The sequence below is a fragment of the Achromobacter sp. 1011791174 genome, assembly GCF_059760925.1.
This window is the reverse complement of the sequence record NZ_JCBANH010000041.1, coordinates 1-52,039: the sequence shown is the minus strand read 5'-3', so window position 1 is coordinate 52,039 and position 52,039 is coordinate 1. Positions and strand designations below refer to the sequence as shown.

Here is a 52,039-nt window from a genome sequence, read left to right as displayed (position 1 = left end):
GCCCGCCCGCGGCAAAGGTCGGGCGCCGCGGCGAGGCCGCCAGGAGCAGGACGCTCAACGCGCCGGCAACGAAATACGCCAGGGGAGCCCGGTTTCCCGTATCCGGGAGCAGCCCGCCCCAGGCCGGCGGCCCGATCACCTCGGCGCCGAGCAGCAGCCCCGACAGGGCCGCCGCGCCCGCCAGCGCATGGCCGGCTCCCAGGCATATCGAGCGGCGGTCCAGACGCCCGCCCACGTGGCGCACGGCGGCCGCGATGTTCACGTAGATCAGCAGGTAGCTTGCGGTGAGGAACAGCATGTCAGCGCGACGCCGTGCCGGGCGCCGCCCTGGCGCCGCCAAAGAAGGTACGTCTCACGACCGGCTTGCGCCGGCCCGCGCCCGCGCCATTGGCCGGAGGCGCCGCGTCGTCGGCCGGGTCCGGCCGTGCGATCAGCGCATGCAGCACCCGCAGCGAACGCGCGTACCGCGGCCTGGCGGCCACGCCGCTGCGGTAAGGCGTCGCCACGCAGCTGGCGGCCGCTCCCAGCCACCAGGCGGCCAGCAGCCGGGCGCACTCGTGGCCGTCCAGGCCCAGGCGCAGTTCGCCCGCCGCCTCGGCCCGCCGCAGCAGCCCGCGCAGCAGGCGGAACTCGCGCAGTCCCAGGGCCAGCGTCTCGCGGCGTATGCCCGCGTAGTCATCCGCATAGTCATAGGCCCAGGCCAGGATGCCGAAGACGTTCCGGGCATGCGGGTCGCCCTGCAGCGCCTCCATCCAGCGCTGCGCGCACGCCAGCAGCGCGGGAACGACGGGTCCCGGCGCCAGCGCGAGACGCCGCAGGTCCTGCAGCAGCGGCAGGCGCCCCCGGGCCAGGACCGCTCTCAGCAGTTCGGCCTTGCCACGGAAGTGATAGCTCGCCGCGCCGCGCGACCAGCCGGCCTGCGCCGCGATCGACTCCACCGAGGCGTGGGCGCCGCCCCGCAGGCGGAAGCCGCTTTCGGCGGCATCGAGCACCGCATCGCGCGTCGCGCCGGCTTCGCCCTGCTTGCGTCTGGCCATGTGCGGCTCCCTTGTCTCAACGCCGAGTTGCGGCCTGCGCCACCACGTCGTCGTTCCCGCCGCGCCAGCCGCCGCCCAGGGCGCGGAACAGCGAGGCCAGCGCGGCCTGGCGTTCCGTGCGGACCTCGATCAGCGCGATCTGGTTGGCGAAGTCGCTGCGCTGCGCGTCCAGGTAGCGCAGATAGTTGTCCACGCCGCCGCGATAGCGCGCCTCGGACAGGGCCAGCGCCGCCTGGCTGCTGGCGGCCTGCGCGCGCTGCGCGTCTTCCTGCCGGCGCAGCGTGTCGGTGGCCGCCAGCGCGTCCATGACTTCGCGGAACGCGGTCTGGATGGACTGTTCGTACTCGGCCACCGCCATGTCCTTGCGCAGCTTGGCCAGGTCCAGATTCGCCAGATTGCGGCCGGCGTCGAAGATCGGCAGCGTGACCTGCGGCGCGAAGGACCAGGCGCGCTGGCCGCCCTTGAACAGATCCGACAGGTCCGAACTGGCGCTGCCGAACATGCCGGTCAGCGAAATGCGCGGGAAGAAGGCGGCGCGCGCGGCGCCGATGTCGGCGTTGCGTGCCTTCAGGCGATGCTCGGCGGCCAGGATGTCCGGCCGGTTGGCCAGCATCTCGGACGGCGTGCCCGCCGCCAGCTGCTGCACCAGCATGGGCGTGGCGCCCTCGTGCGGCGCCAGATACGGGCTCATGTCGCTGACGCCGGCCAGCAGCGTCAGCGCGTTGGTGGACTGGCGGAACTCGCGCTCCATGCGCGCCAGGTCGGCGCGGGCCTGCTCGGTCAGTCCCCTGGCCTGTTCCAGGTCCAGCGCGCTGCCGATGCCTTCGGCGCGGCGCCGCTCGATCAGCTGCAGCGACTGCTCGCGCGAGGCCAGCGTCCGTTCGGTGTGCAGGCCGCGCTCCCTGGCGCTTTCACGCGCGAGGTAGGCATCGATCACTTCCGCGATCAGGCTGATGCGGGCGCTGCGCGCGCCGCTCTCGGTGGCCAGATACTCTTCCAGCGCGGCTTCCGACAGGCTGCGCACGCGCCCGAACAGGTCCAGCTCGAAAGCGGTAACGCCCAGGCCGGCGCGCCACTCGCTCTGCACGCCCGCCCTGCCGCTCGGGTTCAGATCGACGGGATTGTGCTGGCGCGTGCCGCTGGCCTGCGCGCCGATGGTCGGCAGCCGGTCGGCGCGCTGCACGCGGTACATGGCGCGGGCCGCCTCGACGTTGAGCAGCGTCTTGCGCAGGTCCCGGTTGTTGGCCAGCGCCGTCTCGATCAGCCCGCGCAGCGACGGGTCGGTCACGAAGTCGCGCCATTCCAGCGAGGCGGCCGACGGGCCGGCATCGGACGCGGCGGCCGCCTGGCCGTCCACGCTCCATTGCTGCGCGATGGGCGCGGCCGGGCGTTCGTAGGTGGGCGCCATGGCGCAGCCCGACAGCGCGGCCAGGACCGCCGCCGCCGCGACCAGCGGCTTGAAACGCCGATAAAGATCTTGCAGGGAATTCATCGTTCACTTTCCTTGATTCGTCGTGGGGTGGCCCGCCGTGGCCGGCGCCTCGCGGCGCGCGGTCAGCGCATACCCGCCGGCGCACAGCGCCGCCAGGCCCAGCGCGCTAAGCGCGGCGGCCATCGCGAAGCCGCCGGCGTCGCTGGCGTTCAACATGGAGAAGACGCTCATGAACTTCATGCCTTGCCCTCCGTGGCCGCGACCGCGTCCGCCTTGGACTTGCGGCCCTTGGCCAGCGACAGCGTCCAGACGAAGAACACCGGCACGAACAGCACGCCCAGGAAGGTGGCGCTGAGCATGCCGCCCAGCACGCCGGTGCCGATGGCGCGCTGGCTGGTGGCGCCGGCGCCGGTGGCGATGACCAGCGGCACCACGCCCAGGATGAAGGCGACCGAGGTCATCACGATGGGGCGGAAGCGCAGGCGCGCGGCCTCGATCGCGGCTTCCTTCAGCGAACGGCCCTGCTCGTGCAGATCCTTGGCGAACTCGATGATCAGGATCGCGTTCTTGGCGGCCAGGCCGATGATGGTGACCAGGCCCACCTTGAAGTACACGTCGTTGGGCATGCCGGCCACGATCACCGCCGCCACCGCGCCCAGCGCGCCCACCGGCACGATCAGCAGCACGGACGCGGGAATCTTCCAGCTTTCGTACAGCGCGACCAGCACCAGGAACACCACCAGCAGCGCCAGCGCCAGCAGCATGGGCGCCTGCGAGCCCGTGGCCTTTTCCTGGAACGACAGGCCGGTCCATTCGTAGCCGATGCCCGGGGGCAGTTCGCCGATCAGGCGCTCGACTTCCTTCATCGCCACGCCCGTGCTGCCACCGGCCGCCGCATCGCCGATCAGCTTGATGCTGGGGTAGCCGTTGTAGCGGATCAGCTGGATCGGCGCGTGCTTCCAGCCGATTTCACTGAAGGACTCCATCGGCACCAGTTCGCCGGCACGGTTGCGCACGTTGAGCTTGGCCACCGATTCCGGCGTGGTGCGGCTTTCAGGCTGGGCCTGCACGATCACGCGCTGCATGCGGCCCTTGTTGGGGAACTCGTTGATCAGCGCCGAGCCGAAGGCGGTGGACAGCGCCGAGTTGATGGCGTCGAACGGCACGCCCAGGGCCTCGGCCTTGTTGCGGTCGATGCGCAGGTCCAGCGCCGGCGCGTCGGACAGGCCCTCGACCATCATGTACGAGAAGATCTGCGGGTTCTCGAACACCTTCTTGATCAGGGTTTCGGTGGCCGACAGCAGGGCCTCGCGGCCCAGGCCGGCGCGGTCCTGCAGGCGCAGCGCGAAGCCCGAGGAGTTGCCCATGCCTTCGACCGAGGGCGGCACCACCGAGAACAGCGTGCCATCGGGAACCAGCGCCAGGTTCTGGTTGGCCTGGTCGGCCTCGGCCATGGCCGATTCATTCTTGTCGCGCTTGGCCCAGTCCTTGAACATCACGAAGCCCAGGCCGGCGTTCTGGCCCTGGCCGGAGAAGCTGAAGCCCTGCACCGTCAGCACATCCGAAACGGCCGGGCGCGTGCCCAGGTACTGCTCCAGGTGCTGGGTCGTTTCCAGCGTGCGCGACAGCGTGGCGCCCGGCGGCAGCTGCACGTCGGTGTTCATGTAGCCCTGGTCCTCGGTCGGCAGGAAGGCCGACGGCAGGCTCGTGTAGACATAGCCCAGCCCGCCCACCAGCGCGGCGTACAGCAGCATCATGCGGCCGGTGCGTGCGAGCAGGCGCGCGTTGGTGGCCGAATAGCGGTCGGTCATGCGGGCGAACACGCGGTTGAACCAGCCGAAGAAGCCCTTCTTCTCGTGATGACCCTTTTCAATGGGCTTGAGCAGCAGGATGCTGAGCGCCGGCGTCAGGGTCAGCGCCAGGAAGCCCGAGAACAGGATGGACACGGCCAGCGACACCGAGAACTGGCGGTAGATCACGCCCACCGAGCCGGTCATGAAGGCCAGCGGCAGGAACACGGCGGCCAGCACCAGCGTGATGCCGACGATGGCGCCGCTGATCTGGCCCATGGCCTTGATGGTGGCGTCCTTCGGCGACAGGCCTTCCTCGGCCATGATGCGCTCGACGTTCTCGACCACCACGATGGCGTCGTCCACCAGGATGCCGATCGCCAGCACCATGCCGAACATGGTCATCATGTTGACGGAGAAGCCCAACGGCAGCATCACCGCCAGCGTGCCCAACAGGCAGATCGGCACCACGATGGTGGGAATCAGCGTATAGCGCAGGTTCTGCAGGAACAGCAGCATCACCAGGAACACCAGGACGACGGCCTCGGCCAGCGTCATCAGCACCTTGGAGATGGCCACCTTCACGAAGATGGAGGTGTCGAACGGCACGCTGTACGACACGTCGCTGGGAAAATTCTTCGACAGCTCGGCCAGGCGGGTCTTGATGCCCTGGGCGGTTTCCAGCGCGTTGGCGCCGGGCGCCAGCTGCACGCCCATGGCGGCGGCCGGCTGGCCGTTCAGGCGGCTGGACATGCGGTAGTCCTGGCGTCCCATCTCGACGCGGGCGACGTCGCCCAGGCGCACGGTGGAGCCGTCCGGATTGGCGCGCAGCACGATGGCCTCGAATTCCGGAATGCTGCTGAGCTGGCCCTCGACCATGATGCTCGCGGTGATTTCCTGCTCGGACGGGCTGGGCTGCTCGCCGGTGGAGCCGCCGGAAACCTGCATGTTCTGCGCGGCGATGGCCTTGTTGACCTCGTCGACCGACAGGCCGTAACCGACCAGCTTGGCCGGATCGATCCAGATGCGCAACGCGCGCTCGGCCGCGAACATCTGCACCCGGCCCACGCCCGGCACGCGCCGGATTTCATTGTTGATGTTGCGGGCCGCGTAGTCGGCCAGGCCGACCTGGTCCTTGCCCGCGTCCTTGTACGTCAGCGCGTAGATCAGCAGGAAGCTGGAGCTGGCCTGTTCCAGTTGCAGACCCTGCTGGACCACGGCCTGCGGCAGGCGCGATTCCACCCGCTTGATGCGGTTCTGCACATCCACCTGCGCCAGGTCGGGGTTGGTGCCCGGCTCGAAGGTGACGGTGGTTTCGGCGACGCCGGCGCTGTTGCTCTGCGACTCGTAGTAGAGCAGGCCCTTGGCGCCGTTCAGTTCTTCCTCGATGAGGCTGATGACGGTGTTGTTGATGACCTCGGCGGACGCGCCCGGATAGGTCGCCTTGATGATGACCTGGGGCGGCGCGACGCTGGGGTACTGCGCCACCGGCAGCGAGGAAATGGCGAGCAGGCCCGCCAGGGCGATGAAGATCGCGATCACCAACGCGAAGTTGGGCCGCTTGATGAAGAAATTCGGCATGATGGAATCCGTCTGGGCTCAGGGCTGCCGCGGCGCGGGATGCGGGGCGGCGCGCGGGGCGGTCGCGCTCATTGCGCGGCTTGCTGGGCGGGCGCCTGGGCGCCGGCCGCTTGCACGCGCAGCGGCGTGCCGGGCGGGATCTTGGCGGCGCCGTCGACGATGACCTGGTCGCCCGCGGCCAGTCCCTGCGTGATCTGCCATTCCGATCCCTGCATGGCGCCGGTCTGCACCGGACGCTCCTGCGCCTTGCCGTCGGCCGCGACCAGCACCTTGGCCTGTCCGTCGGCGCCGCGCATGACGGCGCGCTGCGGCACGAAGATGGCGTTGCTCTGCACGCCCTGCTCGGCGCTGACGCGCACGTACATGCCCGGCAGCAGCAGTCCGTCGGGATTGCTGAACTGGCCGCGCAGCATCACCTGGCCCGTGCCCGGATCCACCGAAACGTCGGAGAACAGCAGCTTGCCCTTGGCCGTGTAGCCGGTGCCGTCGACGCGCACGCTGACCGCCGGCTCGGCCTGCGCCCCGGCCGCCGCCTCGCGCAGCTTGAGCAGCGCGTTGACGGGCTGGCGGAAGTCGGCATAGACCGGATCGAGCTGCTGGATCAGCGCCATGGGCGTGGATTCGCCCTGGCCCACCAGACTGCCCTCGGTCACCAGGCCCCGGCCGATGCGGCCCGAGATCGGCGCGCGCACGCTGGCATAGCCCAGATCGAGCTGGGCGGTCTTGACGTCGGCCTGCGCCGACACCTGGTTGGCCTTGGCGGTCTGCAGGGCGGCGACGGCATCGTCGTATTCCTGACGGCTGACGGCCGCGATCTTCACCAGCGGCTGGTAGCGGTCGGCCAGCGCCTGGGCCTGGCGGACCTGGGCCTGGGCCCGCGCCAGCGCGCCCTGCGCCCGGGCCAGCGCGGCTTCGAACGGGGCCGGCTCGATCGTGAACAGCAGGTCGCCTTCCTTGACGGTCGCGCCTTCCTCGAAGTGGCGCTTCTGGACGATGCCCGCCACCCGGGCGCGCACCTCGGCCACGCGCACCGGCGAGATCCGGCCCGGCAGGTCGGCCAGGATGGCCTGGGATCGCGGCGCGACGACGAGCGGGGCCACGTCGATGGTCTGGTCTTGCGCCGCCTGGGGGTCCTGGCCGCCGCATCCGGCGAGCAAGGCGGTCAGGCTTAGGGCCGCTGCACTGGCTCTGAACTGGGTCATGTTGTCCTCTGGCATTCCGATGCCGCCCCGAGAGTGAGGCGATTCAGGACCGTATGATATTGATCAGAACAAAATAAGTCAACTTAGATTCAAATTAATTTTTGTGAACTCATTTAATTCGTATTAGACTGGCAACCATCGATTTTTACAGTTAGCTGAATCCAGTCAGATCATTAGGATCTGACCCTGTTTTTTATCCGGAGAAATCCATGTCCGACCCCCTAGACGACAAGCTGGCGCGCGCGCTGGCGCTGTCGATCGCGCAGCAACCCAGGGCCAGCCTGCAACAGCTGGCGCGCGCCGCCGGGATCAGCAAGGCCACGCTGTACCGCATCTCCCCCACCCGCGAAGGCGTCATCGAGCTGTTGATGACCCGGGCCATCCAGCACCTGCAGGACGCGCCGGCCCGCGCCGACCTGCACACGCCGCCCTATCCGGACGCGCTGCAACGGCTGACCGACGTGGTCGTGCAAGGCCGCGAGTACTACGTGTTCTGGAATCACGCCGAATGGGTGCGCATGATCGACGCCAGGACCGAAACGGCCGACCTGCCCCTGCCCTCGTTCTACGGACAGACGCTGGAAACCTTCTTCCTGAACGGCCAGAAGGCCGGCGCCTTCCGGATCGATGTGCCGGCCCTGTGGCTGGTGCGGGCCTACGATTACCTGCTGTACGCGGCGATGGACGCGGTGCAGCGCGGCGAGATCGCGCCGCTGGGCATGGGCGCCATGGTGCAGAAACTGTTCCTGGAAGGGGCCACGGACGTCCGCGGCTGACGCGCATGGTGGAGCGTTCATGACGGTCCGGTTGCAGACCGGGCCGCGCTCCACATTCCTTCCACAATTCCTCGACAGTCGAGCAACCTTGGGCGCGCACACTCGCTCCGCGACTTTTACGGAGATCCGCGTCCATGTCCATCGATACCGCCAGCCTGCTGGCAGATGAAGCCCGCTATTGTTCGTTCGGCGATACGGTGCATTACGTCAATCCGCCCAAGATTTTCACGGGCTGCGAAGGCAGCTACATGTACGACGACGCCGGCACCGCGTATCTGGACCTGCAGATGTGGTACTCGGCCGTGAACTTCGGCTACAAGAACAAGCGCCTCGAACAGAAGATGATCGAGCAGCTGCAGTCCTTGCCGCAGGTCGCCAGCCAGTACCTGCACCCGACCAAGATCGAGCTGGCCAAGTTCATCGCGCAAGATGCGGAAAAGAAGTGGGGCCACACGGGCCGCGTGCACTTCAACGTGGGCGGCGCCCAGGCCATCGAGGATTCGCTCAAGGTCGTGCGCAACGCCAGCGGCGGCAAGAGCCTGATGTTCGCCTTCGAGGGCGGCTACCACGGCCGCACGCTGGGCGCCTCCAGCATCACCTCCAGCTACCGCTATCGCCGCCGCTACGGCCACTTCGGCGACCGCGCGCAGTTCATCCCCTTCCCCTACCCGTTCCGCCGCCCCAAGGGCATGACGGCCGAGGAATACTCGGATTCCATCGTCAAGGAATTCGCGCGCAAGTTCGAGAACGAGTACCACGCCATCTGGGACCCCAAGACCAACCAGTGCGAGTACGCGGCCTTCTACGTCGAGCCCATCCAGGGCACGGGCGGCTACGTCGTGCCGCCGCCGAATTTCTTCAAGGGCCTGAAGAAGGTGCTGGACGATCACGGCGTGCTGCTGGTGGTCGATGAGATCCAGATGGGCTTCTGGCGCACCGGCACGCTGTGGTCGGTCGAGAACTTCGGCGTCAAGCCGGACGTGCTGGTCTTCGCCAAGGCGCTGACCAACGGCCTGAACGCGCTGTCGGGCCTGTGGGCGCGCGAAGAACTGATCAACCCGACCCTGTTCCCGCCGGGCTCCACGCACTCCACCTTCGCCTCCAACCCGCTGGGCACCGCCCTGGGCCTGGAAGTCATGAAGATGACGCACGAGATGGACTTCGGCCGCCAGGTGCGCGAGTCGGGCGCCTACTTCCTGGAAGGCCTGCGCGACCTGCAGAAGCGTCACCGCGAAATCGGCGACGTCGACGGCCTGGGCCTGGCGCTGCGCGCCGAGATCTGCACCGAGGACGGCTTCACGCCCAACAAGGCGCTGCTGGACAAGATGGTCGACATCGGCCTGGCCGGCGACCTGGACTTCCAGGGCGGCAAGCGCGGCCTGGTGCTGGACGTGGGCGGCTACTACAAGAACGTGATCACGTTCGCGCCGTCGCTCATGATCAGCCGTTCGGAAATCGACGAGGCCATGGCCCTGCTCGACCAGCTGATCTCGCGGGCCAAGCGGGCCTGATGCCGGGGCAGTCACTGCGCAACGCACTCGAGCCGGCTGCCCTGCTCGAGTGCTTCCTGGCGCATCCCCCGGAAGGCTTCAAGATCATCGAAGGCCTGCCGCTGCCGGCCTTCGCCGCGCCGTTCGATCTGCTGACGACGGCCGACGACGACTTCAAGACGCGTATCCGCGGCCTGCCGGGCCACGGCTGGTGGTCGCGCTGGCTCACGCTGCGCGCCGCCTTCATCGGCACCACGGTCAGCGAGTACGCCTTGCTGCCGGCCGCCGCCGATCCCGATGCGCTGGCGCGGACGCTGCGCCAGGGGCCGGGCAGGCAATACGCCCTGACCATCTTCAAGGATCTGCCGCTGCGCTCGCCGCTGCTGTCCGAGGCCGACAACGCGCTGGCCGACCAGGTCGTCCAGGCCTGCACGGAGCAGGGCTTCGTGGTGCTGGACGGCCAGGCGCTGGCCTACGTGCCCATCGACTTCGCCGACGGCGACGCGTATCTGGACCGCCTGCCCAAGGACGCGCGCCGCTACCTGAAGCGCAAGCTGCGCAGCCGCGAGCAGATCGCGGTGCGGCGCGTGCCCACGGGCGAGGCCTACGCCGACGATGCCCGCGTGGACGCGTACTATGCGCTGTACGAGCAGGTCTACGCCCAGAGCGAAATCCATTTCGACCGCCTGACGCGGCCCTACTTCGCGGCGCTGCTGCGCGACGGCGGCAGCGGCGGCATCGTGTTCGAATACCGGCATGCCGAGACTGGCCAGATGCTGGGCTGGAACCTCTGCTTCGACGACGGCGAACGGCTGACCGACAAGTACATCGGTCTCTCGTATCCGGCCTCACGCGAGATGAACCTGTATTTCGTGAGCTGGATGGTCAACCTGGAATACGCGCTGGAACGCGGGCTGCGGCACTACATCGCCGGCTGGACCGATCCCGGGGTCAAGGCGCTGCTGGGCGCCCGCTTCACCGCCACGCGCCACGTGGTCTATGTGCGCAATCCGCTGCTGCGGGCCGTGGCCCGGCGTTTTTCCAGCCGCTTCACCACGGACAGCCAATGGATCACCAAGTAGAACAATCCGCCCTGCGCCACCCGCCCGTCGTGCTGGACACCGACAGTTCCGTCGGCGCCCTGCCCGGCGAGATCCGGCTGGCGCTGAACGACGACTGGCGCGAGGCGATCCGCTTCGGCTGCCGCCAGGACGTGCTGCGATCCTGCATGCGCAACCTGACCAGCCGCATGCCGGCCCCCGCCGACCACGGCACCGTCTTCATGGGCAGCGGCGACTTCCATCACCTGAGCTGGCCGCTGATCGAGCGCTGCGCGGCGGGGCGCGCCCCCGCCAGCCTGCGCGTGGTGGTGCTGGACAACCATCCCGACAACATGCGCTTTCCCTGGGGCGTGCATTGCGGCTCCTGGGTGCGCCGCGTCGCGCGGCTGCCGCAGGTGGCGCACGTGCACGTCATCGGCATCACTTCCGGCGACCTGGGCGCCGCGCATGCCTGGGAACACAACCTGGGCTCCGTCTGGAGCGGCAAGGTCACGTACTGGAGCACCGGCGTCGATACGCGCTGGTCGCGCTGGCTGGGCCTGGGGCCGCGCTTTCGCAGCTTCCCCGACCGCGCGACGCTGGTGGAGGCGGCCCGCCAGGAGCTGGCGGCCAGGCCGATGGATACCTATTTCAGCATCGACAAGGATGCGTTCTCGGCCGACGAGGTGCGCACCAACTGGGACCAGGGCGTGCTGCTGCGCGCCGACCTGAAGACGCTGGCGCAGGCCTTGCATGGCCAGATCGTCGGCAGCGATGTCACCGGCGATGTCTCGGTCTGGCACTACCGGACCGCGTGGAAGCGCTGGCTCAGCGCCGCCGACGGCCAGGACACCGCGCACCAGGACAGGGAACTGCCGCAATGGCAGGCGCGCCAGAACGCGTTCAACTGGCAGATCGTCGAATTGCTGGACGCGGCGCGCGCGCGCTGAAACGGTCTTGTGTCCGCGCCCGCCATGGGGCGGCGCGGCGCCCGCGGGCCGGACCGCCCGGCCGGGCAAGCGGCGGCGGGCCATGCCCGCCGCGCGCGACCGTCAGGCGCCGTGTTGCGCCGGCTGCCCCGCATGCTCGATCTTCGGCACCGTCGAGGACTCGCTGACCGCCAGGCAGCAGATGCCGCCCAGGATGAGCACCGTGCCGAGGATCTGCGGCCAGCCGATGGGCTCGCCGAACCATACCGCCGAAATCACCAGCACCGCGACGATCTCCAGATACGAGGCGGCGAAGGCCGGCCCGATGGGCGCGTGCTTGAGCAGCACCATCCACGTGAAGAATGCACCCAGGTAGCCGATGAAGGCGCCGTAGATCCAGGGCTGGCCGAACACGCGCAGCAGCCACGCCGGCGAGAATTCCAGCGGCAGCGCATGCTCGCCCGCCACCTTGAAGCTGATCTGCGCCAAGGTGTCGAACGCCATCAGCGCCAGGAAACCGATCAGATAGAAACGCCGCATTGCCTTACCCCTTCAATCCCACGATGCCCACGCCCAGCGACACCAGCAGGATGCCCAGCACCCGCAAGGGCGTGAGCCGCTCGCGGAAGAACACCCGGCCCAGCAGCATGACGACCACGATGCTGATCGATCCCAGCAGCACGCCGTCCGACAGCGGCACCAGGGAGATGAACGCCAGCCACAGGACGAATTCCAGCACGTAGCAGCCTATGCCCAGCCACAGCCAGGGCCGGCGCGCCATCCGGCGCCAGCGGCCCGCGCCCTCGCCCAGCTTCGGATCGACCGCGGCGGCCTTGAAGATCAGCTGGCCCACGCTGTCGAACAGCAGGTTCAGGATCCACAGCGTCACCACCAGCGGTGTCATTGCCTCATTCCACATCGGCGCCGCCCCCTGGCTTCGCGCCCTCGACCAGCTCGGTCACGAAGGCCGCCGCGCGAGCGATGACCACCCGACGCTCGCGGTCGATGGTGATCATGTGATAACTGTCGTCCAGCAGTTGCAGCGTGACGGGCGCGTTGACGGCCCGCCGCTGGATCTCGTAGGCGTTCGACACCGAGGCGATGTCGTCGTTGCGCGCGTGCATGACCAGGCAGGGCGCGCGCAGCGCCGGCATGTTGCGCAGCACCGAGCGCGCCAGCTTGTGCATTTCCACCACCGACCACCAGGGGTTGCCCGGCAGGCCCGAGGCGGCGCTGTCGCCGGCGTGCATCTGCGAAACCACGCGGGCGCGCAGCGCCTCGTCCTTGATGCCGTAGGGCGGCTGTTCCATGAACACGCTGCGCCGGCCGATGCCCAGCGCGCGCATGACGGGCAGCAGGCAGGCCAGCTTGGTATAGCGCGGCATGCTCCAGCCGTCGTGGCGGAACGCCGGCGACAGCGCCAGCACGCCGGCGATGTGCTCGGGACGCTCCTGCGCCAGGGCCAGCGCCAGCACGGCGCCCATCGACAGGCCGCCGACCACCACGCGGTCGACGCGGCGCGACAGCAGGTCCGCGCCGCGCCGCACGCTGGCCAGCCAGTCCAGCCAGCTGGTGCCGACCAGATCGTCCAGCGTGCCACAGTGACCGGCCAGCTTGACGGCGTACACGGTGTAGCCCTGCAGGTGCAGGCCACGCGCCAGCACCCGCATCTCGTTGGGCGTGCCGGTCAGGCCGTGGATCAGCAGGATGCCGGTGCGCGCGCGCTCGCCCTGCCCTTCGAGCAGGTACTCATCGGCCAGCATTTCCAGCGGCTCGGCGCGTTCGCGCGCTTCGCCCCGGAGGTATCCCGCGCCGGGCGGCGCCAGGACGGTGGCGGCCTTGTTCATGCCGTGGACTCCTCGTTCTGGCCGGACAGGATCAGGGGCAGGCGCGACAGCGCCTCGTCGAAGTCGACGAAGGCGGAATGCACGATGCCGTTGGCGCGGCAGTGATCCAGCAGCTTGGCCTTGGCCAGCACGTGCTCGGCCTTGCCCGAAACGCAGAAGTCCGAGCTGCCGTCGCCCACGTACAGCACGCGCTTGCCCGCGGCTTGCTGCCCGGCGAGCTGGCCGCACTTGCAGTTGGCGCTGGCGCAGTCCGGCCGCGACCAGGGCGTTTCCAGCTTCCAGCGGCGCGGCCCGGCCGGCAGCAGCCGGTTGGCCACGATGGGCAGATCGCCCATGCCCTCGCGCGCCAGGATGACCTGGATGGCGTAGTCCAGCCCGTCGCTGACCACCTGCACGCCGATGCCGAGCTGGCGGGCCTGGTCGACGAAGCGGACAAAGCCCGGATCGACATGGACCTGCTCCAGCGCCTCGCGCAGCTCGGCCACGCTCATGTCCAGCAGCGCCACCTGGCCGCTCATGCACTCGCGCGAACCGATCTCGCCGCGCTCCCAGGCGTCTTCCAGGTCTTCCCAGCCCGGCATGCCGTGACGCTGCAGCAGCGTGTCGGTCACGTCCTGCAGGCTGATGGTGCCGTCGAAATCGCACTGGATCGTCCATTCCGGAACGGTCGCCTTGCCACCGTTCCAGCGCACTTGCAGCTCGAAGTTGTCATTCATGGAAAGTCACTCTCACGTTTTGGCCGACGATCGCCTCTGCCGGGCCGTCGAATTCCAGGATGCACTCGACCACGCGCACAGGACCGCGCTGGGCGTCGTCCTGCAGGCGGCCGTTGCCGTAGATGGGGCTGATGCGCACCAGCTTGGCCGAAGGCAGAGCGGGCGCGGCCGCCGCCGAGTCCATGTCGGACGCCACCGTGGCGCGCATGCCCACGCGCACCGAGGCGACGTAGGCGGAATTGAGTTCGGCGCGCACGATCAGCGGGCGCGCGGGCAACAGCGTCAGGGCCGGGGCGCCCGCTTCCAGGCGTCCGCCCTGCCGGGCCGTCACGCCCACGATCACGCCGTCCTCCGGCGCGCGCAGCTCGAGCTGCTGCAATGCGACCTTGGCCTGTTCCAGGCGCTGCTGCGCGACCGCCGCCTCGGCCGTGGCCACCGCCACGTCGGACTGGGCGTCGCGCAGACGCTGCTGCGCGTCATCGGCCAGCTGGGGCTGCGCGGCCCCGGCGCGCACCGCCTGCGCATAACGCGCGGCGGCCTGCTTCAGCTCGGGCAGGCGGCCCTCGGCGGCCTGCTGCCGCGCGCGGGCCAGCTTCAGCTCGGAAGTGGCGACCGCGACGGCGGCCGAGGACACCTGGCTGGCCTGCGCCAGCAGCAGCTGGCCACGCTGCACGCGGTCGCCCTCGCGCACCGTCAGGCTGGCCACCGTGCCGGCCAGCGCCGGCGCCAGCGCCACCAGCCCGCCGTCGACTTCGATCTTGCCCCGGGCGACCGCCGCCGCGCGCTGGCCGTCCCGCGCCGGCTGCCGTTCCACCGTCTCCTTGGGATCGCTGCGCTCGGAACACGCGCTCAGCGTCAGGACCGCCACGATGAGGAGCGCGCGCCAACGCGCGCCCGACGAATGCTTCATGCTTTTGCTCCTAGTGAATCTGTGGCGATGCGCCGGTCGCTGCGTATGGCCCCGTCCTCCATGCCGACGACGCGGTCGGCATGCCGGACCAGGCGTGGATCATGGCTCACGCACAGGACCGTGGCCCCGTGGTTGCGGGCGAAGCGATGCAGGATGTCCACGACCCGTTGGCCGTTCTCCGCGTCCAGCGCGCTGGTGGGTTCGTCGGCGAACAGCAGCTCGGGCTCCTTGGCGATGGCGCGGGCGATCGCGACCCGCTGTTTCTCGCCGCCGGACAGCTGCGCCGGGCGCATGTGCGCCCGATGCGACAGGCCGACCTCGTCCAGCGCACGGCTCGCCAGCCGGGCGCTTTCCTGGTCGCGCATGCCCAGGTAGCCCAGCGGCAGCTGGACCTGTTCCAGCGCCGTGAGCGCCGGAAACAGGTTGAAGCCCTGGAACACGAAGCCCGTATGGTGCAGCCGGAAGCGCTCGAGGTCGCGGCGGCTCATGGCGCCCAGGTCCTGCCCCAGCGCATGGGCCTTGCCGTCATCCGGATGCTGCAGGCCGGACAGCAGCGACAGCAGCGTGCTCTTGCCACAGCCGGACGGACCGGAAATCAGCGTCAGCTCGCCCGGATACACGGCCAGCGACAGGCCTTGCAGCACCTGCACCTTCACCACGCCGGACAGGAAGGCCTTGCCCAGCCTGAAGGCTTCCAGGCTCGGCTCGACCGTGGCCTGGACTTCCGGGGACATCGAAAAATCACGTTTCATGACCGTCTCCATCAGCGCAGCAGCAGGGCCGGATCGGTGCGGATCAGGCCGCGCACCGCCATCACGCTGGACATCAGCGCCATCAGCGCCACCAGCGCCGCGCAGCCCAGGGCCGCCGTCAACGTCATGGCCACCGGCACGTGATAGAACACGGCCACCGCCAGCAACAGCGCGCTGGCCACGGCCGCCAGCACCATGCCCAGGCCGCCCACCAGGCAGGCCTGCTCGATCACGACGCGGGCCAGCGCGCCTCGGCTCGCGCCGAGCGCGTTCAGCGTGGCGTACTCGCGCGCCGACGCCGCCACCACGGCCGCGAAGGACTGGTTGGTGATCACCGCGCCGACCAGGCAGACGATCAGGGCCATGAACAGCACGGCCATGCCCGCGCCGGTATCCAGCAGCCAGTACTGCTGTGAGCGCTGCGCGAATTCCTGGGCCGTCCAGACCTGCAGCGGACCGAAGCTGGCGTCGCTTTGCGCCAGCCGCGCCTGCACCGCCGGCGCCCGCGAAGGATCGGCCAGCCGCGCCACGTAATAGGTGCTGCCCCGGCCGGCCTGCGGTCCGCCAATGACGCGCGCCGAATCCAGCGAGGCCAGCACGTTCACGCCGCCCAGGCCGCGCAGCCCCGCTATCGCGGCGACCACGCGCACCGGGTGCCCGTTGATCCAGGCCTTGCCGCCTTCCGCCACGCCCAGCGATTCCAGGTCCGCCGAATCGACGATCACCGCCCCCGGCTCGCGCAGGCGCTTGCGCAGGTCCGGCGGCAGCAGCTTCGAGAACAGCATGGCGTCGGGGCCGACGGCAATGCCGGACAGATAGATCGACACGCTGCCGGCGTCGACGCGCTCGGGCGTCCAGTCGCCATCGACCCACTGGTAGGGCTCGACCGCCACGACCTCGGGATCCATGCGCAGCCGCATTTCGGCGTCGGCGCTGACCGTGCGGCCGAAATTGACGCTTTGCGTGCCGGGATAGCCGGCCCAGAGATCGGCCGAGGACGCGTTCACGTATAGCGCGGAAGCGCCGAAAATGCCCAGCACCAGCGCCGCCTGCACCACCAGCATCAGGCCGGAGAAGCCGACCGCCAGCACCACGGGCACGAAGCGCCGCCATTCATAGACCAGGGTCTTGCGCGCCAGGGCGATCATGGACGCACCTGCCGCGGTTGTTGCGCCTGCTCTTGCGCCTGCTCTTGCGCCTGCTGTTGCGCCTGCTGTTGCGCCTGCTGTTCCGGCTGAGGCTGCGGCGCCAGCGGGGCGCCGCCCAGCGCCTTGTAGAGCGCGACGAAGGCCAGGGTCCGCGCGCCGCGCGCCAGCGCCACGTCGGACTGCGCCTCGAGCAGCGCGCGCCGGCCCTCCAGCCCGTCGTAGGGGCTGGACAGGCCAAGCGACGCCAGCTTGCGCTGCGAGCCGTTGCGCCGGTCCAGCACCCTCCGCGCCTCGTCCAGCGCGGCGATGCGCTCGCGTTCGCGAGCCAGCGCGGACAGCGATTCCTCGACTTCCGACACGCCGGACAACACCGCCTTGCGGTAGCCGGCCAGCGCCGCGGCGATGCCCTGCTCGCCGGCCTTGACCTGCGCCTGGCGGGCGCCCCAGTCCCAGAGCGGGATATCGATCGTGGGACCGCCGGCCGGAACGAAGTTGTTGTTCGAGCGGTGGTTCTGCGTCATGTTGTACGCGTACAGCACCGAACCACCCAGGCTCAGGCGCGGATACAGCGCCGAGCGCGCCATGCCCAGCCTTGCGGCGGCCCGAAGCACTTCGGCTTCGGCCTCGCGGATGTCCGGACGGGTGCGCAGCAGGTCGGCCGGCACTTCCCCCAGGGCGAAACCGGGCAGGCCCTGCGACGGCGCCACCGCGCTCCAGCCGGGATCCGGCGCGTCGCGGCCCAGCAGCAGCGCCAGCGCGCGCGCCGACCGGTCGGCCGCCAGGCGCATCGACGCCAGCGCGGCCAGGGTGCGCTGCCGGCGCACGCTGGCCGTGTCGGCGTCCTGCGGCGTGCCCAGGCGGGTATTCAGCCGCACCTGCGCCAGCCGCTCGGCCTCGCGGTCCAGCTCGGCCATCTGCGTCAGCAGCGCGATCTGACCGTTGGCCACGCCCAGGTCCAGATAGTTGCGCACCACGGCCGCGACCACCGACACGCGCAGGCCCTGCTCGCGGGCGGCGGCCAGGTCGGCATCCGCGCCGGCCTGCAGCCTGCTGCTCTCGGCCGCGCCGAACAGGCCCAGCTCCCAGACCATGTCGATGCTGGCGTGGAAATAGGAATCCTTGGCCTGGGCGTCCTGCACCGGGCGGGCGCCGACCCCGAAACCCGGCAGGTAGCGCGAGCGCCAGCGACCGGCGACCTCGCGCTCGCCCTGCAGCAGGCGCGCGGATTGTTCCAGGTCCAGGTTGCGCCGCAACGCTTCCTCGACCAGCGCGTTCAGTCGCGGATCGTCCAGCGCCGTCCACCAGGACCGCAGATCGACCGCGCGCGCGCCCTCGCCGGCCGCCTGGGACCAGGCGGCGGGTACCTGCGCCGGCAGCTCCGGCACGGGCACCGACATGCAGCCCGACAGGAGCGCGCTTGCCAGCAGCGCGGCGCAGCGGAGTTTGAACGATTCAGGACAGCGATGCATGGGTATCTATGGCGTAGCGGACGGCGGCAGCCGTCACGGTTGGCTGGATAACATTGCCAGCATGCCCCCGCGACGTTGCGGGGCCATGCAGGGTTTATGGAGAATTGATGGACGCGGCCGGGCGCATCACGCGAGGGACGCCTGCCTGCGCCCCGCGGACGCCTTCGCGTCCCGGCTGATCACGGGAAAGCAGACCTGGATCCGCATGCCGCCGCGCACCGAGCGATCCGCCAGCACCGACCCGCCCTGCTGGTCCACCAGCGCGTGCACGATCGACAGTCCCAGGCCCGAACCGCCATGCATGGCGCTGGGCTGGTGCGGAAAGCGTTCGAACGGACGGTCGCGCATGGACGCCGGCAGCCCCGGCCCCGCGTCGCTCACCGCCAGCACGGCCTGTCCGGCGTGTATGCGCACTTCCACGCCGATCCAGCGCCCGCTGGCCGCGTGGCGCAAGGCGTTTTCCACGAGGTTGGCGAAAATCTGGCGCAGCCGGTCCGGGTCGGCCATGATCAGCTTGCCCTGCGCGGAGGCGGGCAGCTGCGTGTCCACCTCGAAGCCCTTCTCGGCCAGCCTGGCCTCGAAGCTGGTCAGCGCGTCGCCGACCAGCGCCACCAGATCCACGGGCCGGGTCTGCAGCGACAGCCGGCCGACCGAAGCCAGCGACAGCGTGTGCAGGTCCGCGACCAGGCGGCCCAGGTGCAGGGACTGGTCCAGCAGGCCGCGCATTTCCTCGTCGCTGACCGGGATGACGCCGTCGCAGATCGCGTGCAGGCGGGCGCTGAGCACCGCGATGGGCGTGCGCAGCTCGTGCGAGATGGAGGCCAGCGTCACGCGCTGTTCCCGGTCCAGCGTTTCGAGCGAATCGATCATGTGATTGAAATCCCGCACCATTTCGGCCATTTCGCCGCGTGCCTTGCCCACATGGGCCCTTACCGTGAAATCCCCCAGCGCCACCCGGGTGGCCGCCGCGGCCATCGAATCCAGCGGCAGGGTGATCACCTTCGAGATGAAGAACCCGGACGCCAGGCCCAGCGGCAGCCCGAGCAGCACGGTGAACAGCAGCGCGAGCTTCTCGCCGCGCATGGGATCGACGGCCCAGTATTCGCCGTAGATCTGCATCGCGCGCGGACCGTCTTCCAGCCCGCGGGCCGTGAGATCGTCCAGCTCGGCGCGCACTTCCACGGGCAGGGATTGCTGGAACTCGCGGTGCTCGATCTTCCAGAACATGACCTGGGTGCCGGCGAGCACGGCCAGCATCAGGGTCATGGTGACCGAGACCGCCAGGCCGAAGCGGATCCAGATGCGGTCTAGTTTTCGCGCCATAGACGGTATCCGACGCCGCGCACGGCCTCGATCATGTCGGCCTGCCCGACCGCATGCAGCTTGCGCCGCAGCTTGGAAATATGCGAGTCGATGACCCGCTCAAGCGCGTCGCTTTCCGGCAGGCAGTGCTCGATCAGGAATCCGCGCGAGAAGCAGCGCCGCGGCTGGGATGCCAGGCAGGCCAGCAGGCGGAACTCGGTCAGCGTCAGTTGCAGCGGCACGGAGCGCCCGCCGCCCACGTGCGCGACCGCGACGTGGTCCTGCTCGTCGATCTCGATGCCGCCGACGCGGATGGGCGCGGCGTTCGCATGCGCCCCCGCGCGCCGCAGCACGGCCCGCAGGCGCGCCACGACCTCGGCGGGATTGAAGGGTTTGACGACGTAGTCGTCCGCGCCCAGGCGCAGCCCCAGCAGCTTGTCGACGTCATCGGCCAGCGCCGTGACGATGATGACGGGGGTCTGGCCTTCGTCGCGAATGGCGCGCAATACGTCCAGCCCGTCCATGCCCGGCAGATTCACGTCCAGCAGGACCGCGTCGGGACGCAGCTCGCGGAACAGCCGCATGGCCTCGACGCCGTCCATGGCGGAGCAGGTGCGAAAGCCGTCGCGGCGGAGATAGGCCTCCAGGACGCCGACGATTCCCGGCTCGTCCTCGGCCACGAGGACGAGCCGCTCCGTGAAGGTGTTCAGGGATGGATTGGGAAAAGACATGGTTTTGCTGCAAGCGTGGGGCATCTGCGGCGTATCGGCCGGCGGCAAGCTGGCCCGGGGTGCGCCGCCCTGCTTGCCCGCCCAGGTCGAACTGTCGAACAGGCCGGTTACGGATGCCAGGATGCTGTCACGTTTCATTCAGGAATCGACAAGGAATCTTTGTGATTTTGTAAAGTTCTATCCATCTTCCCGATCCCCAAATGGGCGTCGGGCCAATCCAGGCCATCTGCCATTCCTTTCGGGCCTCGCAGGCCCGGCCGCGCAGGACGAAGCCGCGCCTGCCTGACGGCCTCGCGGCGTCGGCTTCGCGGCAACTTCGGCCCCCAGGCGTGGATACGCTTCCCCGGACACAGAATAGTAATAATTCTTATTCTATAGCGAGCCTTCCCCTCTGGCTCTGCTACAGCGGGAAAGGATATCGCGAACACCTTTCAAATTGCATCCTGGGCCGACGGAATGTAGGCCGGATACCACGTTCGGTCCGGAAGCTTGACGCGCCTCAAACTGAAATAATTTCTCCATACAGAAGCGCTGGCGCCGGCAACAGAGGCGCCAGCGTCTGCGGTTCGCGCGGTCAGCCTGGCCCTGCTACTGGCCCCTTTTTTCAAACTGGAACATGACCTGCTTCCGGAAGGCCGCCCCATCACCGCATTGCAGCGACCCGCAATGGCTGGTCAAGGTAGCCGCCGTGCACAGGATGAAGCCGCCGCGAACGCGCAGCGGATGAATATCCGAAGCCCCCCTGACAGGGGCGTGGGGCATGACAACGGCTGGACGGCACCCGCGCCAGATCACGCCAGCAGATGCGCCGAGATCCGCACCAGCATCTCGTCCACGTCGCGCACCTGCACGGCGCCGGGCAGCGCCACATCGCCATGCATCACGAACACCGGCGTCCCCCACTTCAGGCCCAGCGCCATTTCCGACAAAGTGCCCATATTGCCGCCGATGGCGGCCAGGCACACGGCGCTGCGCGCCACCAGGGCGTTGCGCATTTCGCCCATGCCCGTGGCGACGGCGACGCTGAGCCATTCGTTGGCGTTGCGATCGTCATCCTCGGGCAACAGGCCGATGGCAATGCCGCCGCCGTCGCGCGCGCCGCGTGAAGCCGCCGCCATGACTCCGCCACGCCCGCCATTGACGATGCTCATTCCGGCCTGCGCGAGCGCGCGGGCCACCCTGTAGGCGGCTTCGCAGACGCGCGGATCGCCATCGCCGGGCCCGATGATGCCCACGGGACGCAGATGGCGCCGCGCGCCGCATTGACGTTCGGCCAACTGCGCCATCGAGGAAGCCCAGGGCGCTATTCGCAACGGCGTGTCCGCTCGGTTCTTTTCCATGTCTTCGAATCCCGCTGGGTAAGGTATGCCCGTGATTGCACAGGCGCTTCAACGGCGCCGCCGGGCAAGCGCGTCGCCCACGCCCATGACGGCGACGCACAGCGCCATCAGCAGCAGCGACAACGCCGCCGCCACGCCGAAATCCGACCCGCCGTCGCCGATCTGGGCATAGAGCATCAACGGCAGGATATTCAGCTGCGTGCCCGCCAGGGCCAGCGCCGTGCCATAGGTCCCCATGGCAATCGCCGCGACCAGGCAGGCATTGGCCAGCACCGACGGGGCCACCTGCGCCAGCACCGTGTCGCGGAAGGCGCGCCAGCGCGTCGCGCCCAGGGTACGCGCCGCCAGCATGGGCCGCAGATCCAGGTTGGCGAAAACCGGGTATAGCGACAAGGCCACGCGCGGCACCAGGTAATAGACATAGGCGAATCCCAGACCGGTCGCGCTGTAGATCCAGGCGCCGACACGGGCGGGGTCGGCGCCCGCGCCGGCCAGCAACTGCGTGACGAAGCCCGCCCGACCATAGCCAAGAATGAAACCGTAGGCGATGACCAGACCCGAAAACGCCAGCGGCATGCCCAGCAGCGTGATCATCCAGCGCCTGCGGCGCTCGGGCTGGCGCGCCAGTTCCACGGCCACCGCCGTCCCCACCAGCGCCGACACGCCCCCCGCGGTGAGACCCAGGGCGAGCGTATTGCGCAAGGCGCCGGGCAGCAGCGGATTGGCGTACAGCCGCGCCCAGGCGCCGCCGTCTTCGGCGAACGCCTCCAGCGCCAGCGCGGCCAAGGGCAGCACGAAGAACAGGCCCATGAAGGCCCAGGCGGGCCAGGCGCCGAAACGACCGATCATGGCGCGCCTACCTGGCCTGGATGGCCTGGGCCCACAACTGGTCCACCTCGGCCTTGCGGGCCGCGGCCTTGACCACGTCCAAGGGGCGGATCTGCGGCGCGGCGGGCATGCGCGCGGCGGCCTCGGCCGGCAAGGAGACATCGCGCCGCGACGGCCGCACGAAGCCTTGCGCGAACAGGCGCTGGCCGACATCGCTCATGATGAAGTTGAGCCACAGCCTGCCCGCGTTCGGATTGGGGCCGTCCTTGACCAGGCTGATCGCATAGGGCGCCGCCACGCTGGCTTCCCTGGGGATCACGATTTCGCAGGCGTCTCCCATCCCGTCCGCGTGCCGGGCTTTCAGGCCATCGTTTTCGTAGCCGATCCAGACCGGGATCTCGCCCTTCAGGAACTTGGCGTAAGGCGTGGTGCCCTCCACCCGCTGCACATTGCCCGCCGCATGCAGGCGGCCGAGGTAGTCGGTGCCCGCCTTGACATTGTCCTCGTCGCCGCCGTTGCCGTAGGCCGCCGCGAAAGTCAGCACCTGGCCCACGCCGGTGCTGCGCGGATCGAGATAGGTCACCGCGTTCCGGTATTCGGGCTTGAGCAGGTCGGCCCACCCCTCGGGAGCACGGGCGACGAGCTTGCGGTTGACCAGGAAAGCGATGTTCAGCGTGTGCACCGTGAACCAGCGGCCCTCGGCCTCGCGGAACACCTCGGGCAGCTGCTCGAAGCCCACGGGGCGGAAAGGCGCCACCAGATCCTTGCGCGCCGCGTCGACCGCCGAGGCCGCGAAGTAATAGGCGGTGTCGGCCTGCGGGCGTCGCCGCATCTTTTCAAGCGCCACCACCGTGGCGGCGGACCCCAGGTCGTTGTAGGTCAGCTCGATGTCCGGATAGCGTTGCTTGAATTCGCGGAACAGCGCCTTCCAGTTGGCCCATTCCGGTCCGGTATCGAAAGAGACGCACATCCCTTCCTTGCGCGCCGCTTCGTACAGCGCCTTCTCGCCTGCATATAGCTCGGGACCGCCCACGGCGGCCGCGCGCCGCGCCAGCGCCGCCAGAGGCAAGGCGCCGGCGGCCTGGATGAATCGTCTGCGTTGCATCGTGAAGCTCCTTGAGCGGCAAGTGAAATGGGATCAATCGTCCAGCAGGCAAATACGCGCGGGATCGATGGCGATGGCGCCGGCGGCCGGCAGGCTGCCTTGCGCGAGAAAGGGCGCGGACGCCCCGGGCACCTCGAAGTCGTAGCGCGTGACGGCGCCCAGATAACGCACGGCGCCGACCCTGCCCTCCAGGCGATTGGGCGCGCCAGGCGGCGGATCGGCCTCGACATGCTCGGGACGCACCAGCACATGCACCGCCCGGCCCGGCGCGCGCGCGCCCGTCGCCGTGGCCAGTCGGGCAAAGCCCACGTCGACGCGATCCGGCGCGGCGACCCGGCCGGGCAGCAACGTGGACAGCCCCACGAACTCGGCCACGGCCCGGCATGCCGGCCGCTCATACAACACGTGCGGCGCGGCGATCTGCAGCAGACGACCGTCCTTGAGCACCGCCACCCGGTCGGCCATGGCCAGCGCCTCTTCCTGGTCGTGGGTGACCAGCAGCGTGGTGGCGCCGAAACGCCGCTGCAAGGCGCGAATCTGGTCGCGCAGATAGGCGCGCACATTGGCGTCCAGGGCCGAGAGCGGCTCGTCCAGCAACAAGGCGCGGGGATCGATGGCCAGCGCGCGCGCCAGCGCGACACGCTGCTGCTGGCCCCCGGACAGCTGGGTGACGGCGCGCGCGGCATGCTCGGCCAGGCCGACCAGCTCCAGCAGCTCGCGGGCGCGGCGCTGGCGCTGCGCGACATCGACCTTGCGCAGCGCCATGCCGTAGGCCACGTTGTCCGCTACCGACAGATGCGGAAACAAGGCATAGCTCTGGAACACCATGCCGATGCCGCGCCGGTGCACCGGCGTGCCCGCCAGATCCTGTCCATTCAGCAGGATGCTGCCCGCATGCCCGGTCTCCAGGCCGGCCACCAGCTTGAGCAGGGTGGATTTGCCCGAGCCGCTGGGGCCGATCACGGCCAGCAGCTCACCCGTGTCGACCTGCATCGAAATGCCATGCACGCCCTGCCGGGCGCCTGGATAAAGATAATCGACGGTGTCAAAGACCAAGCTCATTGGGATCCGCGCAGAAGAAAGGACGACAGCAAGGCGGCGACGCTGGCGAGGATAAGCAGCACCACGGTGGCGGCGCAGGCGAATCCCGTGGCGCCATAGAACGCCTGCAACAGCAGCACCGGATAGGTGCGATTGTGAAAACCCGCCAACAGGTTGGAGAGATTGAATTCACCGATGGACAGGGCCGCGACCATGACCAGGCCGGACAGCAGGCTTTGGCGCAGGCTCGGCAGGACGATGCCGGTGAAGCGCTGGTACTCGGTGGCTCCCAGCGTGGCGGCCGCCTGCTCCAGACGATCGAGGCCCAGATGACGCAGGTCGGTCAGCAGCGCGTTGGTGAGATAAGGCAGGGTCGCGATGGCATGGGCCGCGATCAGCAGCGGCGTGCTGCCCAGCCAGGGCATGGCGTCGGTGTTGAATACGATCAGGTAGCCGAAGCCCAACGTGATCGGCGGCACCGCCACTGGCATGGCGGCGACGACGCGGCCGGCGAACGCGCGGCCGGCGCGCTCGCCACGATGCAATGCGTAGGCCAGGGGCGTGGCCAGCACGGCATTGATCGCGCACGCGGCCAACGCGACCATCAGGCTGGTGGAGAAGGCGCGCCGGAACGCGGCATCGTGCCACAGCTCGGCATACCACTGGCCGGTCGCGCCATTCGGCAGCAGCGTGTTGGTCCAGTTCTGGCCAAAGCTGCCTATCACCAAAAGCACGATCGGCAGCAACAGATACGCGCCATACGCCAGGGAAACGCCACGGACCACAGCGACCTCCGCATCCAAGAAAACCTGCCGTAATACTTTCCAATATGGACCATATGCAGCCATGCCACGCGGTGCATTCTAGGTAAAAAAATAGCCTTTTCACATGTGATTTTTATGAATACATTTGAATTTTTGGAAAGTATCTCGATCAACCTGTTCAAGAGTGCATACCCGTGAAACATCAATGCCCTTCCCTGAAGGAATTGCTGGCCTTCGACGCGGTGGCGCGGCAAGGCAGCCTGACCCAGGCCGCCAACGTGCTGTGCCTGTCCGTCAGCGCCGTGAGCAAGCAGATCGCGGCGCTGGAGTCCTTTCTCGGCGTGGCCCTGCTGTGCAAGGACGGGCGCGGCATTCAACTCACCACGCAAGGCCGGGTCTACTGGCAGAAGATCGCCGGCAGCCTGCGCGCCATAGAAACGGCCACCTACGAAACCCGCGCCAGCCACGGCGACGCCGGCATGATCACGCTGGCCAGCGTGCCCACCTTCCTCACTCGCTGGCTGATTCCGCGCCTGCCCGAGTTCCGGCGCCGGCATCCCCAGGTGACGCTGAGCTTCAGCCGTCATCTGGCCCCCGCCGAGGATATGCCCGCCCGAGTGGACGCAGCCATCCGGTATGGATCGGGCAACTGGCAAGGCGTGGTGACCGAATACATCGCGGGACGCGAGTTCGTGCTCATCGCGTCGGACGGTCTGGCCGGCGGCCGCAAGGGGCTGCGCCGGCCCGAGGCGCTGCCCGATCGCACCCTGCTGCATCACGAGGAAGCCGCCAACGCCTGGCCGCAATGGGCCGCGCGGCATGGCGTGGCGCAGGCGCGCGTGGCGGCCGGTCCGCGCTTCGCGCAGTATTCGGCGATCATCCAGGCCGCGCGCAGCGGGCTGGGCATCGGCCTGGTGCCGCGCATCCTGGTGGAGGACGAACTGGCTGGCGGTGACCTGTACAGCCCCTGCGGCGCGTCGGTAGTGGTGGACCAGGGACACTATCTGTGCGTGCGGCCCGACCGGCTGGACCTGCCCGCGTTCGGCGTCTTTCGGGAATGGCTGCTGGAAGAGGGCGCGCTGTCGCGGGAAGCCACGGGATCGTCGGCGCGAGCCTGATCACCACGCCCGGCGGAGCGGTCCCGGTCCTGCCGGGAAACAGGCTGGCGATTGACCGGCAGATCCGGTACTTTGCTTAAATAATAATGATTTGCAATAATCGTCGGCTTCTCGCCATCCCCACCGCTGGCCTCACGCCCCTCCCCCACCATGCGCCGGACCCGTCCCACCGAACACGGTTGGCTCGCCTACTATCGCGAGCTGCTGGGAACATGGCGGCGCAAGGCGCAAGGCCCGGGCGATGTCGAGGACTCGGCGCACGACGCCATCGCCAACATGCTGGAGGGCGACGTGTCCGCCATCCGCAATCCCCGCGCCTACCTGCACCGCAGCGTCCATCACGGGCTGATCAACCGTCACCACCGGCAGCAGCGCGAAGCCGCCGTGCCGCTGCACGACCTGGCCGAGGACGAGCATCCCGCCCACGAGGATCCCGAGGCCAACGTGCGCACCGCCCAGCTGTCGCGCGCGCTGATGGAAGCGCTGGCCGAGCTGCCGCAGCCCTGCGCGGCCGTGTTCGCCTGGCACCGCCTGGAAGGCCGCACGGTCGCGGAAATCGCGGCCCAGCTCGGCCTGTCGAACAGCAGTGTGGAAAAATACCTGACGCGCACCATGCGGCACCTGCATGCGCGGCTGCGCCCGTTCTCCCAATGACATGAAGGACCACGCCGACCCGCCGTCCCGCTCGCGCGGAACCGCCGCGAATTCGCCCATGCTCCCGGATACGCACCATGGACCCCTCTGACGCCCGTCGCCCGCCGGCCGATCCGCTGGACGCGGCGGCCTACTGGTTCGCCCGCGACAGCGGCGGGCTGATGTCGGCCGCCGAGCGGAGCGAGTTCGACGCCTGGCGCCGCGCCGATCCCGCGCATGAACGCGCCTACCGCGAAATGCTGGACACCTGGGCGCTGACGCGGGCCGTGCCCGACCACAAGCTGCGCCCGCTGCTGCGGCCGGCGGCGCCTGAGCGTCGTTTCTCGCCGGGCCGCCGCAGGCTGGCCTGGGGCGTGGGCGCGACCGCCTGCGCGGCCGCCGCCGTGGGCCTGGCCTCGCCCGGCTGGTGGCCCGCGTCGACGCTGCCCGCGCAGCGCTACGCCACGGCGCGGGGCGAGCGGCGCCGCGTCGATCTGGAGGACGGCTCCGTCCTCACCTTGAATACCGGCACGCAGACCGAGGTGCGCTACACGCGCTCCGAACGGCGGGTCACGTTGCACCCAGGCGGCGAGATCATGCTGGACGTATCGCCCGACGCGTCCCATCCCTTCATCGTCGACACGGAGATCGGCCGCGTGCGCGTGACGGGCACGCGTTTCAACGTCCGCCACGACGGCGGCCAGATGGCGGTCGCGGTGGAATCCGGCTCGGTCGAGGTCATCGCCGGCCCGTGGTGGAACGGACAGCGCGTCAAGCTGCCGGCCGGCTACGGCGTGCGCATGGCCGGCGGCGGCGAGACGGTGCGCATCCAGCCGGTGGATGTGGCCACGCTGACCGCCTGGCGCCAGGGCAAGACGGTGTTCAACGACACGCCGCTGGCCGAGGTGGTCCGGGAAATCAACCGCTACCGCGCGCAGCCCATCCAGGTCGCGCCCGCGCTTGCCCGCGTGCGCATCTCCGGCGTGTTCGACGTGGACGACACCGGCGCCTTCCTCAAGGCCCTGCCGGCCCTGGTGCCGCTGAGGGTCCAGCCCCGCGCCGACGGCGGCGCCGACCTGCTGGCGCGCTGAGCGGCCGCGCCGCGCCGCCTGGCGCCGGCATCGTGGACGGAGGAACGACGGGCGTCTGTCATCCATACGGGCAGGCAGGCAAAGATACATTCTGTTTCTAATTTGGCATGAGAATTATTCCGGGTTTTTCGGTCCACCCGCTCATACCTAATAACGGCGGCAGTCGCCGCCGCAAGCCCCCGCCCTGACGGCCAGCCGGCCCGCATGGCCCCAGAACGAATACACATCGTGACCAGACCCGACGCCCGCCTTTCCGCCCGCGCCCCGCGCCGTGGCGCTCCCCTTCCCGCCGCGCTCAACGCGCTCGCCTTGTCCATGGCGCTGGCATTCGCCGCCGCGCCGCACGCCGTCCGGGCGCAGAGCGCCGCGCCCGTCAAGATCAGCATCGCCGCCCAGCCGCTGGACAAGGCGCTGCTGCAATTCGGCCAGCAGACCCGGCTGCAGGTCTATTTCCTGCCCGAAGCGGTGCGCGACCTGAAGGCGCCCGCCGTCTCGGGCTCGCTGACCGCGCAGCAGGCGCTGGACCGCCTGCTGGCCGGTTCCGGCCTGGCGGCCCGCATCGAAGGCAACACCGCCGTCATCGCGCCCGCGCCGGCCGAAACCGCGACGCTGTCCGCCGTGCCGGTGTACGGCGACGGCCGCGGCGAAGCCGTCGAGGGCCTGGTCGCGCGCCGCAGCCGCACCGGCACCAAGACCGACACGCCGCTCAACGAGATTCCTCAGACCATCAACGTGGTCACCGCGCAGCAGCTGGAGATGACCGGCGCGACCGACATCAACCAGGCGCTGCGCTACATCCCGGGCTTCTCCAGCTATGGCTCGGAAAACCGCTCGGATTGGTATTCGGTGCTGCGCGGTTTCACCCCCACGGCCTATGTGGACGGGCTGCAGGTGCCCAAGACCCTGAACCTGGCCAGCTGGCGCGTCGAGCCCTACACCATCGACAGCATCACGGTGCTGCGCGGGCCGACCTCGGTGCTGTACGGCCAGGGCGATCCCGGCGCCATCGTCGACGTGCAAAGCAAGCTGGCCAACGGCGACCGCATCCGCGAGATCGAGGTCCAGGTCGGCAACTACGCGCGCAAGCAGCTGGCGTTCGACATCGGCGACACCGCCAACAGCGACGGCACGCTGTCCTACCGCCTGATCGGCGTGGGCCGCGACGGCAATTCACAGACCGGCCCCAACAAGGACGGCCGCATCGCCTTCGCCCCGTCGCTGCGCTGGCAGCCCAGCGCGGCGACGTCGCTGACGCTGTCGGCCACCTACCTGGACGACCGCAGCGACATCGCCAGCAACTTCCTGCCGGCCCAGGGCATGGTGCTGCACAATCCCAACGGCCGCATCTCGCGCGATGTGTACACGGGCGAACCGGACTTCAACTATTACCGCAAGAAGCAGTGGTCGCTGGGCTATGCCTTCGAGCACAAGCCCGACTCGACCTGGACGCTGCGCCAGAACGTGCGCCTGATGCACTCGCAGCTGAACAACCGCTCGGTCTGGGGCGGCGGGCTGGACGCCAGCGATCGCACCATGGCCTCGATCAGCCGCTATGCCGGCATCTTCCAGTTCAACTACAGCCGCTTCGACATCGACAATCAGGCCGAGGCCAAATTCCGCACAGGCGGGCTGCAGCATACGCTGCTGGCCGGCCTGGAATACAACCGCCAGTCCACCACCGACAGCGAAATGCTGGCGCAGGCGCCGTCGCTGAACCTGTACAACCCCGCCTACAGCGGAATCGACCATTCGCTGTTCTATGGTCCCAACGCGTTCCCCCGCACCGACACCTACACCACCATGAACATGGTCGGCCTGTACCTGCAGGACCAGATCAAGTTCGAGCGCTGGGTGCTCACGCTGGGCGGCCGCAAGGATTGGGCCCGCACCAGGCAGACCGACCGCGAGGCCGATACCCGCTCGTCGCAGCTGGACCAGGCCTTCAGCGGCCGCGTCGGCCTGACCTATCTGGGCGATTACGGCCTGTCGCCCTACATCAGCTACTCGACCTCGTTCAATCCGGTGGGCAACACGCGCCTGGCCAGCGGCGACTGGGCCGCGCCCACCAAGGGCAAGCAGATCGAGGCCGGTCTGCGCTGGCAGCCCGACGGCGAGAACCTGACGCTGAACGCGGCGGTCTACCAGATCAAGCAGACCAATGTGTTGACGCCCAATCTGGACGACCCCACCGGCAGCACCTCGGTGCAGGCCGGCGAGGTGCGTTCGCAGGGCGTCGAGCTGAGCGCCGTGGGCAAGCTGACGCCCGAGCTGTCGATCGTGGGCGCCTATGTGTTCCAGAACGTCAAGAACACCAAGGCCAACGACGAGACCCAGGGCAAGTGGCCGGTGGACATTCCGCGTCCGCGCCAGATGGCCTCGCTATGGGCAGACTGGACCTGGCGCACGGGCGCGCTGGAAGGCTTCGGCCTGGGCGCGGGCGTGCGCTACCAGAGCTCGGCGGCAGGCGCGTCGGACAACTCGCTGAAGGTGCCCAGCTACACCGTCTATGACGCCGGCCTGCACTACGAGATGCCGAACTGGCGCTTCGCGCTGAACGCCAGCAACCTGTTCGACCGCAAGTACGTGAGCGGCTGCCAGTCCTATTCCGTCTGCATGTACGGCAACGGACGCACTGTCATGGCCACGGCCAAGTACTACTGGTAAGCCGCCGGCGCGGGCGGTTCAGCCCGCCCGCGCCGCATCCTCCAGGATCAGCTCGGCGCCGCGCTCGGCCACCATCATCACGGCGGCCTGGGTGTTGCCGGACACCATCCTCGGCATGACCGAGGCGTCCACCACCCGCAGGCCGTCCAGCCCGTTCACGCGCAGCCGGGAATCCGTCACGGCATCCGCGTCCGCGCCCATGCGGCAGGTGCCGATCGGGTGATAGATGGTCTGGCCGTTCTGGCGCGCGAAGTCCAGCCATTCGTCGTCGCTCTGCACGTCCTTGCCCGGACTCAGCTCGGCCGCCACGAAGGGCTGCAGGGCCGGCCGCGAGACGATGCGGCGCGCCGCCCGCATGCCGCCGACCAGGCTGTCGCGGTCGATCCGCGCCGCCAGGAAGTTGGGGCGGATGGCGGGCGCGGCCAGCGGATCGGCCGACACCGCATGAATCGAGCCCGTCGATTCGGGGCGCAACTGGGCCACGCCGATGGTCATGCCCGGAAAGCGGTCCAGGATGCGCTCGGCCGCGTTGGCATAGCTGGCGTGCACGAAGAAGAATTGCACGTCGGGCTGCGCGAGCTGCGGCGCGCTCTTGACGAAACCGTGCGCCAGCCCCGTGCCCAGCGTCAGGATGCCCTGGCGCGACAGCGCGTAGCGCGCCACCTGCCGCGCCAGCCGCCAGCCGCGCGACATCTCGTTCAGCGTCACCGTGTTCTTCACGCGCCAGTTCATGCGCGTGGCGTAGTGGTCGATGTAGTTCTCGCCCACCTGCGGCAGCGCGTGCGCCAGCGGAATGCCCAGCCGGGCCAGCAACGCGGGATCGCCCACGCCCGACAGCTCCAGCAGCTGCGGCGATTGCACCGCGCCCAGGCACAGCAGCGTCTCGCGGCGCGCGCGCACCATGTGCTCGCCGTCCTTGCAGCGATAGGCCAGACCGACGCAGCGCCTGCCCTCGAACAGCAGCCGCGTGATGCGCGCGCCGCACTCGACCGTCAGGTTGGGCCGGCCCGAGGCCGGTTTCAGGTAGCCGTCCACCACGCTCCAGCGTCGCCCCCGGTGCTGCAGCACCTGGTAGTAGCCCACGCCTTCCTGGCTGCCGGCGTTGTAATCGGGATTGAGCGGCTGGCCGTCCTGCTGCGCGGCCTTCAGGAAGGCCTCGGCCACCGGATAGCGTTCCGAGACTTCATGCAGGCGCATGGGGCCGTCGTGGCCGCGCCCCGCGCCGCCTTTTTCATAGGCTTCGATCTTGCGGAACAGGCGCTCGGCCTGGGCCCAGTTCCAGCCCGCCGCGCCGGCCGCTTCCCAGCCGTCGTAGTCCGCCGGCTGGCCGCGCACGTAGATCATGCCGTTGATCAGGGTGGAGCCGCCCACGCCCTTGCCGCGCGGCACGGCGATGCGGCGGCCGTGCACGTTGTCCTCGGGCTCGGTGGAGAAGCGCCAGTTGTAGTCGGGATCGACCAGCAGCTTGGAAAATCCCGCGGGAATGCCGATCCAGGGACTGCGGGCCTCGTGGCCGGCCTCCAGCATCAGCACGCGGTACTTGCCGTCGGCGCTCAGGCGGTTGGCCAGGATGCAGCCGGCGGTGCCGCCGCCGGCGATGATGAAATCGTAATCGCTCATCGACTCAGGCCCGCACGCCCATCATCTCGGCCATCAGCGCGATCTGGCAGGCCAGCATGGGCGCGCCATGGTGGATGCGGCAGCCGCGCGCCGCCGCCGCTTGCAGCAGCGCCGTGTCGCGCGGCTGCATGATGACCTCGCACACCAGCTGGTCCGGCGTCAGGCGGCCGGCGTCCAGCGGCAGCGGATCCGTGTCGCGCATGCCCAGCGAGGTGCCGTTGACGACCAGATCGTGGCCGGACGGATCCGCCCTGCCGATGTCGATGCGCGCATCGGGAAGCAGCGACAGGATGCGCGCCTTCAGGTCCTCGGCCTTGGCCGTCGTGCGGTTGGCGATGGTCAGCCGCGCCACGCCGGCCTGCGCCAGCGCGAAGCCGATGGCGTTGGCCGCGCCGCCGGCGCCGGCCAGGTAGGCGCTCTTGCCCTTCGGGTCCACGCCGGCCTCGATCAGGCCGCCGACGAAGCCCTCGCCGTCCAGCATGTGCGCCGTCAGCCTGCCGTCGGCGTCGCGTCGCACCACATTGGCCGCGCCGATCTTGCGCGCCACCGGCGTGGCCTCGTCGACCAGGTCCAGGATGGCTGTCTTGTGCGGCATGGTGACGATGAAGCCGCCCAGGTTCTGCAACTGCCGCAGCCCCTGCACCACCTGCGCCAGCTCCGCCGGGCGCGCGTGGAACGGCACGCACACGCCGTCGAAGCCCAGGCGCGCGAAGTGCTCGTTCATGCGCTGCGGCGTCTTCACGTGGTGGATGGGGTCGGCCAGGATGCCGAACAGCCGGGTATGGCCGCTGATTTCCTTCATGGTGTGCTCCGAGGCTATTTCTGTTCCAGCAGCTCGCGCGCCACGGCGGCGATGCCGTCGGCGTCCAGCCGGTAATGGGCGTACAGCGCGGTGGGCGGCGCGATCAGGCTGTATTCGTCATGAATGCCGTGGCGGCGCAGGCGCACGCCCAGGCCGCCGTCGGCCAGCACCTCGGCCACGGCCGAGCCCAGCCCGCCCATCACATTGTGCTCTTCCACCGTCAGCATCCGGCCGGCGGCGCGGGCCGCGGCCAGCACCGCGTCGCGGTCCAGCGGCTTGATGGTGGGCATGTCGATCACGCCGACCGACAGGCCGGCCTCGCGCAACCGTTCGGCGGCCTGCAGCGCCGCGTGCACGGCGATGCCGCAGGCGATGATGTTCAGGTCGCCGCCCAGCGCGTGCGTGATGGCGCGGCCGAACTGGAACGGCGCGCCATCGGCGTAGACCTGCGGATCGCGGCCTCGGCCAATGCGGAAGTAGATGGGCTCGGGCCAGTCGACGCTGGCCTTGATGGCCGAGGCCAGTTGCGGGCCGTCGGCCGGCGACACCACGGTCAGCCCGGCGATGGCGCGCGTGGTGGAGATGTCTTCGGTGGCATGGTGCGAGGTGCCGTAGAAGCCCAGGCTGATGCCGGTGTGATGACCGATCAGGCGCACCGGCAGCCGGGTATAGGCCACGTCCATGCGGATCTGCTCGCAGCACAGCAGGCCCAGGAAGGACGCGAAGGTGGCGACGAAGGGCATCAGCCCCGTGGTGGCCATGCCGGCGGCGGCCGAGACCATGTTCTGTTCCGAGATGCCGAACTGCACATAGCGTTCGGGAAAGGCGGACGCGTAGCGGTTCAGGCCGTTCGAGTATTGCAGGTCGGCCGAGCCGGCCACGACGGGATGGCCGGCGCGCGTCAGATCGATGAGCGCGTCGGACAGATAGGACAGGCCGGGCGTGACCGCATTGAGCGCGCGGTACTGCCAGGAATCGGGGGAGCGCGGCGCGGATGGCGACCCGGAGTGCGGCCGGGTGTGCTGCTGGGATTGCGGCATGGCGGTTCAGATCTCGCGGGACAGGATTTCGGCGACGGCGGCATCGGCGTCGGACGGGGCCAGGTAGCCCAGGTGCCAGCCGGGTTCGGTTTCCATATAGGACACGCCCTTGCCCTTGACGGTGCGGGCGATCACGCAGGCCGGCCGTTCGCGCGTGCCGTCCGCGCGCAGCCGGCGCAGCAGCGCGGTCAGCGCGGACAGGTCGTGGCCGTCGACCTCGTGCACGTCCCAGCCGAAGGCGCGCCACTTGTCGGCCAGCGATTCCACGCCGATCACGTCGTCGACCCGGCCGTCGAGCTGATAGCCGTTGCGATCGACGATGGCGATCAGGTTGGACAGCCGGTGATGCGCGGCGAACAGCGCCGCTTCCCAGACCTGCCCTTCCTGCATCTCGCCGTCGCCCAGCATGACGAAGACGCGGAAATCGCGCTGGCCCAGGCGCGCGCCGACCGCCATGCCGGCGCCGTTGGACAGCGCGTGGCCGATCGAGCCGGAGCTGAAGTCCACGCCCGGCACCTTGCTCATGTCGGGATGGTCGCCCAGCGGGCTGCCCAGGCGGGTGTAGTCATCCAGCCATGCGCGCGGAAAGAAATCATGGTCGGCCAACACCGGGAACAGGCCGACGGCGGCATGCCCCTTGCCCATGAGGAAGCGGTCGCGGTCCGGCCAGGCGGGTTCGCCCGGCCGCAGCCGCATCACGCCGTAGTACAGCGCGGCGAAGATCTCGGCGCAGGAAAAGACCGAGCTGTAGTGGCCGACCTTGGCGATCTCGATCAGGCGGATGGTTTCGAGCCGGATGTGGCGGGCCTTGTCCCGCAGCGTCCGAAGCTCGTCCTGGGTGGGGATTTCCAGGTCCGTGGGCATGGCGTCTCCTGCCGTTTTTAGATATATCATATATAATATACCCATCGCGCTCGAATTGGCTATGCCGGGCTAGAATTCGTTCCGGATTCACCCGTTCCTTCCCATACGCACGCCGCAACCGCCATGCCCAGCCTTAAACCGGTCAAGAAAGAGAACCTGTCCGTCAGGGTCTACAACGAAATCCGCAATGCCCTGATCAACGGGCAGTACGAGCCTGGCGAACGCCTGATCATCGGCGAGCTGGCCCAGGAAATGGGCGTGTCCATCACGCCCGTGCGCGAGGCCATCTTCCGGCTCATCAGCGAGCAGGGCCTGGAGATGCAGGCCGCCACCGCGGTCTACGTGCCCTATGTGAACTCCGAGAAGCTGCGCGAGATCCAGCAGATCCGCTTCCACCTTGAAGGCATGGGCGCGGCGGAGGCCGCCAAGCACATCACCCGCAAACAGCTCGACAACCTGATCGCGCTGCAACAGGAATTCCTGTCCTACACGGCCAGCGATCCCAAGCGGGCCAGCTACCTGAACCGCAAGTTCCATTTCGGCATCCTCGAGGCCAGCAACAAGCCCATCCTGCGCAATACGGTGGAATCGTTCTGGGTCATCACCGGCCCCATCCTGAAGGTCTTCCACGTCAAGACGGCCGGCATCGACTACACGCAGGACGAGCACCGCCACGGGGCCGTGCTGGCCGCGCTGGAGGCGCGCGACTCCGAGGCCGCCGCCCGCGCCATCCAGGCCGACCTGGTCTGGGGCGGCAAGATCATGATCGACTGGCTGGTCGAGCGCGAGAAGGAAATGGACTACCGCCCGCCCGCCCCACGCAAATAGGAAACCGCATGCTGACGATCTTCGGCGCTCCCGGCCGCTATATACAGGGCCCCGACGCACTGGACACCCTGGGCCGGCAGGCCGCCCTCTTCGGCCGCCGCGCCGCGCTGGTGATCGACGGCCCCATGCATGCCATCCTGGGCGCGCGCGTCGAGGCGCTGTGCGCCGCCAGCCAGGTGCGAGCAATGCCGCTGATCGTCGAAGGTGATCTGACGCCCGAGACCATCGAAGCGCTGCGCGCGCAGGCCGGCAGGCTCGACGCCGACATGGTCGTCGCGGTGGGCGGCGGCAAGGCGCTGGACGCCGGCAAGGCGGTGGCGCGCTCGCTGCATTGCCACCTGATCACCGTGCCGACCGCGGCGTCGAACGACGCCCCCACCAGCAAGAACTACGTGCTGTACGACGCCGACCACAACCTGCTGGCGGTCGAGCACATGCTGTTCAACCCCACCATCGTGCTGGTGGACACCACCGTCATCGCCAGCGCGCCGGCCGCCTTCTTCCGCGCCGGGCTGGGCGACGCCGTGTCCAAGAAGTTCGAGGCCGAGCAGTGCCGCCGCCACGGCGGATCCAATATGTATGGTGGCAAGCCGCCCCTGGCCGCGCAGTTGCTGGCCGAGGGCTGCCTGCGCATCCTGCTGGAAGACGGCGCCCAGGCGCTGGCAGCGGCCGGGACCGGCCGGCCCACGCCGGCCTTCGAGCGCGCGGTCGAGGCCATGATCCTGCTGAGCGGGCTGGGCTTTGAAAGCGGCGGCCTGTCCATCGCCCATGCGCTCACGCGCGGCCTGCCGCGCATCGCCGGCCTGGCCACCTCGGCCCACGGCTTGCAGGTGGCGCTGGGGCTGCTGGTGCAACTGGATCTGGAAGCGCGCGACGACGGCCTGCTGGCCGAGCTGACGCGCTGGTACGCGCAAGTGGGCCTGCCCGTCAGCCTGCGCGAGCTGGGCGCCACGGCGCCGACGGACGCGGAACTGGAAACCGCCGCCGCCCTGACCTTGAACGCGCGCCACGCGGCCAACTTCGACCGGACGCTGTCGGTGGCCGAACTGGCCGCCGCGCTGCGCCGGCGCGCCTGAGCCCGGCCGCCTGAGACGCGCGCCGCGCCCGGGCGCGATGGTCGCGAGCGCGCGCCACGCAGTCTTGCGCGCCGCGCATTCCTGCCTTTGGCTGTCGCGTGATCAACAAACCGGCGCCGCGATCTTCGGCGCCGGCGGGCCTCATCCCATCAATAGAGTTTCTGCGTGAAGCCGTCCACCACGATGGCCTGGCCGCTGACGCTGCGCGCCGCCTCGCTGGCGTTGAACAGCACCATGTTGGCGATGTCGCGCGCCGTGACCATGCGGCCCATCGCGGCCTGGTTCTCGTAGAGCGCGGCGATCTCCTCCACCGGCTTGCCCAGCGTCTCGGCCTTCGCGGCGATGACGGCGCGGATGCGCGGCCCTTCCACCGCGCCCGGCAGGATCGCGTTGACGCGGATGCCATGCGGGCCCAGCTCGATGGCCAGCGATTTGGTGAAGCCGATCACCGCCCATTTCGACGCCGAATAGACCGAACGGCCGGCGAAGCCCAGGTGGCCGGCGGCCGAGGACAGGTTGATCATCACGCCGGCCTTGGACGCCTTGAGCAGCGGAATGGCCTGGCGCGCGCACAGGAACTGGCCGGTGATGTTGACGGCCAGCGTGCGGTCCCAGTCGGCCTTGGACAGGGTCTCGACAAAACCGGTGGGACCCGCCACGCCGGCGTTGTTCACCAGCACATCCAGCCCGCCCAGCTCGCGCGCCACGGCCTGGAACAGCGCCGCCACGCTGTCCTCGTCCGACACATCGGCGCGCAGCGCGTGCACGCCAGGCAGCTCGGCGGGCAGCGCGGCCAGCCGGGACTCGTTCACGTCGCAGACGAACACCCGGGCGCCGGCGCGATGGAACACGCGGGCCATCTCCAGGCCCAGCCCGTCGGCGCCCGCGGTGATCAAGACCTTCTTTCCAGCGAAATCGACTTCTTCGAACATGCTAGCTGCCTCCTGGTTCTCACATGGCCTACGCCACTCGGTGATATACGATATATTTTTTCACTACGCGAAAAAGGATTCCGAAATCCAATGGGGACGGGCTTATCCTCAGGCTGAAACAGCCCCCAATCTTGCGCATCGTTGCGCCAGAATCGGCCGCAAAGGCTTTATTCATGCGGCTTGAGGGAAATCCCCGATTCGTCCTCCTGGCACCGCCACTAGAATCCATGGCGAGGTTTCACGACCCGATATCACATATATCATATATTCAAAAGACGGACGCAGCACCGGCCAGTCCGCATCCCATACCGACAAAGGAGCGCAGATGTACAAGTTCAAGAAACTCGTCCTGGCCTTGGGGCTGTGCGGCGCGGTGGCGACCGGAACCGCGGCGGCGGACATGAAGGTGGGGGCCCTCTTCCCATTCAGCGGCGCGCTGGCGCTGCTGGGGCAGGAGAGCTATCGCGGCCTGGAGCTGGCCGTCAACGAGATCAATGCCGCGGGCGGCATCAACGGCGAGAAGATCCAGATCGTCAAGGCCGACGCGGTCGACCCGACCCAGGCCGTGTCCGAAACCAAGCGCCTGATCTCGTCCAACGTGATCGGCGTGTTCGGCAGCTACGCGTCCGGCATTTCCTACGCCGCCTCGCCGGTCACCGAGCTGGCGGGCGTGCCCTACTTCGAGCTGGGCGCCACCGCCCACAAGATCACCACGCGCGGCTACAAGTACCTGTTCCGCAGCAATCCCAACACGGCGCTGTACGGCGTGTCGGTGGTCAACGCCCTGCACGAGACCATCGCGCCGGGCATGGGGCTGAATCCCAAGGACATCAAGATCGGCATCATCCACGAGGACGGCCCCTACGGCACCGACGTGGCCGCCACCGAGAAGAAGCGCGCGCAGGAGCTGGGCTACACGGTGGCCGAAGTGCTGCCCTATTCCGCCAAGACGGTGGACCTGTCCTCGCTCATCCTGCGTCTGAAGGGCGCCAAGGTGGACGTGGTGCTGCAAACGGCCTACCAGAACGACGCCATCCTGTTCTTCAGCCAGGCGCGCGCCGCGGGCTTCAAGCCCAAGGTCGTGATCGGCGCGGGCGGCGGCTATTCGCTGGCCGACACCGCCAAGGCGGTGGGCGCCGACATGAACGGCGTGTTCGACCTGGACTTCCCGCAGTCCTCGATCAATCCGGCCGGCGCGCCGGGGCTGGACAAGTTCCTGGAAGCCTACAAGTCCACCTACAAGAGCGATCCGCAGTCGGGCCACAGCCTGACCAACTACGTGGGCGCCAAGGCCTTCTTCGACGCCATCGCCAAGGCCAAGTCCACCGACAAGGACAAGATCCGCGCCGCGGTGCTGGCCTACAAGGTGCCGGCCGGCCAGACCGCCAACGGCTGGGCCTTCGACTTCGGCGAGGACGGCCAGAACAACGCATCGACCTTCTACGTGATGCAGTGGCAGGACGGCAAGCTGGTCACGATCGCGCCCAGCAACCTCGCCCTCGGCAAGCCGGTATTCAACAAGTAAACGCCGAGCCGGCATCCGGCGCCAGGACCGCCCGCGGGGGCTCCTCGCGCCGGCCGCCGGACACACGCGGCCCCGCCGTCGCCCGGCCGGGGCCGTGCATCGACTAGAGGTTGCATCATGGATATCTTCATACAACTGGTCATCAACGGCCTGTTGCTGGGCGGCGCGTACACCATCATCAGCCTGGGGCTGACGCTGATCTTCGGCGTGGTGCGCGTGGTCAACTTCGCGCACGGCGAGTTCCTGATGGTGGGCATGTACCTGGTCTACCTGATCGCCGCGCAGTTCGGCGTCCATCCCTACCTGGGCCTGGCGCCGGTCGCCGTCATCCTGTTCGCGCTGGGCGCGCTGACGCAGAAGGGCATCATCCAGCCGCTGCTCAACGCCGACCAGCACATCCAGATCTTCGCCACGGTGGGCGTGTCCACCATCCTGCTGAACCTGGCCCTGGTGCTGTTCGGCGCCAACGTGCTGCGCGCGCCGGTGCAGCTGGGCACCAGCGCCATCGACGTGGGCAGCTACTCGATGGTGAGCGGCCAGATCATCACCTTCGTGGTCGGCATCAGCCTGGCGGTGCTGCTGCACCTGTTCATGCACCGCACCTACCTGGGCCGGGCGCTGCGCGCCGTGGCCCAGCACCGCTACGCCGCCACGCTGATGGGCGTGAACGTGAACAACGTCTACGCCATCGCGTTCGGCCTGGGCACGGCCTTCGTCGGCATCGCCGCCGGCCTGCTGGCGCCGCAGTACCCCGTGTTCCCGACCGTGGGCACGTACTTCGTGCTGACGGCCTTCGTAATCGTGGTGCTGGGCGGGCTGGGCAGCCTGTACGGCGCCGTGGCCGGCTCGATGATCATCGGCATCGTCGACACGCTGGCCGGCTACTACGTCGCGCCCGACCTCAAGGAGGTCGTGTATTTCGGGATCTTCCTGCTGATCCTCGTCCTGCGTCCGACCGGCCTGTTCGGCGTCGGCACGGAATGAACGGAACGACAAGGAGAAAAAACATGTTCCCCGATCTACGCAGCCCCAAGGGCTATGTCGGCCTGATCCTGATGCTGGCCATGCTGGCCGCGCCGCTGGCGCTGGGCACGCCGTTCTGGACCAACCTGTTCGTGCTGCTGTTCGTGTTCTCGGCCCTGTCGGTGGCCTGGAACATCGTGGGCGGCTACGCCGGCCAGCTGTCGCTGGGCCACGCCGTGTTCTACGGCATCGGCGGGTACACCGCCACGCTGCTGACGCAGAACTTCGGCATCTCGCCCTGGTTCGGCATGCTCGCCGGCGCCGTGATCTCGGCGGCCGTGGCCGTCGTGATCAGCTATCCCACGCTGCGCCTGCGCGGCCCCTTCTTCGCGCTGGCGACCATCGCCATCCTGGAGGTGGTGCGCCTGCTGGTGATCCACGAGGAAAGCTGGACCGGCGGCTCCAGCGGCATCAGCCTGCCGCTGAACATCGGCTGGACCTGGATCGTGTTCCGCGAGAAGGCCAACTACGTGCTGATCGCCTTCGCGCTATTCGCGCTGGTGACCTGGGTGTCCTGGTACATGCGCAAATCGCGCATCGGCCACTACCTGATCGCCATCCGCGAACGCGAGGACGCGGCGCTGGCCGTGGGCATCCACACCGTGCGCATGAAGATCATCGCCGCCGTGGTGTCGGCCATGCTGACCAGTATCGTCGGCGCCTTCCACATCACCTACCTGACCTTCGTCGACCCCAGCTCGGCCTTCTCGCTGGAGCTGTCGGTGCAGGTGGCCATGTTCGCGCTGATCGGCGGGCTGGGCACGGTGGCCGGCCCCATCGCCGGCACCTTCCTGGTGCTGCCCATCGCCGAACTGGCGCGCGGCTGGCTCAGCAGCGTGGGCAACGGCATGCACGGGCTGATCTACGGCCTGATCCTGGTGGCCGTGGTGCTGACCATCCCGCGCGGGCTGGCCGGCGCGTTCGGCCCGATGATCGAACGCTGGCTGGCGCGCCTGCCCTACCTGGGCGCGCCGCGCCGCCCCGCCACGCCGCCGCAGCAGGCGCGGCCGGCGGGACCGGCGGCCGCCGGCCAGCCGGTGCTCAAGGCCGACAGGCTGTTCAAGAGCTTCGGCGGCCTGCGCGCCACCAACGATGTATCGCTGACGCTGAACCAGAACGAGATCCTGGGCATGATCGGCCCCAACGGCGCGGGCAAGACCACGGTGTTCAACCTGCTGTCCGGCTTCCTGTCGCCGGACCAGGGTTCGGTGTCCATGCTGAACGCGCGCGGCGAGTGGGTCAGCTGCAAGACGCCGGATGCCTTCGCCCACCAGGGCCTGGGCCGCACCTTCCAGATCGCCAAGCCCTTCACCGGCCTGACAGTGCTGGAGAACATCATGCTGGGCGCGTTCATCCGCACGTCCAGCCGCGACGAGGCCGAGCAGATCGCGCTCCGGGTGGCCGAGCAGACCGACCTGACCCGGCACCTGGACACCGAGGCGCGCAACCTGACCGTGGGCGGCATGAAACGCCTGGAAGTGGCGCGCGCGCTGGCGATCCAGCCGCGCATCCTGCTGCTGGACGAGGTGATGGCGGGCCTGAATCCCACCGACATCGAGAAGTCCATCCAGATGATCCGCCGCATCCGCGACTCGGGCGTGTCGGTGCTGCTGATCGAGCACATGATGCAGGCCACCATGGCGCTGTCCGACCGCATCGTGGTGCTGAACGAAGGCGCGGTGCTGGTCAGCGGCGCGCCCAGGGACGTGGTCGAGAACCCCGCCGTCATCGAGGCCTATCTGGGCAAGGAGTATCAGGATGCTTAAGGTTTCGAAACTGTGCTCGGGCTATGGCAAGAGCCAGGTGCTCAACGGCCTGGATTTCGAGGTGCGCGCCGGCGAGATCGTCACGCTGATCGGCGCCAACGGCGCCGGCAAGACCACCACGCTCAAGACGCTGTGCGGCGTGGTCGCGGCCACCGGCGGCAAGGTCGAGTTCGAGGGCCGCGACCTGACCAACCGTCCGCCCTACGACATCGTCGACGCCGGCATCACCATGATTCCGGAGGGCCGCCAGCTGTTCCCGCACTTCACCGTCAAGGACAATCTGCTGATGGGCTCGTACAAGCGCGCCGCGCGTCCCATCGTGCAGCGCAAGCTCGAAGAGGTGTTGCAGATCTTCCCGCGCGTGCGCGAGCGGCTGGCCCAGTACGCCGGCTCGCTGTCCGGCGGAGAGCAGCAGATGGTGGCGATCGCGCGCGGCATGATGGCCGACCCCAAGCTGCTGGTGTTCGACGAGCCCTCGCTGGGCCTGTCGCCACTGCTGGTGCAGCAGATGTTCGACATCATCCGCGACGTCACCGCGCACGGCGTGACCGTGCTGCTGGTGGAGCAGAACGTGTTCCGCACGCTGCGCCTGGCCGATCGTGGCTACGTGCTGGAGAACGGCGCCATCGTGCGCGCCGGCACCGGCGCCGAGCTGCTCGGCGACCCCCATGTCAAGAAGGCCTATCTGGGCCACTGAATATCACGCAAAAGGAAACACGCGCCATGTCATTGCGCTGCGCTTACATCGACCACGGCAAGGGCGGCCCGCCCGACATCCTGCGCCTGGCCGAAAGAGAAATGGAAGCCCCCGCCGGGCGGCAGGTGCTGATCGAAGTGGCCTATGCCGGCGTCAACCGTCCGGATGTGCTGCAGCGGTCCGGCTCCTATCCGCCGCCGCCCGGCGCGTCCCCTCACCTGGGACTGGAAGTGTCCGGCACGGTCATCGCCACCGGCCCGCAGGCCAGCCGCTGGCGGGTCGGCGACCAGGTCTGCGCGTTGACGCCCGGCGGCGGCTACGCGCAATACTGCCTGGCCGACGAACGCCATTGCCTGCCGGTGCCACGCGGCATGGACCTGCTGACCGCCGCCGCCATTCCCGAGAATTACTACACGGTCTGGACCAATGTGTTCGAGCGCGCGCGGCTGGCGGCGGGCGAGCGCTTCCTGGTGCACGGCGGCTCCAGCGGCATCGGCCTGACCGCCATCCAGCTGGCGCGCGCCTTCGGCGCCGAAGTCTGGACCACGGTGGGCAGCGCCGAGAAGGCGGCGGCCTGCATCGAGGCCGGCGCGCGGCACGCGCTGATCTACCGCGACACCGACTACGAGGACGCCATCCGCCAGGCCACCGGCGGCCAGGGCGTGGATGTGATCCTGGACATGGTGGGCGGCGCCTACCTCAACAAGAACATCCGCCTGCTGGCGCTGAACGGCCGGCTGGTGCAGATCGCTTTCCTGGAAGGCAGCAAGGCCGAGATCGACGCGCTGCCCATCATGACCAAGCGCCTGACCGTCACCGGCTCGACGCTGCGGCCGCGCTCGGACGAGGACAAGGGCGAAATCGCCCGCGCGCTGGCCGAACGCGTGCTGCCGCTGATGGAGCAAGGTCAATGCCTGCCGCGCATCCACCAGGTCTTTCCGCTGGCCGAGGCCGCCGGCGCGCACGCGCTGATGGAAAGCAGCCGCCACATCGGCAAGATCATGCTGCAGGTGCGGCCATGAGCGCGGGCACGCATGCGGCCCCGGCATCCGCCACGTCCGGCGCAGCGCGCTTCGCCGGCCAGACCGCCATCGTCACCGGCGCCGTCGGCGGCATCGGCTCGGCCATCGTCGAGGGCCTGCTGGCCGAGGGCGCGCGGGTCGGCCTGATCGACTTCAACGGCCAGGCCGGCGAGACCTGGGCCGGCCAGCTGCGCGGCCAGGGCCGCGCGGTCTGCTTCGCCCAGGCCGACGTGTCGCGCTACGAGGAATGCGAAGCCGCCTACGCCCGCATCAGCGACGCACTCGGCCCGGCCACGATCCTCATCAACAACGTCGGCATCTCGCCCAAGACCGAGGGGCGCGCGCTCAAGGTCTGGGAAATGCCGCCCGCCGAGTGGGACCGCGTGGTGTCGGTGAACCTGAACAGCGCGTTCTACATGACGCGCCTGGCCACGCCGCACATGGTGGCGCAGCGCAAGGGTCGCGTCATCAACATGTCCTCGGTGGCGGGCAAGGCCTATTGCGATATCGTGGCGGCGCACTACGCCGCCACCAAGGCCGCGCTGATCGGCCTGACGCGGCACTGGGCCGCCGAGCTGGGCGAGTACGACGTGACCGTCAACGGCCTGGCGCCGGGACGCATCAGCACGCCGCTGCTCAAGAGCGTGCCGCAGGAGATCAACGACGCCGTGGCCGGCGTGACGGCGCTGCGGCGGCTGGGCACGCCCGAGGAAGTGGCCGACGCCTGCCTGTTCTTCGCCTCCGACCAGGCCCGCTTCGTGACGGGCCAGGTGCTGGACGTGGCGGGCGGCTGGCTGATGACCTGAAAGGTCGAGATCTGAAAAAGTTGGCTGCCTGAAAGTCGATGGCCTGAAGCGCGCGGACGCCGGTCGGAACACCGACCGCGCGTCCCTGCCCAGCATCAGGCCTCGCGACGCAGCACCTGCCCCGGCCGCTCGCCGGTGGTCTTGCCGTCCCGCCATACCGGCCGGCCATTGGTCCACACCGACACGATGCCCGCCGACGGCGCGATCGGCTGCGCGAAGGTGGCGCGATCGGCCACCTGCCCCGCGTCCAGCAGCACCAGATCGGCATGCGCGCCCTCGCGCAGCACGCCCCGGTCCGCCAGTCCGAAGCGCGCGGCGGTCAGGCCGGTCATCTTGTGGATCGCCTTTTCCAGCGGGAACAGGCCCAGGCCGCGCGCGTAGTGTCCCAGCACGCGCGGGAAGCTGCCCCACAGGCGCGGGTGCGGCGTCTCGTCATGAGGCAGTCCGTCGGAACCGACCATGGTTTCATCGAACTGCAGGATGCGCGCCACGTCGTCCTCGTGCATGCGGAAGTAGATGGCGCCGGCCGGCTGCAGGCGGCGCACGGCCTCCTCGACGGGACAGCCCAGCTCGCGCGCGACCTCGTCCAGGTCGCGGCCCGAGAACTGCGGATGGGCCTTGGACCAGGTGACGATGACGCGGGCGGCGCCATCGACCAGCGCCTGCTCCAGGATGGTGGACGAGGCGTTGTACGGATAGCAGTCCAGGCAGACCGGTTGCGTTTTCATCTGCTCGGCGATGCGCGCCAACGTCTGGACCGAGCGTCCATGATTGGCCTGCCCCACCACCTTGTGGTGCGAGATCACCACCGGCACGCCCAGCTCGCGGCCGATGTGGAAGGTCTCCTCCAGGCAGTCCATCACCATGTCGCCCTCGTCGCGCAGGTGCGTGGTGAAGATGCCGCCGTGCGCGCGCAGCGGCCGGCAGACCTCGATCACTTCCTGCGTGCTGGCGGCGCGCGACGGCGCGTAGGCCAGCCCGGTGGACACGCCGATGGCGCCGGCCTCCAGCGCCTCTTCCACCCGCGCGCGCATGACGGCGATCTCGGCCGGGGCGGCCTCGCGTTCCAGGTCAGGCACGGCGGCCACGCGCAGCGTGATGTGGCCCAGCAGCATGGCGCAGTTGGTCGCCGCCGGCTGCTCGCGCAGGGCCTGCAGATAATCGCCGTAGCGTTCGTAGCGGAACCAGCCGCCGTCGCCGTCCAGCAGGTCCAGCGGCGGCACCACGCGCGGCGGGCGCGGCGCCAGCGAGATGCCGCAGTTACCGGCGATCACGGTGGTGACGCCCTGGCTGACCTTGGGCGCCATGGCGCCGTCGGACAGCATGGCGCGGTCGTCATGGGTATGGGCGTCTATGAAGCCCGGCGCCAGCACCAGGCCGCGCGCGTCGACCTCGGCGCGCCCGCGCGCGCCGGCCAGGTCGCCCACGCGGACGATGCGGCCGTCATCGACGGCCACGTCGCCCTCGAAACGCGGCGCGCCCGTGCCGTCGACGATCTCGGCGCCCCGGATCAACAGGTCATGGATGGCGGACATGCGGTTTCCTTGATAGTCATCATTCGAGGCAGTCCCTTGATCGTCGCCATTCGAGGCAGAGTCGCCCCGCTCGGGGCCGCGCGGATCCGGCTCCGCCGGTCCGCTGCGGCGCCCCCTGGGGGAAGCGCGCAGCGCTTCGGGGGGGACCTCACTTCCCGATATTCCAGAACAAAGTGACCGGCGCGTCCAGCACGCCCGACAGCTTCTTGCTGTAGGCCGCCGGAATCTGGAACTGCCCCAGCGGCGCCACCACGCCCTCGTCGATGGCCAGCTTCTGGATCTGCGCGGCGATCTGCTTGCGCTCGGCGATGTCGGCGGCCTTGGCGTATTTCAGGCGCAGGGCCTCGATCTCGGGCACGTCCGGCCAGCCCGCCCAGGCCTTGCGGCCGTTGGCCGCCAGCGTGGTGTTGCCGAACGGATCGCCGCTGGTGGCCAGGATGCTGTAGGTGGAAAAGATGTTCCAGCCGCCGTCGGCCGGCGATTTCTGATTGCCCTGCTGCGACACCACGCTCTGCCAGTCCATGGCCTTCATCACCACCTTGAAGCCGGCCTTGCGCAGCGCCGCGCCCACCACCACCGGCTGCGGCGAGACCATGGCGATGTCGGACGGCTGCAGGATGACCACGGGCGTGCCGTCATAGCCGGCTTCCTTGAGCAGCGCCTGGGCGCGGTCGATGCGCGCCGGCACCACCCAATCCTCGCCGTAGTTGTCGCCCATGGGATTGCCGCAGCCCATCACGGCCGCGCAGGTCCGGTAGTACTTGGGGTTGCCCACCAGCGCCTTGAGCACGTCCTCCTGGCTGACGGCGGCGATGGCCGCCTGTCGCAGCAGCTTGTTGTCGAAGGGCGGGTACAGATGGTTCATGCGGAAGTAGGTCCAGGCCCCCAGCTTGTCCAGCACGCGGACCTGCAGGTTGTCCTGGCCCTCGACCATGGGCAGCAGGTCGAACGGCACCTGCTGCATGAAATCGACCTCGCCGTTCTGCAGCGCGCTGACCGCCGTCATCTGGTCGGGCATGGCCACCCATTCGACCCGCTCCACCTTGACCACCTTGCCGCCCGCCGTCCAGCTGGGCGGCTCGGCGCGCGGCACGTAGTCCTTGTTCTTCTCGTACACCACCTTCAGGCCGGGCTTGAATTCCGAGGCCACGAACTTGAACGGACCCGAGCCGATGAATTCGGTGATGGGCTGGGCGCTGGGCGTGTCGGCGATGCGCTTGGGCATCATGAAGAGCGGACGCGAGCTGAGCTTGGCCAGTCCCTCCAGCAGCAGCGAGGTGGGCTGCTTGAGCACCACGCGGAACTGCTTCGCGTCGACCGCCTCGATGCGGTCGATCAGCGTCATCAGCACCTGCCCGGTGGCGTCGGCGTCGGCCCAGCGCTTGATCGAGGCGATGCAATCCTCCGACGTGACCGGCGCGCCGTCATGCCACTTCAGGCCGTCGCGCAGCGTGAAGACGTAGGTCTTCCTGTCCTCCGACTCGGTCCAGCTGGCCATCTGCGGCTGCACCTTGAAATGCTCGTCGGTGCCCAGCAGCGTGTCGTAGATCATGTAGCCGTGGTCGCGCGTCATGAACGCGGTGGTCATCACCGGGTCCAGCACCCGCAGCCCGGACTGCATCACGGCCGTGACCGTCTGCGCCTGACCTTGCGCGGCCGGCGCCAGCGCCGCCGCCAGGGCCAGCAACAGTGCACCGGCCCCTTGCCGCAAGCGTCGTGTTTTTTTCATGTCGTTCCCCTTGTGTCGTTGGTTGTGCTGCTCGCGGCTACCACTGGAAAAGCGTATCGGATATGGGCGATGGCCGTCCGGCGATGCGGTCGGCCAGCACGCCGGCGCTGCCCGCGGCCAGCGTGAAGCCCAGCGCGCCGTGGCCGGCGTTGATCCACAGCCCGCGCACGGGCGTGCGGCCGATCAGCGGCTTGCCATCGGGCCGCGCCGGCCGCAGGCCGGCCCATGCCTCGGGTTCGCCGGCCGGCGCCAGGCGCGGCAGATAGCGCCGCACCTGCTCCTTGAGCTGATGGATCCGGCCGCCGTCGATGCCCGCGTCACGATCGCCGATGTCGACCATGCCGGCCACGCGCAGCCGGTCGCCCAGGCGCGCGTAGACCACCTTGTTGTGCACGTCGCTCAGGCTGGTGCGCGGCGCGCGGCTGTCCGGTCCCAGCGCATAGGTCAGGCTGTAGCCCTTGAGCGGGTAGATCAGCGGCTGCAGGCCGGCCTGGCGGCACAGCGCCTGCGCGCCCACGCCATTGGCCACGACATAGGCGTCGGCCTGCATCTCGCCCGCGCTGGTTTCCAGCGCCTGGACCGCGCCGCCGCGCAGGCGCAGCCGCCGCACGCGCGTGCCCAGCCGCAGCCGCGCGCCCAGCCCGCGCGCCAGGGACGCGCACAGCGCCTGGCAATCGGCCGCGTCCTCGCTGGGCGTGTAGACGCCGCCGACCACGCGCTGGCCGATATCGGCCAGGGCCGGTTCCAGCGCCAGGCATTCGTCGCGTCCCAGCGCATGCTGCTCGCAGCCCAGGCTGGCCTGGTAACGCATTTGCGCGCGCGCGCCGGCAAAGGCGGCCGCGTCCTGATAGACCAGCAGCTTGCCGCTGGCGCTGAAGTCGCAGGACGACGCGCCGTCTTGCACCAGCGCGCGCGTCAGTCGCCGGCTGTGCAGGCCCAGCTGCAACAGCTCGGCGGTCGTGCGCGCGGCGGTGTCGCGGCGGCAGGCCGCCAGGAAACTCAGGGCCCAGCGCCATTGCGCCGGATCGGCCCGCAGGCGCAGGCGCAGCGGCGCGTCGCGCCGCGTCAACCAGCCCGGCAGTTTGCCCAGCACCGAAGAATCGGCCAGCGGCGCGACGAAGCTGTAGCTCAGCTGCGCGCCATTGGCCTTGCTGGTGCCGACGCCGGCCTGCGCGGCCTCGTCCAGCACGGTGACGTCATGGCCGTCGGCCAGCAGCGCGCGCGCCGTGGTCAGGCCGATGATGCCGGCGCCGATGACGATGATGTTCATCGGACCGCCACCGTCGAGAGGGCGGCGGCGAGCGCCCGCGCATCGAGGGCGACAAGGGCGGCGGCAACGCGAGACCGCGAGCCGAGCGGTTCAGCCATTGCCATCCCGCCCCCGCATCAGCATGAAGTCCTGCGCCGCCCCGCCGCCCGGCCAGGCCTGACCGTCGCGGATCTCGACATACAGTTCAGTGCGCGCATGGCCGATCAAGCGACCATCGCGCCAGATTTCCGTGCCCAGGCAGACCGCCGTGGCGCGCCGGTTCAATCCGGCCAGGCGCGGGTCGGCCGTTTCCAGGCCGATGATGCGCCCCGCCGCGTCCACGGTCACGCGGTCGCAGGTGGAGGCGCGCAAGGGCAGCGCCTGCTCCAGCCGCAACCATTGCAGGACGCCGGCCTGCCCGGCCAGCCTGGCCCAGGCCAGTCCGCCCAGCTCATCGGCCAGCACGCCGCGCGCGTAGATGGAGTTGTGCAGCAGCGCCACGCGGCCCTGCTGTCCCTGGCGCTGGAACGCGCCCAGGTCGTCGCGCCGCGCCGCGCGCGCGCTGTTGCCCAGGCCCAGCCCGTCTTGCGCGTGCAGCGCGATCAGGCCCGCGTCCCATTCGGGATGCGCGGCCAGCACGGCGTCGACCGCCTGTTGCGGCGGCGCGCCCTCGGCCATCAGGTCCAGCGCCATCCGGTTCAGCGGGCGACCATCGGCGCCCGGCTGATTCGGCAGGCGGTGGCCGGTGACCAGGCCCAGGCCGTCGGCGCCGGCCAGGAATTGCGTCAGGGGTTCGGGGCGGTCGGGACCGCTGGAAATGACCGCCGCCACGCGCGCATCGCGCCAGGACGCCGGCAGGTCCAGCGCCGTCACGCCGCCGCGCTGGGTGGTCCGATACTGCAGCCGGCCCTGCTCGTCCAGCACGGCGAACACGACAAAGCCGCCGATGGCGCCGCGTCCCAGCAGTTCGGCGCCCAGCACCGCGTCGAACACCGCCGCGCCGGCCTGCGCGCCCGCCGCCGCCACTCCTATCGTCATATCGCTCCCCGGATAATGTGACCATAAGGTCACAAAATCATGCTAGTGCGGCCGGGAACAAGACGGAAGCTCGGGAAAACCCGTTGCCCGCGAGGCGGCGGGCAAGGCGCGGATGCGGCAGGAATCAGGCGCGTTGCTGACCCAGCCGGTACACCACGGTGTCGAGCCGGCTCACGCCCGCGGCCTGGAACTTGGGTTCCTTGTCCAGGATGTCGCGGCGGTCGATGATGGCGGCCGGCGCCACGCCCTGGAACAGGGCCTGGGCCTCGCTGTCGGCGATGGAAAATGGCGGACCGGCCATTTCTTCCTGCGGGTAGTCCAGCGTGATCAGCAGCCCGCGCCAGGACGGCGACAGCTGGCCGTAGACGTGGCGCACATATGACGCCCGCATGGATTCCGGCAGCGCCACCAGCGCGGCGCGGTCGTAGGCGCCGACGCAATGCGACAGGATCCGGGCATCCAGGTTGTAGATGTCGCCGCAGATGATCTCTATATTGCCCGCCACATAGTGGCGGCCGTAGGACGATTCATGAATCACGGGCCTGAGTTCGTTCTCGGCGAAGAACTGCTCCACCGCGAGCGGCGCCAGCTCCACGCCCAGCACTTCGTGGCCCTGCGCCGCCAGCCACACCATGTCCAGCGACTTGCCGCAGAGCGGCACCAGCACCTTGCCGCCAGCCGGCACGTCCAGCCCCGGCCAGTATTTCTGCAGCAGCGGAGTCACCCGCGTCTGGTGAAAGTGGGTACGCCCTTCGCGCCAGCGCTCCAGCCAGAATTCCGCGTCCATGACTGCCTGCCTCCTCCGGGGTTGGGATTCAAACGGGCCTCGCGGCGATGCGCGGGCCAGACATGGCGGCCATTGTAGTGCGCGGGAAAAAGGGTGACGCGCAGGGTGACGGGCGCACGCCGCGCCGGTATGCTGTAGCCCGCCTCATCCTGTTCCAGGGATACGATGACCGACGCCCAACCGCTGCAGGCCTTGCTCGCGCAGTGCGCCCTCCAGCGCGAATCCGCGCTGGAAGAACTGTACCGCCTTGCGTCCCCGCATCTATATGCGCTCGCCAGACGTATGTTGAGAGACCCGGCCGCGGCCGAGGACGTGCTGCAGGAGTGTTTTCTCTCGATCTGGCGACAGGCCGGACAGTACCGGCCTGACCAAAGCCAGCCCATGACCTGGATGACCCGCATCGTGCGCAACCGCTGCATCGACCGCCTGCGTCGCCCGGGTCTGGAGCTGCCCGACCCGGACGACGCGCTGACGCTGGCCTTCGCCGACGACTCCCCTGGCCCGCTGGCCCGCCTGGCGGCCAGCCGGGAAGGCAACCGCCTGGCCGGCTGCATGGGCGAGCTGGACGGCCCGCAGCGCGTCGCCATCGCGATGGCGTTCTTCGACGACCTGGCGCATCCCGACATCGCGGCGCGCCTGGACGCGCCGCTGGGAACGGTAAAGAGCTGGATACGCCGCGGCCTGCAGCGGCTCAAGAGGTGCATGGAATGAACTACAGCGACCCCGATCTGCAAGACCGCCTGGCCGCGGATTACGTGGCCGGCGTGCTGCGCGCGGGCGCGCGACGCCGGTTCGCAGGCCTGCTGCGCGAGGACGCCGCGCTGCGCCAGCGGGTGCGCGACTGGGAAGAACGGCTGCTGCCGCTGGCCCTGGCCCTGCCGCCGCAAGCCCCGCCCGAGCATGTCTGGACCGCCATCGCGGCCCGCATCCGATCACGGCCGGAATCTGTGCCGCCCGCCCCCGC

General features: G+C 69.2%; 48 protein-coding genes and 1 pseudogene. 18 read left to right on the top strand and 31 right to left on the bottom strand.

Annotation, left to right across the window (positions count from 1 at the left end):
- The 6 genes from AC6LJ5_RS16000 to AC6LJ5_RS15975 form a co-directional block, all read right to left on the bottom strand.
- A partial coding sequence (locus AC6LJ5_RS16000; protein ID WP_498140976.1) for a hypothetical protein occupies window positions 1-298 on the bottom strand: 298 nt, incomplete at its 3' end.
- A gap of 1 nt (window position 299) precedes the next feature.
- Window positions 300-1,037, bottom strand: a complete 738-nt coding sequence (locus tag AC6LJ5_RS15995; RefSeq protein ID WP_103275644.1) for a TetR family transcriptional regulator — start codon at window positions 1,035-1,037, stop codon at window positions 300-302.
- Between the two features lie 16 nt (window positions 1,038-1,053).
- Window positions 1,054-2,529: an efflux transporter outer membrane subunit gene (locus AC6LJ5_RS15990; RefSeq protein WP_498140975.1), complete on the bottom strand. Its 1,476-nt coding sequence runs from the start codon at window positions 2,527-2,529 to the stop codon at window positions 1,054-1,056.
- Window positions 2,530-2,532: 3 nt separating this feature from the next.
- A complete protein-coding gene (locus AC6LJ5_RS15985) occupies window positions 2,533-2,709 on the bottom strand; it encodes a hypothetical protein (protein ID WP_498140974.1) in 177 nt (58 codons plus the stop codon).
- Window positions 2,706-5,840: a multidrug efflux RND transporter permease subunit gene (locus AC6LJ5_RS15980; RefSeq protein ID WP_103275646.1), complete on the bottom strand. Its 3,135-nt coding sequence runs from the start codon at window positions 5,838-5,840 to the stop codon at window positions 2,706-2,708. The genes AC6LJ5_RS15985 and AC6LJ5_RS15980 overlap by 4 nt, the downstream gene beginning before the upstream one ends.
- A 68-nt stretch (window positions 5,841-5,908) precedes the next feature.
- On the bottom strand, window positions 5,909-7,042 hold the full coding sequence (locus AC6LJ5_RS15975) for an efflux RND transporter periplasmic adaptor subunit (RefSeq protein WP_103276605.1): 1,134 nt from the start codon (window positions 7,040-7,042) through the stop codon (window positions 5,909-5,911).
- A 209-nt stretch (window positions 7,043-7,251) separates the two neighbouring features.
- On the opposite strand from AC6LJ5_RS15975, the gene AC6LJ5_RS15970 reads away from it, so the two are divergent.
- From AC6LJ5_RS15970 to AC6LJ5_RS15955, 4 genes are all read left to right on the top strand, one after another.
- Window positions 7,252-7,818, top strand: coding sequence for a TetR/AcrR family transcriptional regulator (locus tag AC6LJ5_RS15970; protein WP_498140973.1), 567 nt, complete (start codon window positions 7,252-7,254; stop codon window positions 7,816-7,818).
- A gap of 134 nt (window positions 7,819-7,952) precedes the next feature.
- Window positions 7,953-9,329, top strand: a complete 1,377-nt coding sequence (locus AC6LJ5_RS15965) for an aspartate aminotransferase family protein (protein WP_103275648.1) — start codon at window positions 7,953-7,955, stop codon at window positions 9,327-9,329.
- The gene (locus tag AC6LJ5_RS15960) at window positions 9,329-10,390 is read left to right on the top strand and encodes a GNAT family N-acetyltransferase (protein WP_392409825.1); all 1,062 of its coding nucleotides are present in this window, start codon (window positions 9,329-9,331) and stop codon (window positions 10,388-10,390) included. The genes AC6LJ5_RS15965 and AC6LJ5_RS15960 overlap by 1 nt, the downstream gene beginning before the upstream one ends.
- Entirely contained in the window at window positions 10,375-11,298 is a 924-nt protein-coding gene (locus tag AC6LJ5_RS15955) for a hypothetical protein (protein WP_498140972.1), read from the top strand. Before AC6LJ5_RS15960 ends, AC6LJ5_RS15955 begins: the two co-directional genes overlap by 16 nt.
- Before the next feature lie 102 nt (window positions 11,299-11,400).
- Here the strand turns inward: AC6LJ5_RS15955 and AC6LJ5_RS15950 are convergent, their stop codons facing one another.
- The 15 genes from AC6LJ5_RS15950 to AC6LJ5_RS15880 all read right to left on the bottom strand — a co-directional run bounded on the left by AC6LJ5_RS15950 (window position 11,401) and on the right by AC6LJ5_RS15880 (window position 25,203).
- Window positions 11,401-11,817: a DMT family transporter gene (locus AC6LJ5_RS15950; protein WP_103275651.1), complete on the bottom strand. Its 417-nt coding sequence runs from the start codon at window positions 11,815-11,817 to the stop codon at window positions 11,401-11,403.
- Window positions 11,818-11,821: 4 nt separating this feature from the next.
- Window positions 11,822-12,181, bottom strand: coding sequence for an EamA family transporter (locus AC6LJ5_RS15945; protein ID WP_103275652.1), 360 nt, complete (start codon window positions 12,179-12,181; stop codon window positions 11,822-11,824).
- A gap of 4 nt (window positions 12,182-12,185) precedes the next feature.
- A complete protein-coding gene (locus tag AC6LJ5_RS15940) occupies window positions 12,186-13,124 on the bottom strand; it encodes an alpha/beta hydrolase (RefSeq protein WP_369869710.1) in 939 nt (312 codons plus the stop codon).
- Window positions 13,121-13,840, bottom strand: a complete 720-nt coding sequence (locus tag AC6LJ5_RS15935; protein WP_498140971.1) for an MtnX-like HAD-IB family phosphatase — start codon at window positions 13,838-13,840, stop codon at window positions 13,121-13,123. The genes AC6LJ5_RS15940 and AC6LJ5_RS15935 overlap by 4 nt, the downstream gene beginning before the upstream one ends.
- Window positions 13,833-14,750 carry an HlyD family secretion protein gene (locus tag AC6LJ5_RS15930; RefSeq protein ID WP_103275654.1) on the bottom strand — a complete coding sequence of 306 codons (918 nt, stop codon included), beginning with the start codon at window positions 14,748-14,750 and terminating at the stop codon, window positions 13,833-13,835. Before AC6LJ5_RS15930 ends, AC6LJ5_RS15935 begins: the two co-directional genes overlap by 8 nt.
- Window positions 14,747-15,502 (bottom strand): ABC transporter ATP-binding protein, encoded by a 756-nt coding sequence (locus AC6LJ5_RS15925; RefSeq protein WP_103275655.1) that lies wholly within the window; start codon window positions 15,500-15,502, stop codon window positions 14,747-14,749. The genes AC6LJ5_RS15930 and AC6LJ5_RS15925 overlap by 4 nt, the downstream gene beginning before the upstream one ends.
- Window positions 15,503-15,513: 11 nt before the next feature.
- Window positions 15,514-16,650 carry an ABC transporter permease gene (locus AC6LJ5_RS15920; protein ID WP_392409829.1) on the bottom strand — a complete coding sequence of 379 codons (1,137 nt, stop codon included), beginning with the start codon at window positions 16,648-16,650 and terminating at the stop codon, window positions 15,514-15,516.
- Window positions 16,647-18,119 carry a TolC family protein gene (locus AC6LJ5_RS15915; RefSeq protein ID WP_498140970.1) on the bottom strand — a complete coding sequence of 491 codons (1,473 nt, stop codon included), beginning with the start codon at window positions 18,117-18,119 and terminating at the stop codon, window positions 16,647-16,649. Before AC6LJ5_RS15915 ends, AC6LJ5_RS15920 begins: the two co-directional genes overlap by 4 nt.
- A 126-nt stretch (window positions 18,120-18,245) precedes the next feature.
- Entirely contained in the window at window positions 18,246-19,442 is a 1,197-nt protein-coding gene (locus AC6LJ5_RS15910) for an ATP-binding protein (RefSeq protein ID WP_498140969.1), read from the bottom strand.
- The gene (locus AC6LJ5_RS15905) at window positions 19,427-20,152 is read right to left on the bottom strand and encodes a response regulator (RefSeq protein WP_103276608.1); all 726 of its coding nucleotides are present in this window, start codon (window positions 20,150-20,152) and stop codon (window positions 19,427-19,429) included. Before AC6LJ5_RS15905 ends, AC6LJ5_RS15910 begins: the two co-directional genes overlap by 16 nt.
- Before the next feature lie 791 nt (window positions 20,153-20,943).
- Entirely contained in the window at window positions 20,944-21,492 is a 549-nt protein-coding gene (locus AC6LJ5_RS15900) for a TIGR00725 family protein (RefSeq protein ID WP_103275658.1), read from the bottom strand.
- Between the two features lie 48 nt (window positions 21,493-21,540).
- Entirely contained in the window at window positions 21,541-22,341 is an 801-nt protein-coding gene (locus tag AC6LJ5_RS15895) for an ABC transporter permease (protein WP_498140968.1), read from the bottom strand.
- A gap of 7 nt (window positions 22,342-22,348) precedes the next feature.
- Window positions 22,349-23,425: an extracellular solute-binding protein gene (locus AC6LJ5_RS15890; protein ID WP_498140967.1), complete on the bottom strand. Its 1,077-nt coding sequence runs from the start codon at window positions 23,423-23,425 to the stop codon at window positions 22,349-22,351.
- Between the two features lie 33 nt (window positions 23,426-23,458).
- Window positions 23,459-24,487, bottom strand: a complete 1,029-nt coding sequence (locus AC6LJ5_RS15885) for an ABC transporter ATP-binding protein (RefSeq protein ID WP_498140966.1) — start codon at window positions 24,485-24,487, stop codon at window positions 23,459-23,461.
- Window positions 24,484-25,203, bottom strand: coding sequence for an ABC transporter permease (locus AC6LJ5_RS15880; RefSeq protein WP_369869802.1), 720 nt, complete (start codon window positions 25,201-25,203; stop codon window positions 24,484-24,486). The genes AC6LJ5_RS15885 and AC6LJ5_RS15880 overlap by 4 nt, the downstream gene beginning before the upstream one ends.
- 221 nt (window positions 25,204-25,424) lie before the next feature.
- Between AC6LJ5_RS15880 and AC6LJ5_RS15875 the strand changes: the two genes are divergently transcribed.
- From AC6LJ5_RS15875 to AC6LJ5_RS15860, 4 genes are all read left to right on the top strand, one after another.
- Entirely contained in the window at window positions 25,425-26,348 is a 924-nt protein-coding gene (locus tag AC6LJ5_RS15875; protein WP_498140965.1) for a LysR substrate-binding domain-containing protein, read from the top strand.
- Between the two features lie 150 nt (window positions 26,349-26,498).
- A complete protein-coding gene (locus AC6LJ5_RS15870; RefSeq protein ID WP_392409766.1) occupies window positions 26,499-27,002 on the top strand; it encodes an RNA polymerase sigma factor in 504 nt (167 codons plus the stop codon).
- Between the two features lie 77 nt (window positions 27,003-27,079).
- On the top strand, window positions 27,080-28,072 hold the full coding sequence (locus AC6LJ5_RS15865) for a FecR family protein (protein ID WP_392409765.1): 993 nt from the start codon (window positions 27,080-27,082) through the stop codon (window positions 28,070-28,072).
- Between the two features lie 315 nt (window positions 28,073-28,387).
- Window positions 28,388-30,736, top strand: a complete 2,349-nt coding sequence (locus AC6LJ5_RS15860) for a TonB-dependent siderophore receptor (protein ID WP_498140977.1) — start codon at window positions 28,388-28,390, stop codon at window positions 30,734-30,736.
- Window positions 30,737-30,754: 18 nt separating this feature from the next.
- Here the strand turns inward: AC6LJ5_RS15860 and AC6LJ5_RS15855 are convergent, their stop codons facing one another.
- Genes AC6LJ5_RS15855 through AC6LJ5_RS15840 form a run of 4 tightly spaced genes read right to left on the bottom strand, consistent with a single transcriptional unit; the run spans window position 30,755 to window position 35,062 of the window.
- Window positions 30,755-32,356, bottom strand: a complete 1,602-nt coding sequence (locus AC6LJ5_RS15855; protein WP_498140964.1) for a GMC family oxidoreductase — start codon at window positions 32,354-32,356, stop codon at window positions 30,755-30,757.
- Window positions 32,357-32,360: 4 nt separating this feature from the next.
- Window positions 32,361-33,158: a shikimate dehydrogenase family protein gene (locus AC6LJ5_RS15850; RefSeq protein WP_498140963.1), complete on the bottom strand. Its 798-nt coding sequence runs from the start codon at window positions 33,156-33,158 to the stop codon at window positions 32,361-32,363.
- Between the two features lie 14 nt (window positions 33,159-33,172).
- A complete protein-coding gene (locus AC6LJ5_RS15845; RefSeq protein ID WP_498140962.1) occupies window positions 33,173-34,198 on the bottom strand; it encodes a transketolase family protein in 1,026 nt (341 codons plus the stop codon).
- 6 nt (window positions 34,199-34,204) lie between these two features.
- Window positions 34,205-35,062 (bottom strand): transketolase, encoded by an 858-nt coding sequence (locus AC6LJ5_RS15840; protein ID WP_498140961.1) that lies wholly within the window; start codon window positions 35,060-35,062, stop codon window positions 34,205-34,207.
- A gap of 123 nt (window positions 35,063-35,185) precedes the next feature.
- On the opposite strand from AC6LJ5_RS15840, the gene AC6LJ5_RS15835 reads away from it, so the two are divergent.
- Window positions 35,186-35,890 (top strand): GntR family transcriptional regulator, encoded by a 705-nt coding sequence (locus tag AC6LJ5_RS15835; protein ID WP_103275669.1) that lies wholly within the window; start codon window positions 35,186-35,188, stop codon window positions 35,888-35,890.
- Between the two features lie 8 nt (window positions 35,891-35,898).
- Complete coding sequence (locus AC6LJ5_RS15830; RefSeq protein ID WP_103275670.1) at window positions 35,899-36,966, top strand: glycerol dehydrogenase; 1,068 nt, start codon at window positions 35,899-35,901, stop codon at window positions 36,964-36,966.
- Window positions 36,967-37,115: 149 nt separating this feature from the next.
- Here AC6LJ5_RS15830 and AC6LJ5_RS15825 read toward each other — a convergent pair whose 3' ends face one another.
- Window positions 37,116-37,898: an SDR family oxidoreductase gene (locus AC6LJ5_RS15825; RefSeq protein ID WP_103275671.1), complete on the bottom strand. Its 783-nt coding sequence runs from the start codon at window positions 37,896-37,898 to the stop codon at window positions 37,116-37,118.
- Window positions 37,899-38,223: 325 nt separating this feature from the next.
- On the opposite strand from AC6LJ5_RS15825, the gene AC6LJ5_RS15820 reads away from it, so the two are divergent.
- The 6 genes from AC6LJ5_RS15820 (at window position 38,224) to AC6LJ5_RS15795 (ending at window position 44,737) form a co-directional block, all read left to right on the top strand.
- Window positions 38,224-39,423 carry an ABC transporter substrate-binding protein gene (locus AC6LJ5_RS15820; protein WP_392409756.1) on the top strand — a complete coding sequence of 400 codons (1,200 nt, stop codon included), beginning with the start codon at window positions 38,224-38,226 and terminating at the stop codon, window positions 39,421-39,423.
- Window positions 39,424-39,540: 117 nt separating this feature from the next.
- Complete coding sequence (locus AC6LJ5_RS15815; RefSeq protein ID WP_103275673.1) at window positions 39,541-40,407, top strand: branched-chain amino acid ABC transporter permease; 867 nt, start codon at window positions 39,541-39,543, stop codon at window positions 40,405-40,407.
- A gap of 23 nt (window positions 40,408-40,430) precedes the next feature.
- Entirely contained in the window at window positions 40,431-42,212 is a 1,782-nt protein-coding gene (locus tag AC6LJ5_RS15810) for a branched-chain amino acid ABC transporter ATP-binding protein/permease (RefSeq protein WP_103275674.1), read from the top strand.
- The gene (locus tag AC6LJ5_RS15805) at window positions 42,205-42,909 is read left to right on the top strand and encodes an ABC transporter ATP-binding protein (RefSeq protein ID WP_103275675.1); all 705 of its coding nucleotides are present in this window, start codon (window positions 42,205-42,207) and stop codon (window positions 42,907-42,909) included. Before AC6LJ5_RS15810 ends, AC6LJ5_RS15805 begins: the two co-directional genes overlap by 8 nt.
- Window positions 42,910-42,935: 26 nt before the next feature.
- Window positions 42,936-43,931: an NAD(P)H-quinone oxidoreductase gene (locus AC6LJ5_RS15800; RefSeq protein ID WP_392409755.1), complete on the top strand. Its 996-nt coding sequence runs from the start codon at window positions 42,936-42,938 to the stop codon at window positions 43,929-43,931.
- On the top strand, window positions 43,928-44,737 hold the full coding sequence (locus tag AC6LJ5_RS15795) for an SDR family oxidoreductase (protein WP_498140960.1): 810 nt from the start codon (window positions 43,928-43,930) through the stop codon (window positions 44,735-44,737). The genes AC6LJ5_RS15800 and AC6LJ5_RS15795 overlap by 4 nt, the downstream gene beginning before the upstream one ends.
- A 95-nt stretch (window positions 44,738-44,832) precedes the next feature.
- Here the strand turns inward: AC6LJ5_RS15795 and AC6LJ5_RS15790 are convergent, their stop codons facing one another.
- The 5 genes from AC6LJ5_RS15790 to AC6LJ5_RS15770 all read right to left on the bottom strand — a co-directional run bounded on the left by AC6LJ5_RS15790 (window position 44,833) and on the right by AC6LJ5_RS15770 (window position 51,075).
- Window positions 44,833-46,272 (bottom strand): N-acyl-D-amino-acid deacylase family protein, encoded by a 1,440-nt coding sequence (locus AC6LJ5_RS15790; RefSeq protein WP_103275678.1) that lies wholly within the window; start codon window positions 46,270-46,272, stop codon window positions 44,833-44,835.
- A 148-nt stretch (window positions 46,273-46,420) separates the two neighbouring features.
- The gene (locus AC6LJ5_RS15785) at window positions 46,421-48,001 is read right to left on the bottom strand and encodes an ABC transporter substrate-binding protein (protein ID WP_498140959.1); all 1,581 of its coding nucleotides are present in this window, start codon (window positions 47,999-48,001) and stop codon (window positions 46,421-46,423) included.
- Between the two features lie 37 nt (window positions 48,002-48,038).
- Window positions 48,039-49,271: a D-amino acid dehydrogenase gene (locus AC6LJ5_RS15780; RefSeq protein WP_498140958.1), complete on the bottom strand. Its 1,233-nt coding sequence runs from the start codon at window positions 49,269-49,271 to the stop codon at window positions 48,039-48,041.
- A 90-nt stretch (window positions 49,272-49,361) separates the two neighbouring features.
- Window positions 49,362-50,288, bottom strand: a complete 927-nt coding sequence (locus AC6LJ5_RS15775) for a DUF6963 family protein (RefSeq protein ID WP_498140957.1) — start codon at window positions 50,286-50,288, stop codon at window positions 49,362-49,364.
- A 124-nt stretch (window positions 50,289-50,412) separates the two neighbouring features.
- Complete coding sequence (locus AC6LJ5_RS15770; RefSeq protein ID WP_103275682.1) at window positions 50,413-51,075, bottom strand: thiopurine S-methyltransferase; 663 nt, start codon at window positions 51,073-51,075, stop codon at window positions 50,413-50,415.
- A gap of 165 nt (window positions 51,076-51,240) precedes the next feature.
- On the opposite strand from AC6LJ5_RS15770, the gene AC6LJ5_RS15765 reads away from it, so the two are divergent.
- Both AC6LJ5_RS15765 and AC6LJ5_RS15760 read left to right on the top strand, forming a co-directional pair.
- The gene (locus AC6LJ5_RS15765) at window positions 51,241-51,786 is read left to right on the top strand and encodes an RNA polymerase sigma factor (RefSeq protein WP_103275683.1); all 546 of its coding nucleotides are present in this window, start codon (window positions 51,241-51,243) and stop codon (window positions 51,784-51,786) included.
- A pseudogene (locus AC6LJ5_RS15760) lies at window positions 51,783-52,039 on the top strand (anti-sigma factor); the annotation flags it as partial. The gene AC6LJ5_RS15765 and the pseudogene AC6LJ5_RS15760, both read left to right, overlap by 4 nt.

Bases quoted from the DNA above. Each gene is read 5' to 3' on its own strand.
- AC6LJ5_RS15995 (WP_103275644.1), bottom strand. From the start codon at position 1,037: ATGGCCAGACGCAAGCAGGGCGAAGCCGGCGCGACGCGCGATGCGGTG.
- AC6LJ5_RS15990 (WP_498140975.1), bottom strand. From the start codon at position 2,529: ATGAATTCCCTGCAAGATCTTTATCGGCGTTTCAAGCCGCTGGTCGCG.
- AC6LJ5_RS15985 (WP_498140974.1), bottom strand. From the start codon at position 2,709: ATGAAGTTCATGAGCGTCTTCTCCATGTTGAACGCCAGCGACGCCGGC.
- AC6LJ5_RS15980 (WP_103275646.1), bottom strand. From the start codon at position 5,840: ATGCCGAATTTCTTCATCAAGCGGCCCAACTTCGCGTTGGTGATCGCG.
- AC6LJ5_RS15975 (WP_103276605.1), bottom strand. From the start codon at position 7,042: ATGACCCAGTTCAGAGCCAGTGCAGCGGCCCTAAGCCTGACCGCCTTG.
- AC6LJ5_RS15970 (WP_498140973.1), top strand. From the start codon at position 7,252: ATGTCCGACCCCCTAGACGACAAGCTGGCGCGCGCGCTGGCGCTGTCG.
- AC6LJ5_RS15965 (WP_103275648.1), top strand. From the start codon at position 7,953: ATGTCCATCGATACCGCCAGCCTGCTGGCAGATGAAGCCCGCTATTGT.
- AC6LJ5_RS15960 (WP_392409825.1), top strand. From the start codon at position 9,329: ATGCCGGGGCAGTCACTGCGCAACGCACTCGAGCCGGCTGCCCTGCTC.
- AC6LJ5_RS15955 (WP_498140972.1), top strand. From the start codon at position 10,375: ATGGATCACCAAGTAGAACAATCCGCCCTGCGCCACCCGCCCGTCGTG.
- AC6LJ5_RS15950 (WP_103275651.1), bottom strand. From the start codon at position 11,817: ATGCGGCGTTTCTATCTGATCGGTTTCCTGGCGCTGATGGCGTTCGAC.
- AC6LJ5_RS15945 (WP_103275652.1), bottom strand. From the start codon at position 12,181: ATGACACCGCTGGTGGTGACGCTGTGGATCCTGAACCTGCTGTTCGAC.
- AC6LJ5_RS15940 (WP_369869710.1), bottom strand. From the start codon at position 13,124: ATGAACAAGGCCGCCACCGTCCTGGCGCCGCCCGGCGCGGGATACCTC.
- AC6LJ5_RS15935 (WP_498140971.1), bottom strand. From the start codon at position 13,840: ATGAATGACAACTTCGAGCTGCAAGTGCGCTGGAACGGTGGCAAGGCG.
- AC6LJ5_RS15930 (WP_103275654.1), bottom strand. From the start codon at position 14,750: ATGAAGCATTCGTCGGGCGCGCGTTGGCGCGCGCTCCTCATCGTGGCG.
- AC6LJ5_RS15925 (WP_103275655.1), bottom strand. From the start codon at position 15,502: ATGAAACGTGATTTTTCGATGTCCCCGGAAGTCCAGGCCACGGTCGAG.
- AC6LJ5_RS15920 (WP_392409829.1), bottom strand. From the start codon at position 16,650: ATGATCGCCCTGGCGCGCAAGACCCTGGTCTATGAATGGCGGCGCTTC.
- AC6LJ5_RS15915 (WP_498140970.1), bottom strand. From the start codon at position 18,119: ATGCATCGCTGTCCTGAATCGTTCAAACTCCGCTGCGCCGCGCTGCTG.
- AC6LJ5_RS15910 (WP_498140969.1), bottom strand. From the start codon at position 19,442: ATGGCGCGAAAACTAGACCGCATCTGGATCCGCTTCGGCCTGGCGGTC.
- AC6LJ5_RS15905 (WP_103276608.1), bottom strand. From the start codon at position 20,152: ATGTCTTTTCCCAATCCATCCCTGAACACCTTCACGGAGCGGCTCGTC.
- AC6LJ5_RS15900 (WP_103275658.1), bottom strand. From the start codon at position 21,492: ATGGAAAAGAACCGAGCGGACACGCCGTTGCGAATAGCGCCCTGGGCT.
- AC6LJ5_RS15895 (WP_498140968.1), bottom strand. From the start codon at position 22,341: ATGATCGGTCGTTTCGGCGCCTGGCCCGCCTGGGCCTTCATGGGCCTG.
- AC6LJ5_RS15890 (WP_498140967.1), bottom strand. From the start codon at position 23,425: ATGCAACGCAGACGATTCATCCAGGCCGCCGGCGCCTTGCCTCTGGCG.
- AC6LJ5_RS15885 (WP_498140966.1), bottom strand. From the start codon at position 24,487: ATGAGCTTGGTCTTTGACACCGTCGATTATCTTTATCCAGGCGCCCGG.
- AC6LJ5_RS15870 (WP_392409766.1), top strand. From the start codon at position 26,499: ATGCGCCGGACCCGTCCCACCGAACACGGTTGGCTCGCCTACTATCGC.
- AC6LJ5_RS15865 (WP_392409765.1), top strand. From the start codon at position 27,080: ATGGACCCCTCTGACGCCCGTCGCCCGCCGGCCGATCCGCTGGACGCG.
- AC6LJ5_RS15860 (WP_498140977.1), top strand. From the start codon at position 28,388: ATGGCGCTGGCATTCGCCGCCGCGCCGCACGCCGTCCGGGCGCAGAGC.
- AC6LJ5_RS15855 (WP_498140964.1), bottom strand. From the start codon at position 32,356: ATGAGCGATTACGATTTCATCATCGCCGGCGGCGGCACCGCCGGCTGC.
- AC6LJ5_RS15850 (WP_498140963.1), bottom strand. From the start codon at position 33,158: ATGAAGGAAATCAGCGGCCATACCCGGCTGTTCGGCATCCTGGCCGAC.
- AC6LJ5_RS15845 (WP_498140962.1), bottom strand. From the start codon at position 34,198: ATGCCGCAATCCCAGCAGCACACCCGGCCGCACTCCGGGTCGCCATCC.
- AC6LJ5_RS15840 (WP_498140961.1), bottom strand. From the start codon at position 35,062: ATGCCCACGGACCTGGAAATCCCCACCCAGGACGAGCTTCGGACGCTG.
- AC6LJ5_RS15835 (WP_103275669.1), top strand. From the start codon at position 35,186: ATGCCCAGCCTTAAACCGGTCAAGAAAGAGAACCTGTCCGTCAGGGTC.
- AC6LJ5_RS15830 (WP_103275670.1), top strand. From the start codon at position 35,899: ATGCTGACGATCTTCGGCGCTCCCGGCCGCTATATACAGGGCCCCGAC.
- AC6LJ5_RS15825 (WP_103275671.1), bottom strand. From the start codon at position 37,898: ATGTTCGAAGAAGTCGATTTCGCTGGAAAGAAGGTCTTGATCACCGCG.
- AC6LJ5_RS15820 (WP_392409756.1), top strand. From the start codon at position 38,224: ATGTACAAGTTCAAGAAACTCGTCCTGGCCTTGGGGCTGTGCGGCGCG.
- AC6LJ5_RS15815 (WP_103275673.1), top strand. From the start codon at position 39,541: ATGGATATCTTCATACAACTGGTCATCAACGGCCTGTTGCTGGGCGGC.
- AC6LJ5_RS15810 (WP_103275674.1), top strand. From the start codon at position 40,431: ATGTTCCCCGATCTACGCAGCCCCAAGGGCTATGTCGGCCTGATCCTG.
- AC6LJ5_RS15805 (WP_103275675.1), top strand. From the start codon at position 42,205: ATGCTTAAGGTTTCGAAACTGTGCTCGGGCTATGGCAAGAGCCAGGTG.
- AC6LJ5_RS15800 (WP_392409755.1), top strand. From the start codon at position 42,936: ATGTCATTGCGCTGCGCTTACATCGACCACGGCAAGGGCGGCCCGCCC.
- AC6LJ5_RS15795 (WP_498140960.1), top strand. From the start codon at position 43,928: ATGAGCGCGGGCACGCATGCGGCCCCGGCATCCGCCACGTCCGGCGCA.
- AC6LJ5_RS15790 (WP_103275678.1), bottom strand. From the start codon at position 46,272: ATGTCCGCCATCCATGACCTGTTGATCCGGGGCGCCGAGATCGTCGAC.
- AC6LJ5_RS15785 (WP_498140959.1), bottom strand. From the start codon at position 48,001: ATGAAAAAAACACGACGCTTGCGGCAAGGGGCCGGTGCACTGTTGCTG.
- AC6LJ5_RS15780 (WP_498140958.1), bottom strand. From the start codon at position 49,271: ATGAACATCATCGTCATCGGCGCCGGCATCATCGGCCTGACCACGGCG.
- AC6LJ5_RS15775 (WP_498140957.1), bottom strand. From the start codon at position 50,288: ATGACGATAGGAGTGGCGGCGGCGGGCGCGCAGGCCGGCGCGGCGGTG.
- AC6LJ5_RS15770 (WP_103275682.1), bottom strand. From the start codon at position 51,075: ATGGACGCGGAATTCTGGCTGGAGCGCTGGCGCGAAGGGCGTACCCAC.
- AC6LJ5_RS15765 (WP_103275683.1), top strand. From the start codon at position 51,241: ATGACCGACGCCCAACCGCTGCAGGCCTTGCTCGCGCAGTGCGCCCTC.